58 protein-coding genes, 4 pseudogenes and 1 riboswitch are annotated in these 57,671 nt (G+C 43.3%); of the genes and pseudogenes, 22 read left to right on the top strand and 40 right to left on the bottom strand.

The window, feature by feature from the left end:
* Nucleotides 1–446: 446 nt before the first annotated feature.
* The 6 genes and pseudogenes from EEJ45_RS18950 to EEJ45_RS13170 form a co-directional block, all read right to left on the bottom strand.
* A complete protein-coding gene (locus tag EEJ45_RS18950) occupies nucleotides 447–722 on the bottom strand; it encodes an ATP-binding protein (protein ID WP_342769364.1) in 276 nt (91 codons plus the stop codon).
* Nucleotides 723–989: 267 nt separating this feature from the next.
* Nucleotides 990–1,133, bottom strand: a complete 144-nt coding sequence (locus tag EEJ45_RS18955) for a histidine kinase dimerization/phospho-acceptor domain-containing protein (RefSeq protein ID WP_342769365.1) — start codon at nucleotides 1,131–1,133, stop codon at nucleotides 990–992.
* Between the two features lie 119 nt (nucleotides 1,134–1,252).
* Entirely contained in the window at nucleotides 1,253–1,495 is a 243-nt protein-coding gene (locus tag EEJ45_RS18960) for a hypothetical protein (protein WP_342769366.1), read from the bottom strand.
* Between the two features lie 14 nt (nucleotides 1,496–1,509).
* Nucleotides 1,510–1,782, bottom strand: coding sequence for a hypothetical protein (locus EEJ45_RS18965; RefSeq protein ID WP_342769367.1), 273 nt, complete (start codon nucleotides 1,780–1,782; stop codon nucleotides 1,510–1,512).
* Nucleotides 1,783–2,083 (bottom strand): annotated as a pseudogene (locus EEJ45_RS13165) (winged helix-turn-helix domain-containing protein); the annotation flags it as partial.
* A 102-nt stretch (nucleotides 2,084–2,185) separates the two neighbouring features.
* On the bottom strand, nucleotides 2,186–2,914 hold the full coding sequence (locus EEJ45_RS13170; protein ID WP_124565275.1) for an ABC transporter ATP-binding protein: 729 nt from the start codon (nucleotides 2,912–2,914) through the stop codon (nucleotides 2,186–2,188).
* A 282-nt stretch (nucleotides 2,915–3,196) separates the two neighbouring features.
* On the opposite strand from EEJ45_RS13170, the gene EEJ45_RS13175 reads away from it, so the two are divergent.
* The 10 genes and pseudogenes from EEJ45_RS13175 (at nucleotide 3,197) to cydC (ending at nucleotide 14,108) form a co-directional block, all read left to right on the top strand.
* Nucleotides 3,197–4,138, top strand: a complete 942-nt coding sequence (locus tag EEJ45_RS13175) for an AAA family ATPase (RefSeq protein WP_124565276.1) — start codon at nucleotides 3,197–3,199, stop codon at nucleotides 4,136–4,138.
* Nucleotides 4,125–5,204, top strand: a complete 1,080-nt coding sequence (locus tag EEJ45_RS13180) for a DUF58 domain-containing protein (RefSeq protein WP_124565277.1) — start codon at nucleotides 4,125–4,127, stop codon at nucleotides 5,202–5,204. Before EEJ45_RS13175 ends, EEJ45_RS13180 begins: the two co-directional genes overlap by 14 nt.
* Before the next feature lie 11 nt (nucleotides 5,205–5,215).
* Nucleotides 5,216–5,896 (top strand): hypothetical protein, encoded by a 681-nt coding sequence (locus EEJ45_RS13185; RefSeq protein ID WP_124565278.1) that lies wholly within the window; start codon nucleotides 5,216–5,218, stop codon nucleotides 5,894–5,896.
* 231 nt (nucleotides 5,897–6,127) lie between these two features.
* A pseudogene (locus EEJ45_RS13190) lies at nucleotides 6,128–6,939 on the top strand (metallophosphoesterase).
* Between the two features lie 51 nt (nucleotides 6,940–6,990).
* On the top strand, nucleotides 6,991–7,428 hold the full coding sequence (locus EEJ45_RS13195) for an HIT family protein (protein ID WP_124565279.1): 438 nt from the start codon (nucleotides 6,991–6,993) through the stop codon (nucleotides 7,426–7,428).
* A gap of 826 nt (nucleotides 7,429–8,254) precedes the next feature.
* Entirely contained in the window at nucleotides 8,255–9,589 is a 1,335-nt protein-coding gene (locus EEJ45_RS13200) for a cytochrome ubiquinol oxidase subunit I (protein WP_124565280.1), read from the top strand.
* Nucleotides 9,586–10,599 (top strand): cytochrome d ubiquinol oxidase subunit II, encoded by a 1,014-nt coding sequence (locus EEJ45_RS13205; RefSeq protein WP_124565281.1) that lies wholly within the window; start codon nucleotides 9,586–9,588, stop codon nucleotides 10,597–10,599. Before EEJ45_RS13200 ends, EEJ45_RS13205 begins: the two co-directional genes overlap by 4 nt.
* An 11-nt stretch (nucleotides 10,600–10,610) precedes the next feature.
* Nucleotides 10,611–10,718, top strand: a complete 108-nt coding sequence (gene cydS / locus EEJ45_RS19090; protein WP_380018317.1) for a cytochrome bd oxidase small subunit CydS family protein — start codon at nucleotides 10,611–10,613, stop codon at nucleotides 10,716–10,718.
* Complete coding sequence (cydD, locus tag EEJ45_RS13210; RefSeq protein WP_124565282.1) at nucleotides 10,715–12,466, top strand: thiol reductant ABC exporter subunit CydD; 1,752 nt, start codon at nucleotides 10,715–10,717, stop codon at nucleotides 12,464–12,466. Before cydS ends, cydD begins: the two co-directional genes overlap by 4 nt.
* Nucleotides 12,414–14,108: a thiol reductant ABC exporter subunit CydC gene (cydC, locus tag EEJ45_RS13215; protein WP_124565283.1), complete on the top strand. Its 1,695-nt coding sequence runs from the start codon at nucleotides 12,414–12,416 to the stop codon at nucleotides 14,106–14,108. Before cydD ends, cydC begins: the two co-directional genes overlap by 53 nt.
* Nucleotides 14,109–14,130: 22 nt before the next feature.
* Here cydC and EEJ45_RS13220 read toward each other — a convergent pair whose 3' ends face one another.
* From EEJ45_RS13220 to tnpA, 6 genes and pseudogenes are all read right to left on the bottom strand, one after another.
* A complete protein-coding gene (locus EEJ45_RS13220; protein WP_124565284.1) occupies nucleotides 14,131–14,673 on the bottom strand; it encodes a TVP38/TMEM64 family protein in 543 nt (180 codons plus the stop codon).
* A 21-nt stretch (nucleotides 14,674–14,694) separates the two neighbouring features.
* Nucleotides 14,695–14,934, bottom strand: coding sequence for a hypothetical protein (locus tag EEJ45_RS13225; protein ID WP_124565285.1), 240 nt, complete (start codon nucleotides 14,932–14,934; stop codon nucleotides 14,695–14,697).
* A gap of 35 nt (nucleotides 14,935–14,969) precedes the next feature.
* Nucleotides 14,970–16,157 carry a benzoate/H(+) symporter BenE family transporter gene (locus tag EEJ45_RS13230; protein ID WP_124565286.1) on the bottom strand — a complete coding sequence of 396 codons (1,188 nt, stop codon included), beginning with the start codon at nucleotides 16,155–16,157 and terminating at the stop codon, nucleotides 14,970–14,972.
* On the bottom strand, nucleotides 16,144–16,701 hold the full coding sequence (locus EEJ45_RS13235) for a helix-turn-helix domain-containing protein (RefSeq protein WP_245999903.1): 558 nt from the start codon (nucleotides 16,699–16,701) through the stop codon (nucleotides 16,144–16,146). The genes EEJ45_RS13230 and EEJ45_RS13235 overlap by 14 nt, the downstream gene beginning before the upstream one ends.
* Before the next feature lie 205 nt (nucleotides 16,702–16,906).
* A pseudogene (tnpB, locus tag EEJ45_RS13240) lies at nucleotides 16,907–17,995 on the bottom strand (IS200/IS605 family element RNA-guided endonuclease TnpB).
* Nucleotide 17,996: 1 nt separating this feature from the next.
* Nucleotides 17,997–18,401: an IS200/IS605 family transposase gene (gene tnpA, locus EEJ45_RS13245; RefSeq protein ID WP_124565288.1), complete on the bottom strand. Its 405-nt coding sequence runs from the start codon at nucleotides 18,399–18,401 to the stop codon at nucleotides 17,997–17,999.
* A gap of 184 nt (nucleotides 18,402–18,585) precedes the next feature.
* On the opposite strand from tnpA, the gene EEJ45_RS13250 reads away from it, so the two are divergent.
* From EEJ45_RS13250 to EEJ45_RS13260, 3 genes are all read left to right on the top strand, one after another.
* Complete coding sequence (locus tag EEJ45_RS13250) at nucleotides 18,586–19,191, top strand: ribonuclease H1 domain-containing protein (protein WP_124565289.1); 606 nt, start codon at nucleotides 18,586–18,588, stop codon at nucleotides 19,189–19,191.
* Between the two features lie 120 nt (nucleotides 19,192–19,311).
* On the top strand, nucleotides 19,312–20,157 hold the full coding sequence (locus EEJ45_RS13255) for an aldo/keto reductase (protein ID WP_124565290.1): 846 nt from the start codon (nucleotides 19,312–19,314) through the stop codon (nucleotides 20,155–20,157).
* A gap of 500 nt (nucleotides 20,158–20,657) precedes the next feature.
* Entirely contained in the window at nucleotides 20,658–23,156 is a 2,499-nt protein-coding gene (locus EEJ45_RS13260; protein WP_124565291.1) for a cyanophycinase, read from the top strand.
* A 408-nt stretch (nucleotides 23,157–23,564) separates the two neighbouring features.
* On the opposite strand, the gene EEJ45_RS13265 is transcribed toward EEJ45_RS13260, so the two are convergent.
* Nucleotides 23,565–24,323, bottom strand: a complete 759-nt coding sequence (locus EEJ45_RS13265) for an MBL fold metallo-hydrolase (protein WP_124565292.1) — start codon at nucleotides 24,321–24,323, stop codon at nucleotides 23,565–23,567.
* A gap of 118 nt (nucleotides 24,324–24,441) precedes the next feature.
* Here EEJ45_RS13265 and EEJ45_RS13270 point away from each other — a divergent pair, with 118 nt between their 5' ends.
* Nucleotides 24,442–24,849 carry an Lrp/AsnC family transcriptional regulator gene (locus EEJ45_RS13270; protein ID WP_124565293.1) on the top strand — a complete coding sequence of 136 codons (408 nt, stop codon included), beginning with the start codon at nucleotides 24,442–24,444 and terminating at the stop codon, nucleotides 24,847–24,849.
* 19 nt (nucleotides 24,850–24,868) lie between these two features.
* Here EEJ45_RS13270 and EEJ45_RS13275 read toward each other — a convergent pair whose 3' ends face one another.
* A complete protein-coding gene (locus EEJ45_RS13275) occupies nucleotides 24,869–26,101 on the bottom strand; it encodes an MFS transporter (protein ID WP_124565294.1) in 1,233 nt (410 codons plus the stop codon).
* 44 nt (nucleotides 26,102–26,145) lie between these two features.
* Nucleotides 26,146–26,919 (bottom strand): pentapeptide repeat-containing protein, encoded by a 774-nt coding sequence (locus EEJ45_RS13280; protein WP_124565332.1) that lies wholly within the window; start codon nucleotides 26,917–26,919, stop codon nucleotides 26,146–26,148.
* Nucleotides 26,920–27,163: 244 nt separating this feature from the next.
* Here EEJ45_RS13280 and EEJ45_RS18750 point away from each other — a divergent pair, with 244 nt between their 5' ends.
* Nucleotides 27,164–27,331, top strand: coding sequence for a hypothetical protein (locus EEJ45_RS18750; protein WP_245999904.1), 168 nt, complete (start codon nucleotides 27,164–27,166; stop codon nucleotides 27,329–27,331).
* 365 nt (nucleotides 27,332–27,696) lie between these two features.
* Here EEJ45_RS18750 and EEJ45_RS13290 read toward each other — a convergent pair whose 3' ends face one another.
* Together EEJ45_RS13290 and EEJ45_RS13295 are read right to left on the bottom strand one after the other, a co-directional pair.
* Nucleotides 27,697–28,941 (bottom strand): serine hydrolase domain-containing protein, encoded by a 1,245-nt coding sequence (locus EEJ45_RS13290; protein WP_124565295.1) that lies wholly within the window; start codon nucleotides 28,939–28,941, stop codon nucleotides 27,697–27,699.
* 26 nt (nucleotides 28,942–28,967) lie between these two features.
* Nucleotides 28,968–29,582: a TetR/AcrR family transcriptional regulator gene (locus EEJ45_RS13295; RefSeq protein WP_164464284.1), complete on the bottom strand. Its 615-nt coding sequence runs from the start codon at nucleotides 29,580–29,582 to the stop codon at nucleotides 28,968–28,970.
* 432 nt (nucleotides 29,583–30,014) lie between these two features.
* Between EEJ45_RS13295 and EEJ45_RS13300 the strand changes: the two genes are divergently transcribed.
* Complete coding sequence (locus EEJ45_RS13300; RefSeq protein WP_124565297.1) at nucleotides 30,015–30,590, top strand: hypothetical protein; 576 nt, start codon at nucleotides 30,015–30,017, stop codon at nucleotides 30,588–30,590.
* On the opposite strand, the gene EEJ45_RS13305 is transcribed toward EEJ45_RS13300, so the two are convergent.
* The 7 genes from EEJ45_RS13305 to EEJ45_RS13335 form a co-directional block, all read right to left on the bottom strand.
* Nucleotides 30,575–31,408, bottom strand: coding sequence for a glycoside hydrolase family 191 protein (locus EEJ45_RS13305; protein WP_124565298.1), 834 nt, complete (start codon nucleotides 31,406–31,408; stop codon nucleotides 30,575–30,577). The genes EEJ45_RS13300 and EEJ45_RS13305 overlap by 16 nt on opposite strands.
* Before the next feature lie 484 nt (nucleotides 31,409–31,892).
* A riboswitch (cyclic di-GMP riboswitch) is annotated at nucleotides 31,893–31,984 on the bottom strand.
* 243 nt (nucleotides 31,985–32,227) lie between these two features.
* Nucleotides 32,228–33,679 (bottom strand): exopolysaccharide Pel transporter PelG, encoded by a 1,452-nt coding sequence (gene pelG, locus EEJ45_RS13310; RefSeq protein WP_124565299.1) that lies wholly within the window; start codon nucleotides 33,677–33,679, stop codon nucleotides 32,228–32,230.
* Nucleotides 33,660–35,072, bottom strand: a complete 1,413-nt coding sequence (gene pelF, locus EEJ45_RS13315) for a GT4 family glycosyltransferase PelF (RefSeq protein WP_124565300.1) — start codon at nucleotides 35,070–35,072, stop codon at nucleotides 33,660–33,662. Before pelF ends, pelG begins: the two co-directional genes overlap by 20 nt.
* Nucleotide 35,073: 1 nt before the next feature.
* The gene (locus EEJ45_RS13320; RefSeq protein ID WP_124565301.1) at nucleotides 35,074–36,885 is read right to left on the bottom strand and encodes a DUF2194 domain-containing protein; all 1,812 of its coding nucleotides are present in this window, start codon (nucleotides 36,883–36,885) and stop codon (nucleotides 35,074–35,076) included.
* On the bottom strand, nucleotides 36,886–37,800 hold the full coding sequence (locus EEJ45_RS13325; protein WP_124565302.1) for a tetratricopeptide repeat protein: 915 nt from the start codon (nucleotides 37,798–37,800) through the stop codon (nucleotides 36,886–36,888). It abuts the gene before it with no gap.
* A complete protein-coding gene (locus tag EEJ45_RS13330) occupies nucleotides 37,790–39,028 on the bottom strand; it encodes a hypothetical protein (protein ID WP_124565303.1) in 1,239 nt (412 codons plus the stop codon). The genes EEJ45_RS13325 and EEJ45_RS13330 overlap by 11 nt, the downstream gene beginning before the upstream one ends.
* 273 nt (nucleotides 39,029–39,301) lie before the next feature.
* On the bottom strand, nucleotides 39,302–40,648 hold the full coding sequence (locus tag EEJ45_RS13335; protein WP_124565333.1) for an aspartate kinase: 1,347 nt from the start codon (nucleotides 40,646–40,648) through the stop codon (nucleotides 39,302–39,304).
* A gap of 150 nt (nucleotides 40,649–40,798) precedes the next feature.
* Here EEJ45_RS13335 and EEJ45_RS13340 point away from each other — a divergent pair, with 150 nt between their 5' ends.
* Both EEJ45_RS13340 and EEJ45_RS13345 read left to right on the top strand, forming a co-directional pair.
* Nucleotides 40,799–41,521 (top strand): YwqG family protein, encoded by a 723-nt coding sequence (locus tag EEJ45_RS13340; RefSeq protein ID WP_124565304.1) that lies wholly within the window; start codon nucleotides 40,799–40,801, stop codon nucleotides 41,519–41,521.
* Nucleotides 41,522–41,609: 88 nt separating this feature from the next.
* On the top strand, nucleotides 41,610–41,993 hold the full coding sequence (locus tag EEJ45_RS13345) for a DUF4183 domain-containing protein (protein ID WP_124565305.1): 384 nt from the start codon (nucleotides 41,610–41,612) through the stop codon (nucleotides 41,991–41,993).
* A gap of 34 nt (nucleotides 41,994–42,027) precedes the next feature.
* Here EEJ45_RS13345 and EEJ45_RS13350 read toward each other — a convergent pair whose 3' ends face one another.
* The 5 genes from EEJ45_RS13350 to EEJ45_RS13365 form a co-directional block, all read right to left on the bottom strand.
* Complete coding sequence (locus tag EEJ45_RS13350; protein ID WP_164464285.1) at nucleotides 42,028–43,374, bottom strand: TrkH family potassium uptake protein; 1,347 nt, start codon at nucleotides 43,372–43,374, stop codon at nucleotides 42,028–42,030.
* A 35-nt stretch (nucleotides 43,375–43,409) separates the two neighbouring features.
* Entirely contained in the window at nucleotides 43,410–43,544 is a 135-nt protein-coding gene (locus tag EEJ45_RS18880) for a hypothetical protein (RefSeq protein WP_278018598.1), read from the bottom strand.
* A gap of 114 nt (nucleotides 43,545–43,658) precedes the next feature.
* Complete coding sequence (locus EEJ45_RS13355; RefSeq protein ID WP_124565306.1) at nucleotides 43,659–44,858, bottom strand: MFS transporter; 1,200 nt, start codon at nucleotides 44,856–44,858, stop codon at nucleotides 43,659–43,661.
* A gap of 88 nt (nucleotides 44,859–44,946) precedes the next feature.
* The gene (gene cysK / locus EEJ45_RS13360) at nucleotides 44,947–45,861 is read right to left on the bottom strand and encodes a cysteine synthase A (RefSeq protein ID WP_124565335.1); all 915 of its coding nucleotides are present in this window, start codon (nucleotides 45,859–45,861) and stop codon (nucleotides 44,947–44,949) included.
* 306 nt (nucleotides 45,862–46,167) lie between these two features.
* Nucleotides 46,168–47,349, bottom strand: coding sequence for an MFS transporter (locus tag EEJ45_RS13365; RefSeq protein ID WP_124565307.1), 1,182 nt, complete (start codon nucleotides 47,347–47,349; stop codon nucleotides 46,168–46,170).
* A gap of 188 nt (nucleotides 47,350–47,537) precedes the next feature.
* Here EEJ45_RS13365 and EEJ45_RS13370 point away from each other — a divergent pair, with 188 nt between their 5' ends.
* Nucleotides 47,538–47,924 (top strand): NUDIX hydrolase, encoded by a 387-nt coding sequence (locus tag EEJ45_RS13370; protein WP_245999908.1) that lies wholly within the window; start codon nucleotides 47,538–47,540, stop codon nucleotides 47,922–47,924.
* A 24-nt stretch (nucleotides 47,925–47,948) separates the two neighbouring features.
* Here EEJ45_RS13370 and EEJ45_RS13375 read toward each other — a convergent pair whose 3' ends face one another.
* From EEJ45_RS13375 to EEJ45_RS13380, 3 genes are read right to left on the bottom strand one after another with little or no spacing between them, the layout of a single operon-like run.
* A complete protein-coding gene (locus EEJ45_RS13375; RefSeq protein ID WP_124565309.1) occupies nucleotides 47,949–48,695 on the bottom strand; it encodes a kanamycin nucleotidyltransferase C-terminal domain-containing protein in 747 nt (248 codons plus the stop codon).
* A complete protein-coding gene (locus EEJ45_RS18885; protein ID WP_278018601.1) occupies nucleotides 48,692–48,826 on the bottom strand; it encodes a hypothetical protein in 135 nt (44 codons plus the stop codon). The genes EEJ45_RS13375 and EEJ45_RS18885 overlap by 4 nt, the downstream gene beginning before the upstream one ends.
* A gap of 54 nt (nucleotides 48,827–48,880) precedes the next feature.
* Nucleotides 48,881–49,327: a GNAT family N-acetyltransferase gene (locus EEJ45_RS13380; RefSeq protein WP_164464286.1), complete on the bottom strand. Its 447-nt coding sequence runs from the start codon at nucleotides 49,325–49,327 to the stop codon at nucleotides 48,881–48,883.
* Between the two features lie 86 nt (nucleotides 49,328–49,413).
* On the opposite strand from EEJ45_RS13380, the gene EEJ45_RS13385 reads away from it, so the two are divergent.
* Nucleotides 49,414–49,656 (top strand): hypothetical protein, encoded by a 243-nt coding sequence (locus EEJ45_RS13385; protein WP_124565311.1) that lies wholly within the window; start codon nucleotides 49,414–49,416, stop codon nucleotides 49,654–49,656.
* A 12-nt stretch (nucleotides 49,657–49,668) separates the two neighbouring features.
* Nucleotides 49,669–50,661, top strand: a complete 993-nt coding sequence (locus EEJ45_RS13390) for a serine hydrolase domain-containing protein (RefSeq protein ID WP_124565312.1) — start codon at nucleotides 49,669–49,671, stop codon at nucleotides 50,659–50,661.
* A 228-nt stretch (nucleotides 50,662–50,889) separates the two neighbouring features.
* Here the strand turns inward: EEJ45_RS13390 and EEJ45_RS13395 are convergent, their stop codons facing one another.
* The 6 genes and pseudogenes from EEJ45_RS13395 to EEJ45_RS13425 form a co-directional block, all read right to left on the bottom strand.
* A complete protein-coding gene (locus EEJ45_RS13395; protein ID WP_124565313.1) occupies nucleotides 50,890–51,012 on the bottom strand; it encodes a YrzI family small protein in 123 nt (40 codons plus the stop codon).
* A gap of 151 nt (nucleotides 51,013–51,163) precedes the next feature.
* Nucleotides 51,164–51,283, bottom strand: a complete 120-nt coding sequence (locus tag EEJ45_RS13400) for a YrzI family small protein (protein ID WP_124565314.1) — start codon at nucleotides 51,281–51,283, stop codon at nucleotides 51,164–51,166.
* 15 nt (nucleotides 51,284–51,298) lie between these two features.
* Nucleotides 51,299–51,430: a YrzI family small protein gene (locus EEJ45_RS13405; protein ID WP_124565315.1), complete on the bottom strand. Its 132-nt coding sequence runs from the start codon at nucleotides 51,428–51,430 to the stop codon at nucleotides 51,299–51,301.
* 460 nt (nucleotides 51,431–51,890) lie between these two features.
* A complete protein-coding gene (locus EEJ45_RS13415; protein ID WP_124565317.1) occupies nucleotides 51,891–53,519 on the bottom strand; it encodes a PAS domain-containing sensor histidine kinase in 1,629 nt (542 codons plus the stop codon).
* 180 nt (nucleotides 53,520–53,699) lie between these two features.
* A pseudogene (locus tag EEJ45_RS13420) lies at nucleotides 53,700–53,981 on the bottom strand (hypothetical protein); the annotation flags it as partial.
* A 40-nt stretch (nucleotides 53,982–54,021) separates the two neighbouring features.
* On the bottom strand, nucleotides 54,022–54,951 hold the full coding sequence (locus EEJ45_RS13425; protein WP_124565319.1) for a manganese-dependent inorganic pyrophosphatase: 930 nt from the start codon (nucleotides 54,949–54,951) through the stop codon (nucleotides 54,022–54,024).
* 120 nt (nucleotides 54,952–55,071) lie between these two features.
* Here EEJ45_RS13425 and EEJ45_RS13430 point away from each other — a divergent pair, with 120 nt between their 5' ends.
* Nucleotides 55,072–55,599, top strand: a complete 528-nt coding sequence (locus EEJ45_RS13430) for a GNAT family N-acetyltransferase (RefSeq protein ID WP_124565320.1) — start codon at nucleotides 55,072–55,074, stop codon at nucleotides 55,597–55,599.
* 117 nt (nucleotides 55,600–55,716) lie between these two features.
* Here EEJ45_RS13430 and trpA read toward each other — a convergent pair whose 3' ends face one another.
* A complete protein-coding gene (gene trpA / locus EEJ45_RS13435) occupies nucleotides 55,717–56,475 on the bottom strand; it encodes a tryptophan synthase subunit alpha (RefSeq protein ID WP_124565321.1) in 759 nt (252 codons plus the stop codon).
* Nucleotide 56,476: 1 nt separating this feature from the next.
* Complete coding sequence (gene trpB / locus EEJ45_RS13440; RefSeq protein WP_124565322.1) at nucleotides 56,477–57,670, bottom strand: tryptophan synthase subunit beta; 1,194 nt, start codon at nucleotides 57,668–57,670, stop codon at nucleotides 56,477–56,479.
* Between the last annotated feature and the right edge of the window lies 1 nt (nucleotide 57,671).

Here is a 57,671-nt window from a genome sequence, read left to right on the forward strand (position 1 = left end):
GTGATCCGCGAGCCGCTCTTGCGGGACAGTAAAACGCAGATAGCCGCTCTCACGTGATCCGCGAGCCGCTCTTGCGGGACACCAAAAAGTAGATAGCCACTCTTTTGTGGTCCGCGAGCCGCTCTTGCGGGCCTCTTAATCTTAGAGCTTCTCAATCTTATGGTCCGACAAGCCTAGCGTTATACCCATATTAAGAATAATGGATCGGAACAAGAAATTTTGTCGTGTGAAAAGTTAATGGATTTATAGTTTAGTCAAGTAACACAAATTGTACATCACAGACTCCGGGTTGACATAATCCACAACGTATGAAGAAGCGCAGCAGGATCCAGCTTACGATTCACTACAGAATCCAATGAACCCAATAAATAGAAAGATGATATAAGGAACTGGACCGATTTCGGTCCCTTTTTTAGTATACAAAAAGCCAAGTCAGTGCTTGGCTTTTATAATTGAATTTCCACTCTTGTTCCAATTCCTTGTGTGCTGTGAATATTAATTTCATCTTGATGCGCATGAATGATATCCTGTGCAATCGCCATTTCAAGTCCTGACCCTTTATGAGCTTCTCCCGTGTTCGTCCCCCGGTAATAGCGGTCAAAGATACGACTGAGATCTTCCTGTGAAATCCCTTTGCCATCATCTTCAACAATAATCGCAATATGTTCCTTCTGCGCCACCGTAACGGTGATGTCAACGCCTTCCTCGTTGTGAACAATCACGTTACAGCAGGTTGGTGAGCGCCCGCTTTACAAGCAATTCGTCTACTTCGAGTCGTATGGATTCTATATCTGCTTGAAAGGCAATATTTCTGTTCATATACCTGGGGTCGTTCAAAATATCAATCACAATACCACGCAACAGCGACACAAGATTGATCGTCTTTTTATGCAGGGTGACGTCTTTGTTTTCAGTCGTGTTGTCAAATTCAAATCCTCAACAAATTCTTTAATATATAAAGATTTCTTTTCAATAATCTCCGCGTAGTCTTACATTTCTTCTAATGAAAATTGATAATCTGGATCTTTCATCATTTCTGCGTAGCCCTGAATCGAAGCAAGGGGTGTTTTAATGTCATGAGAAATATTTGCAGTCCATTCTTCCTTCATGCGGTCCAGTTTTTTTCGTTCCACTTCACTGGCTCTCAGTTCGTTGGAGAGCTGATTCATATTTTGAAATACTTCTTTATAAATGCCGGACGGCTTGGGATAAAAATGAAATTTGTGATGGGCGAGCCGTTTAATACCATCTATTAAGGCATGCATAGGGCGATCAAGACGTCAATCAGTAAAACCAGGCCGCCGTTTTTTAAAAAGGAGACGAGGTCGCGGTTGTCAAAGTCAAGTACATAGCGCTTTACATTGTAATCTATCATACCGATCAAGTAGCTGTAAGCCGTATCTTCCTTTTGACCGACGAATATCGTGGCCTCCGTATCAAGCTCCCGGTACTTATACACCTGAACAATATCGGTAGGCGTGTATTTCCGTTTCATGTTTGCAGGTGTTCCTATGCTGTATAGTTCCTGCCCGTTTTCATCCAGCACCTGCAACCATGCCTGCTTTTTTGTATCGCAGCTGTGCCCGCTTTCGTTACAGTAACATCACGGCCGGAGACTAGAAGCTCCTTTTGGAATTGCCTTGTAAACTGCTCGGGAGATGTTTCCTCTGCAGGAACCTGCTTCAGCAGCAGGATGGTCCCGATGGCGATGTTGACGAAAATCACAAGCATGACGACGATTACAATGAAGGTCATATATCTGCCTGTCAGCTTCCAATTCATTTAGTTATCAGCTACCGTGAATTTGTAGCCCAGCCCCTTCATGGTGATTAAAAACCGCGGCTGGAAGGGCTGCTTCAATTTTTTCCCGCAATCTGCGCACCTGCACCATAACGGTGTTATCGACACCGATGGTCTGCTCACCTCAAACTGCGTTATACAGGCTTTCCTTGCTGATGACGCGGTTTACGTTTTGTAAAAAGTGCTTCATCATTCCAAGCTCCTGCGGTTTCAGCTCAATGATAGTCCCGTTCTTTGTGAATTCCGCTTTTTGTTCATCCAATGTAAACGGTCCTGCCTTTATAGTATTTTAAGGACACAAAGGTAAAGTAAATTACAATGCTGAAAATCATCGAGCCGAAATATAAGAAGTAATTTTTGAAGTTTTGCTTGATATTAAGGTCATTTATTCCTCACCTCCGAGCGTTGTTAGCAGATTCATAGTCTGTTGGAAAAATGCCTTGCGGTCTTGTCCGTCTTTATATAGTTCGGTGTCAATTTTTCCGTCCTTAATCAATAAAATACGTTTGCAGAAGCTCGCGGCAAAAGCATCATGCGTGACCATCAGAATGGTGGCCTGCTGCTGTTCGTTTAGCATTGCCAGGCTTTCAAGTAGACTCGTCGCCGATTTGGAATCGAGCGCGCCGGTTGGCTCGTCCGCTAAAATAAGGCTCGGCTTTGCTATAATGGCCCGCGCGGCAGCAGTGCGCTGTTTTTGTCCACCAGAGATATGATAGGGGTATTTGTTAAGGATTTCAATAATCTCAAAGGTCTCTGCAACCTGTGCAACGCGCATTTCAATTTCCTGTGCCGGCACTTTTGACAAAGCGAGCGGCAGTACGATGTTTTCTTTTACCGTCAAGGTATCAAGCAGGTTGTAATCCTGAAAGATGGACCCCAGCTGATTACGGCGAAAATCAGATAAAGCCTCTTCGTTCATATTGACAATATTTTGATTTGCGATGATAATTTCACCGGCAGTCGGCGTGTCGATGGTGGACAGTAAATGCAACAATGTCGATTTCCCGGCACCGGACGGCCCCATGATGCTAATAAATTCTCCTTCTTTAATATCCAAGTTAATATCCACTAACGCTGTATACGTGTTTTCTTTCGACCCATACACTTTTTGCATGTAATATCGTTCTCATTATTTGGCCTCCTTGTTTTTACAAAGCTGATTATATGTGTTCAACCTTACAGCGTTTGAATCGGACCTTTCAGGAAGCTTAAAAGTGTACAGGTTGAAGCTTTATTTTTTGCTTGGTATTAGGGAAGTCGCATGGTGTTTGTAGTTGTTCCTTTCTAAAAAAGAAAATCGTTTTTTACCTGAATGTATGGTTGATTCACATTCCATTTATTGGATGATTGTGATAATATTGTCTTAATATACTGAAAATTTAGGTGGTGTATATGCATGAGTGTATTACAAGACTTGAAAGACAATGTAGCAAAGGTCATCATAGGGAAGGACGAGACAATTGAACTTGCGCTCGTTGCCCTTGTAGCAAGGGGACATATTTTACTAGAGGATGTGCCAGGTACAGGAAAAACGTCTCTTGCGAAAAGCTTGGCTAAAAGCGTAGATGGTTCATTTCAACGTTTACAGTTTACATCTGACACATTACCGGGCGACGTCATCGGTTTGGAGTATTTTGATATGAAAGAATCCGACTTTAAAACGAGAACGGGACCTATTTTTGCAAATGTAGTACTTGTTGATGAAATTAACCGTGCTGTACCACGTACGCAGTCGGCGTTGCTTGAGGTGATGGAAGAGCGTACGGTTACTATTTCGGGACAAACATATGCCCTTCCTAATCCGTTTGTTGTTATTGCTACACAAAATTCGCTAGAATCAGCGGGAACGTTTCCTTTACCTGACGCGCAGCTCGACCGTTTTTTGCTGACGATTCGTCAAGGATATCCAGCACGTGAGCACGAGCTACAGATGTTACGCCGTTTTCGCGCGAACGATCCGCTTCTCTCGTTAGAGAGTGTAGTAACAGCAGAGCAAGTGCTGCAACTGCAGGAACAAGCGCAGCGCGTTACAATTCATGAAGATGTAGAAGGATATTTACTTGATATCATTGAAGAGACGCGAAAACATGAACTTGTTGAAATTGGTGTAAGTCCCCGTGGATCTCTGGCGTTTATGCGAGCTGGACAAGCACGAGCCGTTTTACATGGGCGTGATTATTGCACGCCGGAGGACTTTAGAGTGTTAGCAGGTCCTGTTTGTGCACATCGTCTTACACTCACATTAGAAGGAGAAATGAAAACGACAAAAAATCAAGTGATTATGCAAGTGCTCGACCGTGTTCGTGTACCTGTGGAGAGTGTATATGAAAAGTTATAAGACAACACATCACTTTGCTGATTCTCGTGTTGTGGTGCTAGTAAGTGTATGTATGCTCTTACTTTGGCTGTTTAGCAGTAACATACTATTATTTATAGGAAGTTTTTGTTACTTGTTACTGATTGGCACTGCGCATGGGTATGTGCATTATATGCGCAGTGTGCAGGTGGACATGAAACAGGAGAATAACTATCTGTTTGTGGAGGAATCAGATGTATGTCAGCTACGCTTTTACAATTCAATGCGTTTCCCTGCTTTCTTGACCTTGAGCTTTCGTTCGGACGAGGGTATGGATTGGAACGGTGCGTTTACACGTACGAACCATTTTTATCAAGTACAGCTGGAGTTACCGCCTCGTGCAGAGAAGAGAGTAGACTTAACAGGGATTGCAAAGAAACGAGGTACACATACATGGCAGAATGTGCAACTGACTGTAACCGATCCATTCAATTTAGTAAACCTGCAGCTACAGTTGCAAATTGCGCCTGTGTTTCACGTGTTTCCGCGCATGAAAAAAGTACGAATTCCTGAGACGAAGCGCTGGCGTTATGGCTATCGTTCGGCCATAGCCTCTCCGCTGTTAGATGAAATGAAAATCATCGGTGTTAAAGCATACGAACAGGAGGCGTTTCGCTCCATCCATTGGGGTGCCACTGCTAAAACAGGTGTGCTGAGCGCTAAAAAACTGGAGCCAGTACACGCGGATCGATACGCTGTATATTTGAATTTAGTCGGCCAACATGCCTTTATGCTTCGACCTGATGCGGAAGAATTAATTGAGTTTACGGCAGGAACATGCAAACAGCTTTTGGAAATGGACTGTTCGTTTGAGCTGTGGGTAAACAGCGTCCAAGGACAAGGTGTGTTGCATATTGGGCCAGGTTTATATCGCAGGCAGCTGTATAAGGTACTTCAGCTACTTGCTACGCTTACAGTGCGTGATACACCACTTCCAAGTAAATTATTTTATCAAACTGGCTTTCGGCGTCAGCAAGTGGATGCCATTCCCTTGATTATTGGTCGTCCACCTGAGGAAGTACGAAATTGGCTACAGGTTGCGAAGTAGGAGGAAGCGGTATGAAGGCTTGGATAAAAGTACTTGTTGTACTTATGACACTAGGTTTTGCCTATATGGCATCGCAATTCGCTTTGTTTACTCAGCAGGAATTTCGAGATTTTATTCACTTAGATGAGCAGTTTGGTTTTCGGGGTGGGTGGAAGTGGGAAATGCCTGCACCAGATGGACCCGTTACAGAGCTTGATGAGGAGAATGACGAGGGAGAAAGATTTGCTGTCTCATGGAATTTAGATGTACCAGATTTGCTTTCCTTGAATACGATTGTCACGGCTGCCAAAAATAATAGGCTGTATGTGTATCTTATCATCGGCTGCATGTTAGTTTGGGTTATATTTAGGAGAATAAGAAAGCAAAAAAAAGTGGAGCAAGCGGTGCGAGTTCATGTAAAACGCCAGCCTGAGGTCATAACGAGAGAGAAAAAACACGAGGAGGTGTTTATAGAAGGTAGAGAAGTGAACGAACCAATTCGCCTTGCTTTAATCCAATGGGAGAGGAGTCTGCCAGTTTATCGCCGCCGCGCTCATTCAGAAACCGTGCAACAGTGGTTCAATCGTCTCGGTTGTTCGCCTGAAATCATACCGATATATGAAGAAATACGATATGGCAAAAAGGAAGCAAGGCATGAAGCCGAGCAGCTCATGAAAGCCTGGATTGATAAACATCAGTATATAGTCGGATAGCATGTCTATAGGGGCATGCTTTTTTACTGTAGCAGCCGTTCAATTTCCTCTATATTAAATCCTGTCATTTTGGCAATCTCTTTCGTGGATATGCCGTTTGTATGCATATTCACAATAACAGAGATTTTTCCTTAATTTACGAGTTTTGTGGACATAGAGCGCCTCCTTTTTATCCATAGAAGCTTCTATATCTCTTTGTAAAATATGCTAATCTAGTAAAAAAGAGGTGAGATTTTGAAAAAACGTTGGTTATACATAGGGATAGTCGCATTACTTGTGGTTGTGTTTTGTTATATCCAAAATAATCTGCTAACCATAACTAAGCTAAACGTTCGTTCGGAAAAGCTGCCATCTGCTTTTGATGGTTATACAATCGTGCATTTGTCAGATCTACACAGCAAGGATTTTGGCAAAGCCCTTCCTGAAAAAATAGAAAAAGAGAAGCCGATATTATTGTGTTTACGGGTGATTTGGTAGACGCACGGCGCTATGAAGAAGAGGTTAGCCTAACACTTATGAAGCGTCTCGTTGCCATTGCGCCGACTTATTTTGTAACGGGCAATCATGAATGGAGCTCGGGGCAGTTTGCGGCGCTTGAAGTAAAGCTGCGCGATGCAGGTGTTCAGGTGCTGCGGAACGAAGCCATGCAGCTGACAAGAGCAGCAGCATCTATCCGTTTACTAGGCATCGATGACCCGCTTGGTAGCTATGATGAAGGTAATACGGTGGCAAGCGCCATTACTAGTGCAGCCCCGGGAAATGCGTTTACGCTGCTGTTATCGCATCGACCTGAATGGTTTTCGGTATATGTAAATCTTGGCGTAGACGTCGTATTTTCTGGTCATGCGCACGGGGGACAGGTGCGTATTCCATTCGTCGGTGGCTTAATTGCCCCCAACCAAGGATGGCTTCCGGCTTATACGGCGGGTGCACATCAAAACGAAGCGACCACGATGATTGTCAGCCGAGGCCTTGGTAATAGCGTCATTTCGCAGCGGGTGTTCAACCGTCCGGAAATTGTCGTTGTGACGCTCCGCCGGTAAAGCTGTAATTTTAGAAACTTCTTGTAGCACGAATGAGAGAGGGGAAAATAGATGGAATGCTTCGGTTGCCGTTTGGCACATCAACAAGAGTCTGTGCACATGGTATACGAAGATGAATGGGTTTGCTGTATATTAGATCATGATCCATTTAATGAAGGACATGTGCTGATTTTGCCAAAAGTGCATGTGGAGGATATGGATGAGCTTGACGCATTGACGGCCCGTGCAGTGTTTGAAGCAGCGCAGCGTCTGACAAAGGCGGTAAAGATGCTGTATAGACCAGACGGTGTGACGATTTGTCAAAACGGCGGTATATTCAGTGAGCTGACTCATTTTCATATGCATGTCGTGCCGCGCTATGAAGGACAGGACTTCGCTGCGTTCTATCAGGAAGCGCCCTTTAAAAATGAAGAAATACGAAGTAGGTTAGGAGAAACAAAAGAGCAATTGGCGGCGTTTCTCCAGGAACATCATTTTCAGCTTATATAGAGAGAAAAATAGAGGTTGGGTATCCTGACGAGCGTCTCGCGGAGCACGAGAGAGAGTGAAACTGAGGTTAGGTGCCCCGCAAGAGCGTCTCGCGGAGCACGAGAGAGAGTGAAACTGAGGTTAGGTGCCCCGCAAGAGCGTCTCGCGGAGCACGAGAGAGAGGAAAACTGAGGTTAGGTGTCCCAGGAGAACGTCTCGCGGAGCACGAGAGAGGAAAAATCCGGTGTTAGGTGCCCCGCAAGAGCGTCTCGCGGAGCACGAGAGAGAGGAAAACAGAGGTTAGGTGTCCCAGGAGAACGTCTCGGGGAGCACGAGAGAGAGTGAAACTGAGGTTAGGTGTCCCAGGAGAACGTCTCGCGGAGCACGAGAGAGAGTGAAACAGAGGTTAGGTGCCCCGCAAGAGCGTCTCGCGGAGCACGAGAGAGAGGAAAACTGAGGTTAGGTACCCTGCAAGAACGTCTCACGGAGCACGAGAGAGAGGAAAACTGAGGTTAGGTGTCCCAGGAGAACGTCTCGCGGAGCACGAGAGAGAGTGAAACTGAGGTTAGGTGTCCCGCAAGAACGTCTCGCGGAGCACGAGAGAGAGGAAAACTGAGGTCAGGTGCCCCGGGAGACCACCGCGCGTTCGCAAAAAGAGTCTCGGGTTAGCCGATAGGACCGTTTCATCACCGATAGAAAAAGTGACTTATATGCATGTAGGTCACTTTTTGTTATAGCCACCTGTCAAAATTTCTCCACGGTTTTGTAACAAAATCGCCTCATTTGTGATAAGTTTCACAAACGAAGCAGATATATACTATTGCTATAGTATTTATACAGCTTAGAGGTGAAGAAAATGGAGTCTGTTGAATTTAGTCGGTATTTATCCATGCTGACGCTGTCGGTGCACGTGGTGTTCGCGACAGTAGGTGTTGGCGTCCCGCTTTTCATTATGATCGCACATTGGCTTGGTTTAAGGCGTGGTGATGAGCAATATTTATTAATGGCCAAACGCTGGGCGCGCGGCTATGTAATCAGCGTTGCGGTCGGGGTTGTGACCGGTACAGCAATCGCATTGCAGCTGGCGTTATTGTGGCCAAAATTTATGGAAATGGCGGGTCAGGTAGTGGCCTTGCCGTTGTTTATGGAAACCTTTGCGTTTTTCTTTGAAGCTATTTTTCTTGGGATCTACTTGTATACGTGGAATCGCTTCAAAAATCCGAAGCATCATTTTTACTTATTAATACCTGTCGCATTAGGTGCAGGGATGTCCGCGTTGTTTATCACATCGGTGAACGCGTTTATGAACACGCCGCAGGGCTTTGCGCTTGTGGATGGCAAACTCACCAACATTCAGCCGTTACTGGCGATGTTTAACCCGGCGATGCCGACAAAGGTGGCGCATGTGCTCACATCCGCGTATATGACCGCTGCGTTTGTGCTTGCGTCAATTGCGGCTTTTCACTTGCTGCGCGGCAGTCGCAGTTCGTATCACCGTAAGGGTCTGGCGCTGACGATGAAAATTGGTTTGGTGTTTTCAATCGCAACCGCGCTCGTTGGCGATTTATCCGGTAAATTTTTGGCAGAGTATCAGCCCGAAAAACTGGCTGCAGCTGAGTGGCATTTTGAAACAGAGGGCGAAGCACCGCTTATTTTATTTGGTACCTTAACCGAAACGAACGAAGTAAAATACGCGATTAAAATTCCGTATGCGCTGAGCTTCCTCGTCCACAGCAATTTCTCAGGTGAGGTGAAAGGATTAAACGATATTCCAAAAGAGAATCACCCACCGCTTGTGATTCACTATTTGTTTGATGCGATGGTCACAATTGGTATTGGTTTAACGGTATTATCACTTGCCTATGTAATTGGCTTACGCAGAAATTGGCGCTTTATCCAAAACAAACTGTTCCGCATGCTGCTTGTAGCTTCCGGACCACTTGCAATGCTCGCGATTCAAGCAGGCTGGTGGTTTACAGAGGTTGGTCGTCAGCCATGGATTTTAAATGGTTTGATGAAAACAAAGGATGCTGCGACAACATCGCCCCATGTATGGCTTATGTTTATCGCGTTCGCAGTGCTATATCTCATCTTAATGATTGGTACGGGGGTTGTCCTTACACGTATGTTTAAGAAAAATCCTGCCGAGCTAGAAATGGAGAAACGGGGGATTGCGCTATGACAATTGAAGTATTAGGGATTTCAGTATTATGGCTGTTTTTGTTCGGGTATGTGATTGTTGCTTCTATCGATTTTGGCGCAGGCTTCTTTAATGCCTCCACGATTATCACGAAGCAGCATCACGTTGTAAATGCTGTTATCCAGCGTTATCTATCACCGGTGTGGGAGATTACGAATGTGTTTTTAGTGTTTTTCTTTGTCGGTATGATTGGATTTTTCCCAAAAACGGCGTATTATTTTGGAACGGTTTTACTGATTCCAATTAGCATTTCCATTATCTTATTGGCGCTGCGCGGCAGCTACTATGCGTTTGGTACGTACGGTACGAAGGGGCATAAAGGTTATACACTTATGTACGGTGTGACAGGTGCGCTCATTCCGGCTTCGCTTTCTACTGCATTAATTATTTCTGAAGGCGGATTTGTGAAAAAAGCTACAAATGGTACTTTGTCGCTTGACTATGCAGCGTTGTTTACGAGTCCATTTGCTTGGTCGATTGTTGTGCTGAGCTTAACAAGCGTTCTCTTCATTTCAGCTAGCTTTTTGGCTTATTATTCGCATGTGGCGGAAGATAACGGTGCGCTAAAGCTGTTCCGAAAGTACACCTGGATTTGGAGCTTTCCGACGCTGATTACAGCGCTTGGCATTATCATTGAAATGAAATGGCATAATCCGGCGCATTTTGAAGGGATGCTGAATCTTTGGTGGCTCTTCCTGTTATCAGCGATTTGCTTCTTTATTAGCCTATGGCTTCTGAAAAAGCATAGCTACGGGTGGTCCTTTATATTCGTCGTGCTGCAATTTGCACTCGCATTTTACGGCTACGGTACATCACGTTATCCATACCTGTTGTATCCGTATTTGACCATTCACGACAGCTTTACAAACCAAACGATGGCAATTGCGCTCGTTGTAGTATTTGTACTCGGTCTGCTTCTATTAATTCCAGCGTTATACCTTGTATTTAAGCTGTTTATTATGAACAAGCCATATATTAAAAAAGGAAACTAGGAGGCAGTACTATGCATGAATTTCTCTTATTTTATGCGCCTTTTCTCATCGTAATTGCGGCGGCAGCTGCTTCGTTTTGGATCGCGGCGCAAGGTGGAAAGGTTGAGGAAATAGAATGAAGCACCTGCAAGCATTTGCGCGCCGGCAAAAGGCGCTTTACTATACATTATTTGCTTTAGCGATCGGAATGGGCGGGGCAATCATTGCACAGGCGTACTTCATTGTATCTGTTGTAGATAAGCTGTTTTTGCAAAAGCAAGATTTCGCAGCTGTTGTGCCGATGCTCGGGGCGCTGCTGCTTGCGTTATTGCTTAGGACGTTCTTTTCCTATAGCACCAATCGAATTGGCATTCGTATGGCGGCATTGGCGAAAAATGATTATCGGAAACGATTGCTAGAGGCAGTATCCGATCAATCGCTATTATCGTCCTACGAAGGACAATCTGGTCAAAAGGTAAGCTTGTTGCTAGATACGGTGGATGAACTCGATAGCTTTTTCAGCAAATATATGCCACAGCGCATGGTATCTAGTGTTGTGGCTGTTATGATTATTATCGCGCTGTTTACGCAGCACTATATTTCGGCACTCATTGTGCTGGCGACAGCACCGTTCATTCCTATGTTTATGGCGATTATTGGCCGCTCAACGCAGCAAAAGGCGGAGGAGAAGCTTGCGAACTTAAACGCTTTTTCGGGCCGCTTTTTAGATACACTGCAGGGGCTTGTGAGTTTGCGTTTATATGGACGCTCTGGTCATTATAAAGAGCTTATTCGAACGAGCAGTATTCAGTTTCGTGACTCAACGATGAGCATTTTAAAAATTGCTTTTACATCAGCATTTATGCTTGAATTTATCTCCATGCTCAGCATCGGACTTGTTGCACTTGAGCTCTGTCTGCGCCTTGTGGTCTTTAAAAGCATTGATTTTTTCCCGGCGTTTTTCATTTTGCTGTTGGTGCCAGAATTTTATCAGCTCTTAAAGGATCTTGGCAGCGCTTTTCATGCTGGCCGAAGCAGTAGCGGTGCCGCAGCGAAGGTAGAGGAAGGGCTGCTAGTGCAAGAGGCAAAAGCGTGGGGTGATGCATCGCTTGCGAAAGGACCGGTTCATATTACACTCAGCAATGTCTCCTTTTCCTACGGTGACAAAATGATTTTACAAGATATTAACACCGTTTTGCCGTCTGTCGGGCAGGTCGCCCTTGTCGGAAAAAGCGGAGCGGGGAAAACGACGCTGCTGCATATCATTGCGGGGTTACTAGAAACAGAAGGTGTTACGGTAAACGGCAAAGACCGCTTTGCTTATAAAGAACAAGACTGGCTCCGGCACATCAGCTATATTACCCAGCAGCCGTATTTGTTCGCTGGTACAATTGCTGAAAACATTGCACTTGGTCTCGATGTGACCCGTGCTGACATCGAGGAAGCGGCGCAAAAGGCAAATATTGCTTCGATGATACGATCGCTGCCGGACGGCTACGACACGGTCATTGGTGAAGGTGGACGCGGCTTATCAGGCGGAGAAAAGCAGCGTATTGCGATTGCGCGTGCGTTTTTGCGCAAATCGTCTGTCGTGCTGCTTGACGAACCAACATCAGGTCTTGATATCAAAACAGAGCATGTTCTGCAGGAGGCCATTGCGGCGTTGGCCGAAACGGCGCTTGTCGTAACCGTGGCGCATCGCTTGCCGACCATTCGCCGCGCCGATAAAGTGCTGTTTATTCATAATGGCACAATAGCGGCAGAAGGAACGCATGAAGAATTATATGAAACAGAAGCATATCAAGCTCTATTTACAAGACAAGGAGGCGGAACAGATGAACGAGCTACTGCAGATTGTGCGTATGATGCTCCGGGAAAAACGGGATAGCATATTGTCTATCGTATTTGGTTATATCGCCGGTGTAGTGGCGGTCGGACTGTTTGCGGCCAACGGCTATTTAATTGCACAGGCAGCATTAACACCGCCTCTTTATGTCTTAATTGGGATGGTCGTTGTCGTCAAGCTCGGCAGCATACTGCGCGCGGCAAGCCGCTACGGGGAGCGCTACTTTTCACACCGCGCTACGTTTACGATGCTCGGTGAACTGCGCGTGCACTTTTTTGAAACATTGTCTGCTATGATGCCAAGCAGCCTGCAGCGTTACCGAAGCGGCGATTTATTGTCACGCATCGTCGGTGATGTGGAAAGTATGCAAAATGTGTTTTTGCGTGTCGTGTATCCGCCGCTGGTCATGGTGACGGTGTTTCTCAGCACGATTGTATTTGTCTCCTTTTACTCCTTAGCTGTGGTCGTACTGCTTACAATCGGTCTAATAGGAACGGGTCTTATCGTGCCGGCCTGGTTTGCATATCGCCGGCGCGGGCAAAGCGGCAACATTCGCGAAACGCGCGCCGCTTTGGCAACGGAAACGACCGAATGGCTACAGGGCTTTCGAGAGCTGAAAATTCACGGGCAATTGGGAGATAAGAAGGCGCAGCTGCTCGCTGCATCGAACACGTATATCACTGAGCAAGCCAACGCAGAACAAGAAACGATAAAAGCACATGCCGTGAATACTGTCATGTCATCGCTCATTGTGTGGGCTGTGCTTGCGGTCAGTGGCTTTTTGGTGGCAGGCGGTGAGCTGGACGGACTATTTCTTGCTATGCTTGTGATGATCAGTCTTACTGTGTTTGACCATGCCGCCCCGATGGCTGCGCTCCCGCTCTATTATGAAGAAAGCGAACAGGCGGCAAAACGTTTAAAAGCAGTAACAGAGGAAGCAAAGCGAACGCTACAAAACACATTACCAGGCGGTAATATTACCTTTTCTGATGTGAGTTATACCTTCCCCGGTGACTTCCGCCCGGCGCTTCGTGACGTAAGTTTCTGTGTGCCAGCCGGATCGAAAACAGCAATCGTCGGTGCGAGTGGGTCTGGGAAATCGACAATCGCAAAGCTCCTTTTAAAGCTGGCAGAACCGGATAGCGGAAGCATTGTTATTGGTGAAACACCGCTTGCTAATGTCACAAGCGAAGCAGTCTGGGCGCGCGCGAAGGTTGTATTGCAGGAAAATCACTTTTTTGCTGGTACGATTGAGGAAAACCTGTTGTGTGATAACCCTGAAAATGTTCGTTCACTGCTCGAAGCAGTCGGGTTGCCGCACTTTGCGCCTTCGTCTGCCGTACAAGAAAAAGGAAGTAATTTATCTGGCGGCGAAAAACAGCGCCTTGCGATGGCGCGGGCCATCTGTAAAAGCGGCGATCTATGGATTCTGGACGAACCAACGTCTTCCCTTGATGACATGACCGAGCAGCGTATTTATGATCTACTGACGCAGCACGCAAAGACTGATACAGTGCTGCTCATTAGCCACCGCCTCGAAGGCTTGCAGCATATGGATCAGATCATCGTTATGGATGAGGGGCGTATTGTTGAATCCGGTACGTTTGCGGAGCTCATGAACAAGCAGGGTGTATTTTATGAATTAAAACAGATTGAAAGCAATATGATTGGAGCAAAGCCGTGACGAAGTGTCACGGCTTTTTCAATTACTTCCGTAGTCTGCGCCATGTGATAAACAGCAGCACAACTGCCAGCGCCGTAACAATCACCTTGCCCTCCCATGTCCAATTGATGACCTGATAGACGGAATACCCTTCAATGAGAAGTGCCGGCACTTTGCCAAGCGAGCTTGCGACCGCAAAGACGAGCAACGAGACGCGGCCGATTGCGGCAACGAACGTGACTAAACCAGACGGTACGAAGGGCAAAAGCCGCAGAGCAAGAATGAGGGAAAAGGCTTCTCTGTCTTGTGCTCTGAGAAGCTTTTGCACCTTCGGATGAGAAAGCTTGCGTTCTGTCATGCTGCGAAAGCCTTTGCGGTATAAATAGAACGCCACAACCGCACCGGCTGCTTCGCCGATAAATGAAAGAAGCAAGCCTTCCCAAAGCCCGAATACAGCGAGATTAGCCGCTGTCAAAAATACGCTCGGCACCACGCCAAGCACGCTGATGAGGATATTGATGAGAATGCTTAGTAAAAAAGCGATTTGTTCATAGGTAGTAAAAAGTTCTGTGATGTATTGCTGCAAGTAGGAACCTCCTTCTAAATACTAGCGCAGTAAAAGCAGTGCGAGAACGAATAAGCAGGGGATGTGACTGTATACATAAAGTCGTTTGTCTACATTTCGCAGCACATGGGTAAAAAGCAGTGCGAAGGCGATGGCGCCAAATACAGGCAATAAGGCAGATACCGTACTTTCCGTTATGAGTACGATACTAGGCTTCCAGATAAAAATATATAATAACATATAAAACAAAGCGTTGAACAAGGTATATTGGATAAGCTTCACACAGAACCCCCTGTTAAAAATGTAATTTATATCCATTATACAACTTTTTTCATAGGAGCGTACAAACGTTTTGACCAAACGGTATGCACACAAATTCCTGCAAGTAAGCCCCAAAACGCCGAACCAATGCCAAACGCTGTAACACCGGAAGCTGTCACAAGGAAGGTGATCAGTGCGCTTTCTTTTTGGCTGCCCTCCATCGCCTGCGCGAGACTAGAACTGATAGATGGAAGAAGCGCGAGACCGCCAATCACCAGAATAAGTTCCCTTGGAAAAGCGCTAAAAAAGGAGGTGATGGTTGCGCCGCCAAAGCCGTACAACACATAAAGAACACCAGCCGCCATACCAGCGATATACCGCTTATTTTTATCGGGATGCGCTTCTTCTCCGGTACAAATTGCCGCGGTGATGGCAGCGATATTAAGACCGTGCGAGCCAAACGGTGCGAGAAGCAGGGAAGCGATGCCGGTGACCGAAATGAGCGGACTTGCGGGTGTGTTGTAGCCGCTTGCCCGCAAAACGCCGATACCGGTCGCATTTTGCGCCGTCATCGTGACGATGCAAAGTGGAAGGGCGAGCCCGATTAGTGCATCTAGTGAAAAGGTCGGCATGGTGAAAACCGGATGAACGGGGCTGACGGTTACATCATGCAAATGAAAACGTCCAAAGCCGGCAGCAAAGCTAATGCCAACGAGGAGCGTCAAAATGACTGCATAGCGCGGCAGCCAGCGTTTTGTCAGCACGTATACGAGAATCATCGGCACAACAAGAGCAGGGAAGGAGCCGATGGACACAAAGACATCGAGTCCGAACTGCAAAAGAACACCGGCGAGCATTGCTGAGATGATTGCCATCGGAATGCGGTTCATTAGCTTTTCAAAGATACCGGTAATACCTAGTATCGTAATGATCACAGCTGATATGAAAAAAGCACCGATGGCTTCACTGTAGGAATACTGCGCCCAGCCAGATACAAGCAGCACAGCGCCAGGCGTTGACCACGCCGTTAGCACAGGCACACGGTAATACATGCTGAGAAAAAAGGATGTAATGCCGCAGCCTAAGGAAATGGCCCAGATCCAAGAGGAAAGCTGCGCGTGATTTAGTCCGGCAAGTTCCGCCGCTTGAAAAATAATTAACAGTGGTCCGGCATAGCCAACCATCGTTGCCACGAATGCGGCGGTAAGTGCAGATGCCGATATATCGCGCTTATACATCGCCATAATGCATCACCACCTGAATCACAGCTTCGTCGTCTCCAGCGTTATGATAGGAATGCGGTACGTTGCCAGCGAAGCGGATCGCTTCACCTGCCTCAAGTGTGTACGCTTGGTCATCAATACGAATTTGAAAGGTACCAGACGTGACTGTAATATGCTCGTGCACGCCCTCGTTATGCGGCGTAGAACGGTAAGAAGAGCCTGCTTTCAAGATAATCGTGAAGATTTCAATTTGTGTTTGCGGGTCAAAGGGAAACAGCACATACACCAGGCAATTGCCGTTGTCCTCTGTAATATCCGGTGCACTTTTACGATGTACAACAGATACCGACCCATTATCCTCCTGCAGCAGTGAAGAAAATGAAACATGCAGCCCCGTCGCAATTTTCCAGAGCGTCGTCACGGTCGGCTGCGTCTCGCCTCGCTCAATTTGATGCAGCATCCCCTTACTAACACCCGTCATTTCCGCTGTTTTATCCAAACTCCAGCCGCGCTGTGCGCGCAGTCGCTTTACGTTTTGCCCAACGGTGATATGTATAGTATACAAAACGAAAACCTCCTTTTTGTATAATATATCATATATTTTGTGCGTATGCATAAAAAAGAACCGTTATAAGCAACGGTTCTGTTATACCTTCAACAAACCTTTTCTTGACAACTCCCCATGCCTAAAGGCAGGGGATTCTTGGGTAGTAACTCCTATCGGAATCAAATTTACCAAGCTATCCCTCCCTGTCCGAGAGTTTAGTTACCTATGTGTTCAACAATTTCAGTCCTTCTTGCAAAATATTCTTACTTGCGTTGATGTCCCTGTCATGATGCGTTCCGCAAGATGGACACTCCCATTGACGCAAATTCAGGTTTTTGACTTCTTTGTTTTGATAGCCACAAACCGAGCAAAGTTGAGAAGAAGCGAATGTTTTTCCAACAACAGAAACGATTCTTCCGTACCACTGTCCTTTATATTCCAACATAGTGCGGAACATAGACCAAGATACTTCACTAATCGCTTTGGCTAACTTTTGGTTTTTCAGCATGTTTGACACTTGCAAATCTTCTAAACAAATTGTTTGGTTTTCACAAATCAATTTAGTTGAGATTTTGTGCAAGTAGTCATTCCGGCAGTTTGCGATTTTCTCGTGAATTTGAGCAACACGAATACGAGCTTTGTTCCAATTCGAACCGCCCTTTGCACGCTTAGACAACATACGTTGCCATCTGATGAGTTGCTTTTCGTATTTGCGTAGATATTTAGGGTTCTCAAATACAACGCCGTCTGAACAAATAGCGAAGTCTTTTAAACCTAAGTCAACACCAACAGCTTTATTAACTTTCGGCAATGGTTGAACATCTACATCTGCAAGTACAGAAATGAAATATTTGCCGCTTGGATTTCGTCTGATTGTGGCAGACAAAATACGCCCTTCGATTTCTCTTGACTTGGCGAAGCGAACCCATCCGAGCTTTGGGATGAACAATTGATTCCCCTCTACTTTCATTTTTCCTACTGTCTTGTAGGATTGAACAGGATTTCGTCTTGATTTGAAGCGTGGGAAATCATTTTGCTTTTTAAAAAAGCGTTTGTACGCATCATCTAAAAATTTTAACGATTGCTGTAAAGAAGTAGAATCTACCTCCTTCAGCCATACAAATTCCTTTTTGAGTTCTGTTAATTGCTTCGCGCAATCATTATATCCAAGAGATTTCTTGTCTGAAGCATAGATTTCTTTTCATTTTGCTAAGAAGTGGTTAAACACAAATCGTGAAGAACCAATCGTTTTGTTAATGATTGTTGCTTGCTCTTGTTTTGGATACAGACGAAATTGAAACGCTTTGTGCATATTAACCACCCCTTTCTTTTTGAGTTAAAACATACTGTTTGACTACTTCTAAAGTCACGCTTCCAACAGTGGCGACGAAATAGGAATTTGTCCAAAGTGAAGGAAGTCTTGATTTTAAATGAGGAAATTCAGTGCGCAATATGCGAGATGAATACCCTTTTAATTGCTTTACAATTTTGTGTATGCCGCATTGCGGGTCACAAGAAATGAGAAGATGACAGTGGTCTGGCATGATTTCCACTTCTAAAATATCGGCTTGTAGTCCATTTGCTTTTTCTACAAACAATTCTTTTAAACGAATATCAACAGGATTCACTAATACTTTTTTCCTGTACTTTGGGCAGAACACGACATGATATTTGCAATCAAATGTGATGTTAGAGTTGCTTTGAACAGTTCTACTCACTGCTATCACCTCTAACAACGTTTTATCAAAAATATGTTATTTTTTATAGATTTATCTAACGAAAAGAGTGAAAATGTAGGATGGTTACATTGGCTGAAGCCAACGCCCATCCTAAGTACCTTTCATCCCCATAGCTGAAGCAATGGGTTTTCTCGGCACTAATGATATAAAGGAGGTGACTATTATGGCAGCAAAAAAGTATTATGTCGTCTGGAAGGGACGAAAAACAGGCATTTTCAACACATGGGCGGAATGTGAAGCACAAACAAAAGGGTTTACTGGCGCCCGCTTTAAATCATTTCCAACGTTGGCGGAGGCACAAGCTGCCTTTAATGGGACGGCAACAACTGCAAGCAAGCCAAAAGCAAAAGCAGCGGAGCCGATTGCTATTGATGAAAACAGCATTTCCGTTGACGCCGCCTGCAGCGGCAATCCGGGCATGATGGAATATAAAGGTGTTGATACCAAAACAGGAGCAGTACTTTTTCATTTTGGTCCTATTCTTGGTACCAATAATATCGGTGAATTTTTAGCAATTGTGCATGCACTTAGCATGCTGAGAAAACAAAACTCATCAAAAACAATTTACACCGACTCTAAAACGGCCCTCGCTTGGGTGCGCAATAAAAAAGCAAACACAACACTGCGCCGCGATGCCGGCACCGAACAGGTATGGACGATGGTGGAGCGCGCAGAGAAATGGCTGCGCGAAAATAGCTATTCTAATAAAATTATCAAATGGGATACCGCACAGCTTGGTGAAATTAAGGCTGATTTTGGGCGCAAGTAAGAGATAGTTCCTAAACGGGAACTATCTCACTTGAAAGTACGTACTTTTTTTCGTCTCCTGTTTCCGGCATAATCATAGTCATGTATTACTCTCATATCAATCATTAGGAGGATTTAAACCATGACTATACATTCTTTACAAGATACAACTGTGCTTCACAATGGCGTAAAAATGCCTTGGTTCGGCCTTGGTGTATTTAAAGTAGAAGAAGGCGCCGAGTTGGTGAACGCTATTAAACATGCAATTAAGCATGGATATCGCAGCATTGACACGGCGGCAATTTATCAAAACGAACAAGGTGTCGGACAAGGCATCCGTGAAGTTCTTGAAGAAACAGGACTTTCTCGAGAAGAGCTATTCATTACATCAAAGGTTTGGAATGCAGATCTAGGTTATGAATCCACCTTAGCAGCGTATGAAGAGAGTCTGAACAAGCTTGGTCTAGAGTATCTTGATCTGTATCTGGTGCACTGGCCAGTAGCAGGTAAATATAAAGACGCTTGGCGTGCTCTCGAAACACTGTACAAAGAAGGACGCGTGAAAGCAATCGGCGTCAGCAACTTCCAAATCCATCATCTCCAGGATATAATGAAGGATGCAGAAATCAAGCCCATGGTGAATCAAGTTGAATACCATCCACGTTTGACTCAAAAAGAACTGCAGACATTTTGTCAAGAACACGGCATCCAATTGGAGGCATGGTCTCCTTTGATGCAGGGACAATTGCTTGACAATGAAACGCTGCAAAGCATTGCTAACAAGCATAACAAATCGATTGCTCAAATCATTTTGCGCTGGGATTTGCAAAATGGTGTTGTGACGATCCCAAAATCAACAAAGGAACAGCGAATTGTTGAAAATGCTAGTATCTTTGACTTTGAGCTGTCAAAAGATGAAATGAAACAAATAGACAGCTTAAATGAAAATCATCGCATTGGCCCTGATCCTGATCATTTTGATTTTTAATTAAAAGGCTCTGTTAAAATTCCGTTTTGCTTTCCGTTAGAGGGATTCACTTCAAGTCTACAAGTGCCAATTAGCAACATCAGATTTTAAAACATCCAACCAAAAAACGACGTATCTGCTTGTAGCGGAGAACGTCGTTTTTTTACATTTTTACAGAAACAGCAGTTTGAGACAATATCTTTTCTCTTCTATATAAATACAACGTACTGAATTCACTTCTCCCTCTAAACCTTATACATAAACGGATGCTACTTTATAGGATTGAATATATATAAATCTATTGCAAGAAAATATTCATCCGTATTTTCTGTGCAGAAAAATACGTCTTTCTATAACATAAAAATCGTAATATAAAAATTAGAATTTTCTAAAAATTTAACTATTCTATTACCCTTTCCTCTTGTATAATAGGGTCAACTAAACTAGCTGTTACGGACGTTTCAGCCTTTCGTTCACCGTCCGTGCGCATATATTGCAAACATATTAAAGGGGGATCATGCATGAAACGCAACATTATTTCCATTGCCGCGTGCTTGGCACTATTGACTCCGCTTGGCACGCCCGTCAAAGCCGAGAGCAATGACATTAGGGGCAGCCTCGTTATCGTCGGCGGTGCCGTGGGCGCAACGAACAAAGCAATCTATGAAGCTTTTATCAAGCGAGCCGGTGACGGTAAAATCGGGATTATTCCGGCGGCTAGCGGTAAGCTTCGCTCATCTAAAGACTTTAAAAAAGATTTGCAAAGCTACGGCATCAGTGAAAGCAAGATTGATATTTTACAAATTTCTGATCATGATTTTTCCGATACGCCAGAAGATGAATCCATTTGGGAAGCAAATGTGAACAACGCTGCATTTGTGGACAAGCTCAAGGATTATACGGCGATTTGGTTTGTTGGCGGCGATCAGCTTCGCATTACTTCTTCACTTCGCAACGATGACGGCAGCAATTCTAAAGCACTTGACGCGATTTGGGATATTTACAAAGATGGCGCCGTGCTTGGCGGTACAAGTGCCGGAGCGGCCATCATGAGCGATGTGATGATTACAGGTGGCGACAGCCTTGGGGCATTGCGAGCGGGTTTTGTTACAGAAGAGACAAAAACAGATAAGGAATATGCACCGGTATACATTGAAAAAGGACTTGGCTTCTTTAAACACGGCATTATCGATCAGCACTTGGACGAGCGTTCTCGCCTGCTGCGACTTGCCATGACAGCACATGAATACGAAACGAACAAGGCAACAAACTTTGCATACGGCGTTGATGAAGACACAGCAATGGTCGTTGACAACAAAACAAATACAATCGAAGTTGTCGGACGCAGCGGTTTGGCTGTTGTAGATGTTAGCAAAATGAAAACGAAAAAGTTCACAAAAGGTAAACTGCCACGCAACGGCATTGCAGATATTGATATTAGCTATCTAGCACCTGGCGATAAAGTGCACTACGATACAAAAACATTCGAGTTTCCAAACAAAGACGAAACAAAAGGCTATGAATACTATTCCTTCGCACCTCGTCCGGCTACAGGTGTCTTTACATCTTACGGCAAGCTGAAAAATTATCTATCCTACTCACTTGTTGACAATTCTTCAGCCCAATCCGTAAGCAGCTACTTGTATGACAGCAAAGGCATCGGCTATGAAGCTGTATTCCGCAAAACGGAGAAAACAAATGGCTATTGGGGCTACACAGACGGACAAAAAGATGATTATTCCGTCGCACATGTGTCGTTGGATTTAATTCCAACCATTATGGAATTCAAACCAGATAATTCTGTAACGAAAGACTATAAGCCATCTGACTTTAAAGTACAAGCAACAAATCGCACAGATATTAAAGGAAATCTCGTTATCGCAGGCGGTGCACTTGGTAGTACAAATCGTGCTGTGTACGATGCGTTTACCTCCCTTGCGAAAGGAAAAATCGGGATTGTCCCAGCTGCAAGTAACCGTCTTTCTTCTTCTAATTCCTTTAAACAAGATTTGATTTCATACGGCTTTAAAGCGGAGGACATTGAAATTTTACCGATCTCCAATCATGACTTTAAAGGCACACCAGAAGACGAATCTGCATGGAAAAGCAATATGAACAGCGACGAGCTTGCAAATAAGATCAAAGGTCTTGGCGGCATCTGGTTTGTGGGTGGTGACCAAACGTTAATTACTGGATCACTTCGCAACGATGACGGCTCCGATTCCAAAGTGTTAAACGCAATTTGGGATATGTATGCAAACGGCGGGGTGCTTGGCGGTACGAGCGCAGGAGCGGCCATCATGAGCGACGTTATGCTAGCAGGCGGCGACAGCTACGGCGCACTGCTGAACGGCTTTACAAATCAATACGACGGCATGACGCAGCAAGAAGGCGGCCCTGCTTACTTAGAACGCGGTCTTGGCTTCTTCCGCTACGGCATCATCGATCAGCATTTTGACAACAAAGCAAGGCTAGGCAGACTTATCACAACAGCTTACGAAAAAGGTAATAAAGCACAGCTTTCTTACGGGGTTGACGAAGATACAGCGATGGTTGTTCGCAATGAAGCAAAAACCATTGAAGTAGTGGGTCGCGGCGGTGTTACACTCGTAGATTTAGCAAATGTAAAAGCAAAAAAAGCTAGCAACTACCAAGATATTTCTCTATCTTTCATTAAACCAGGGGATACAGTAAATCCAGAGACAAAAGCAATTGCCATTAACCCGAAAAAGTATGAAACAAAGGGCTACGAATACGCTGATACAAAAGTGGCACCAAATGGCGGCGTCTTCTCACCGCACAATACATTAAAGCAATTCGTCTCCTATGACCTTGTAGACAATGCCGGCGTTGACAAAATCACAAGCTACAGCTTTGAAAATGGTAAAGGCTTTGAGTTAACGTTCCACAAAGGCAAAGAAACAAACGGCTACTGGACAAACACAGACGGTCAGCGTGATGACTACTCCTTCACCAAGGTACTGCTTGACATCACACCGATTCGTGTGGAGAGCAAATAAAATAACACATAGCTTTTCAAACAATTGAAAACGTATAAAAAACGAGTACAGCATCGCAAAGATGCTGTGCTCGTTTTTTATATGCAGGTACATTCTTTTTTTATTGCACATACCATAAAAAGGTAATTTTTATTAAAATATAACTCTGCAATACAATTAAACAAGTTTGGTAGTGTATCAAAGCATAACATGGGGAGGTAAGTAATGCATCCTGTTTTAAATCAAATCGGTACTGTGTTTATCCCAGTAAGTGACATTAAAAGGAGATTGTTTTTTACTTAGGCTGTTTTCGCAAACTTTGTTGCTATTTAACAAGTAGTGGGGAGTGCTTGATTTCCACTCCAACCAACCTTAAACAAAGAAACCTATCTAAAAACAACAATTTTTTAGAAAAGAGCCTTTACTTATCTAAAATTGCAAAACTTCCCCATCCTCCGGCACAACCACACGTTGTGACAGCACTTTTTCCGCAATAAAGCTCTTCAGCTCTGTTCTTGTTAGTAAGCAATGATTCAGCGCCTCCATGTGCGATACAACAATTGTCGCCTGCGGTGCTGCTTTGTATGTTTGATAGATATCTTCTTTTGTCATCGTAATCGGATCACCTTGCAGGAACTGTGCAGCCCCGCCATTTACCACAATGACTTCAGGATCGTGTGCTTCAATCGCTTCCTGTACGTCATCGCACCAAATCGTGTCACCTGCTATATATAACGTTTTTTCATAGGGATGCTTATACACAATACCAGAAACATTGCCCATCATCTTACCAATTTCGCCTGTGCCATGCTGACCATTTGTTTTTGCAATGATTACATCTTCTATTTGCACACCATGTTCAAAGGACTGCACATGAAAAAAACCATCTTTCCGAATCGCTTCCGCATCATCTTCATTTTGCGTATAAATAGGCATATCCTTTGGCAATACCTGTTTCGCTGCCTCATCAAAATGATCAAGGTGCAAATGTGTCACAAATACTGCATCAACCTTCACTAGCTCTTCTGCAGCAACTGGCAACCCCACCAACGGATTTTGTTTATCTTGATTTGGCGTATTCGGAAATGCCGGTATGGTTCCCTGCCCCGCAAAAAATGGATCAACCAAAAACCTCTTACCACCGTATTCTAACATAAGCGTCGCATTGCGAATTTGTCGTATTTGCATGAGCACTTCCTCCTTTTCATTTGCTTCTCCTATAAGATAATATGAAAGAGAGGAACAGGTACATAGACAAAATCAAGAGTTTTCCTCCATCTACTTGAATGTTGAAAGGAGTTTTAAAATGCTCGATGCTACTGACAAAAAAATTATAGAGGAACTATCAAAAAATGGACGTATAACGATGAAAGAGCTTGGCGCAAAGGTTCACCTTACTGGCCAAGCTGCTTCCACGCGCGTTTTGAAGCTAGAGGACGAAGGCATCATTGAGAACTATACCGTTAAAGTGAACCACAAAAAGCTAGGTCTGCCGGTACATACCTTTCTGCATATATACACAAAAAATGTTCATCATCAGCCCTACCTTGCGTTTCTTCAAACACAGCCCTACATCGTTAACAATTTTAAAATCAGCGGTGACGGGTGCTATTTGCTGGAATGCCGCTTTCCCTCTCACGAAGAACTTGACCGTTTTTTAGTCGGGCTGAACGAACATGTAAACTATAAACTTTCCATTGTTATTAATAGCTAAGCAGAAAACAAAGCTAGGGTTACGACATGGACTTATGATACCCTTGATCTGAATCCTTTGGCAGAACGGACGAAATAACGGAGGAGAAATCACCCCGCTTTGCGATACGTAAACTCATCAACCCCAGTAGGAGCACTGGTGCGAGTAAAGCGGCATATGAATATTGCACGCCGTATCCATCAGCAATTACACCTAAAACGGGCGCACCGATTGCCACCGAAGTTTGATTGATTGTTTGCCTTGTCGCAGCCATTCTGCCGTAAAAGGCTGGTTCTGTTGCAACCTGCTGCACAGACTGCATTAATACGCGCAGCCAGGTCGTGCCAAGACCAATTACAAATATGCACCCAAACGCAATCACCGGCTCCTTGAAAACAGCCATCCCAAGCAAGCCCAGCGCTGTTGCCAACAATGCGAAAAACGGAACATGATATTTTACTTTATATAAATAGAACGTAGCTGTCACCCCGGCGACAATTGCCCCTAACGAAGCGGCACTTTCCAAAATGCCGTACAGTGCTGCATCTCCCTGTAAGCGAGCGCTAGTATATACCGACAGCATGCCCGCCGTTGTATGAACCACAAGCTGCCCGACAAACATAAGTCCTAGCAAACTGTACATGAGGGGTACGCGGTGAATATAGCGAAAGCCGTCAGTCAAATCACGAAATACCGATGCAGGTTGATAAGCCCGCTCCTTCGGTTCATACGACACCATACCAAGACAAAGGAGCGTAATACAAAACGATCCCAATACAATACCAACTGCGCCTTCTGCTGAAAACCAATGCAGCGCAAAACCCCCAAAGCTTGTGCCAACTAAACCGCCCACCGAGACGGCTGATCCCTGGTGGCTAAAAATTCTTGGAATCTCTTTTTTCTCATATACCTCCGTAATGAACGCTTGCTGCGCCGTCCGAAATAAGGAAGCAAAGGTTTGTACACTCATATGTACAGCAATCAGCATCCATGGCTTTATTACATCAAGCAGCATCGCGCCCCATAAGGCTGTAATAGACATCAAAATAATACCTGTTGCCAAAATCGTTAACGTTTTCCGATTGGCGCGGTCCGCCCATACACCAAACACTAGATTCATAAACACCCCTGGCAAAAATCCGAAACCTACCATCAGTCCTGTATACGTTGCATCAGAGGTTAACTCATACAAAATCCAAGCGACGACAATAAAGTACATCGTACTCCCGAAGGAAGAAAAAAAGGCAGCCGTCAATATGCTTTTATCTTTCACTGCTGCTCACCACCAAATTCGCTTTCGTATGATTTCTTTTCCCTTTACTTTTTCCAATGCGCTGGCACTTTAACCGTAGCTGGTAGCTTTGTGGATGCATCCCCTTTTGCCGCGTTCACCTGCGCCTGTGTCAGAAAAATACTTCCTCGCAGGTCGGCACCGCGCAAGTCAGCATCTCTAAAATCTGCGCCGATTACATCGGTTTGTCGCAAATCCGCGCCGCGCAGATCAGCTGCGATTAACAGCGCCCCTCGTAAGCTAACTCCTCTTAAGTTCGCACCTTGTAACTTTGCACCAAGAAAATCTCTTCGTTTCGCAAGCTTCGCATTTGTAGGCTTAGGACGCACCATCTCACTCACCTTTAGCAGCAATTCATTAACATATGCGCGATGCCTTGGCACATCAATTCCCAAGATTTCTGCAGGCGCTTTTTTTGTCAGCTGCTCCGTACGTTCAAACGCAATTTGCAATTCCTCATGAATAGATTGTGCTACTTGTGCTTCTAACGCTTCCTTTATATACCAAAGCATCTCATGAAGCTGCTGCACAATAGGAAAGACTTGAAACATTTCGTTCGCAAGCTCGGGATGCTTCACCCAGTCTTTTCCTTCATAAATATTTTGTGATACGTTTTGACCAGCACCAAAACATTCATACGCTACACAGCCTCGAAACCCCTTGCTTCGTAACTCGTCATGAATACCACATAAAAAATCGGACTGCAAATTCCGGCACGGTGTACCACTATCTTTGTTAAAAGCGAAATCGGCTGATTTTGCGTAGGGCAAAGCCACGCAGCACAAGCCAAAGCAGTTCATACAATCCGAGCGCAATTTTTGTTCTATACTTCGTTGATTAGACAATACAAACACTTCTTTCTATCAGATTCTTCAGAATGGTTTTTCCTTACCAAAGTCGTTTCCGCACACATCCTCACCATTTTCTTTGGTGGAATTTCTATTATTCTGGGTTCCATTCTCTCATTACCTTGGTAATCCATGTCTAACATGCATGTCAATAACATATTGATAAAAAGATATCATGCATAAGGAGGCAACTATCGTGCTTCAACGTCCGCAATCGAACGAATACAATCCATATTTCGCAGGATACCTCGCAGTGGAGCCTAAAGGAGGCGCTCGGACATATCGCGGATACGGAGCGCGTGATGAGCTACCGTCTTCTTGTCGTGGCCCGTGGCGACCAAATGCCGCTGCCGTCATTCGATGAGGACGCCTATATGGAAACCACCGGCTCGAGTTGCATCATGTGCTTGCGGAGCTATCGGCGGTCCGTCAATGCACCTGTTTCTTACTGACGTGCCTGCCCGATCACGCATGGAAGCGAACCGGCACGGTTTTGGAGTATCCAACTACCGTACGCGCAATCGCATATATCATCGCCGGTCATGCGCTCCATCATCAAAACATCATACAAGAAAGATATATACTGAAATAGTACCACGGACAAAGAGGGAAGAAAACACCGTCTTCCCTCACTTCAATATCTCAGATAGGCTCAGACCAGCTCACACAAGAATCCATATCAGAATAATGGCCTCCTGCGGTCCAATTTTAGGCCCCTTCAGGACTTCCTCACTTTTCATACCTCGTTGTACTGCCGTCTGGTCCTGTCACAGTAACCGCCCGCACGTGTCTCATCTCCAGCTCGAACACATACGTATCATGCACGAAATCGCTTTTGCACACAACCCTTTCTTCAGTGGCTTCAACAGGGAACAAACGGAATTTGTAAGGAACACCGTACATTTTTGGAATGATCGCGTACAACGTGTCATCAAAGCCGATGGACAGCGCCCCATACTCTCCTGTCAAATGCAGCATCGGCAGCTCGAGCGCGCGGAACGCCCGTAGCGGCCGCACCTCTTCCCCAAGCACAATTTTTTTCAAATCCCTGCCGATGCTGATTACGGGTGTAATGTTAATGTTGCTTAACACGATTACAGTCAACTCGTTTTCCAAATCCAGCAGAAAATAATTTACGAATCCGTTAATGTCACCAAAATGACTCGCTTGCCGCCCCTCGATGAACCAACCAAGCCCATAACCATGAGAGGCCTTGAACATTTCCTCCTGCAGTTCTTTACATAGCAGCTTGTTCGTTTGCAATGCCTTACTCCAAATATATAAATCTTCTATTGTGGAATATACACCATAGGCACCAAGCGGAAAGCTCATGTCGATGAATTCCGTGTGGATGACATCGCCCCATACCGTATGACCGGTCGCCAATGATGGTACAATCTGTCGCCCATTATCCACACCCGTGTTTTTCAGGCCTAATACATCGAAAATCTCTCTCCGCAAATAAGCTTCGTATGACATACCCGACACCCTTTCAATAATGGCTGTCAAAAGGAGGTAGCCGGAATTACTGTAGCTCATGCGGGTACCCGGATCAAACTCCAGTGGCATATGCCAAAACGAACTAAGCACCGCCTCCAAGGTCGTCCGCAATCGCATACTTTGCTCCCAATATGCCGGAAACGATGTAAAATTTGGGATGCCGGATGTGTTTTGGAGCAAATGCCGAATTGTGACAGGCTCATGTGGAAAATCTGGCAATACTGTCTCGACAGCACAATCGATATCAAGCCTTCCCATTTCATGCAGCTGCAAAACTGCCATCGCTGTGAACGCTTTTGTCAAAGACCCGATGCGAAATTTGCTTTTCGTTGTATGCGCTACTTCATATTGAAAGGAAGACATGCCATAGCTCTCTTTTAGCAATACATCTTCTTTATGTGCGACAAGCACAGCACCATTAAAATAATTGCTCGTGGCAAGCATATCCATATAGGCTTGTACCTTTTTCTTCATATACTCCTCCTTATCAAGCAGTGTGTTCACTTTTTTCCTACATACAAGAGCACCATCTGTTCTGCTTGTATAAAATGACGGCGATACTCATATTCGTCACCAATAACTGAGTAATGCAGCGATAAACCATCAATTATGCCCCAAAACATGCTGGCGATTACAGTCGCATCAACATGCGCCTCGAATTCACCGCTTGCTTTTCCCTCTTCAATGATCTCTTTCAAAAAATCACGATATTGATACTTATAGCGCGACACCATAATGTCGCGGAGATTCTCATGACGAGCAGAATGAATCCAGAATTCCATATGCACCCGAATTAACCCTTGCCACTGCAGACCCACTTTCGCCTCTCGATACATGCGAAACAGCTCTTTTATTTTTCCGGTCGCACCTTCAATCGTCGCAAAACGCTCACGAAGCGCAGTAAACGTTCGACTTGTTCTTTCTTCCATTAATGCAATATATAATTCTTCCTTGCTGTTGAAATAGTTGTAAATAAACCCTTTGCTCGTTTTAGAATACGCGGCAATATCATCAATTGTGGTAGCATAATATCCTTTTTCCGAAAAGCATTGCAATGCACTTTCTAGCAGCAACTCTCTCTTTCTTTCCTTATATTCCTCAGAAACCTTTGGCATACGACACATCCTCTTATATTCATTTCAATCTTATTTTTAGCATCATGGCGGCCTTGGAGCCCTTTTTTCTTCTAAAACCTGACCGTAGCCCATCTCTCTCTTTTATTTAGGCTGTTTTCGCAAACTTTATTGCTATTTAACAAGTAGTGAGGAGTGGTTGATTTCTACTCCAGTTTGCTCGCTTCAATCAACCTAAAGCAAAGAAACCTATCTAAAAACAACAATCTTTTAGAAAAGAGCCTTTATTGAAAACACTTTTTTCTTGTAAGCTTCGTTATTGCTTTCTGTTACGGGATGCGGGCAATCAGGGAGTTTTCTTATATAATAAACTGATTATTTAGTTTACCAAGATGATAGCATACAAACAAGTACCTCATGCGATATAATTAAAAATATTATTTTTATTCAGATTTATAGAAATTTGAGGTGAATATGATGCGCATAGAAGAAGGTCACTTACCAGGGCAACACCACTCTACTATCCCGTACACATTTTTCCGTCAAGACAGTCGCCATAAACTTTGCATTGTATTTCCTGGACTAGGCTATACGGCACAAAGGCCGCTGCTTCATTACCCGACTGGTTTATGTATAGAAAACGGTCATGATGTACTTCTAGTAAACCATACATACAAAGATAACGCTGCTTTTCGAGAGCTGGATGAAGCAAGTAGGAATGCTTGGTTACAAGCGGATGGGGAAGCTATCCTCTCCTTGCTGGGAGAAACATATACCCATATCACCATGATCAGCAAATCTATCGGCTCTATTCCCATGGCGCACCTTGCCCTGCATCACTTGCCGGAAGCAACGCGCATTTGGCTGACGCCGCTGCTTCCCCAAGACAATGTCCAGCAGGCGATTACATCCAAGCAATCCTTCGCCGTCATCAGTAAGGAAGACCCTTTTTTTCGCGAAGATATTTGGAAAGCAAGGGCAAATGCCAAGTTCTTTATGAAACATAAAAAAGCAGGACTCAAAGTCCTGCTTTTTTACCAAACATCGTAGCCGCGATTCGTGTGAAAATGAATAAATCCATTTTGCTTCGCAAACAACGCACTTTTTCCCTTCTCCGTAAACGAAACAGTTAATACTTCTAATCCATATTGCTTACGAAGAAGCTGAAGATCACGGATACGGTCAAGTGACCAACCATCACGAGATACCTTCTTATAGTGAAAATCCTCCCACATAATGGCGTCTACATAAGGTGCCGTTGTGGTTTTGAGTGTACCAAAGCCCCAGTTTTGAATCATAGACAAATGCGGATATTTTGCTTGAATGTCTTGCAGGAACGTTTTCAGACCTTGCTGCTGCTCTAGCAAAACATCACCTTTATGCTCATTGTCAATATCGCCTACCGTATCAAGAAAAATGCCGTCAAATCCCTTTTGGGCAATATGATTTTGAATCTCTTCCATCAAAACGCCGCGGTAATGCACGGAAGTAATATCCATTAAATAAGAATCCCACTCTGGATAATATATCTTTTGATCGTTACGATAAAAGAAATCCTCCGGGGCAAAGCGCTTCATTAGCTCTTGATTCCAGTTTGCAGCTTCCATCGTACTAATGTAGCCATAAACCTTTGTCCCCTTTGCTTTGATTTGCTTCACCTGTGCAGCTGTATAATGATACGGTTCAATAATAACAAAATCATAATTAGTCATCTCCGAAAGAATACGCTTATTCGGTGCATTATAATAAATTTTATAAGACTTGGCATCCTTAAGCATATTTGACGAACTCGCCATACCCTTGCCTACGCTTGGCCAAAACGCAGCCAAAACCACCACCACACACAAAAAAAACTTTACCACCTTCACTATAAATCCCTCCTAAATTAGGGGGATGGGAGGTTTCGCAGACTGGCGATCGGTATACCTGAAAAGCGGAGCTGACCGTTTTGGCACAGAATCTAAGGTTCTCGGTCCTAAAAGGCGCTTTTTGCCTTTTTGTGACCGTGGTTCTTAGATGGCAGTGCCTGGTCAGCGCAGCTAGATCCCATGAAAAGCGGAGCCGGCTCGTTTAGCTCTATAGGGCAGAGGTTCCTGGCACACAAAGGCGCTTTTTTGCCTTTTTGTGCTAGGGTTCTCTGACCGGAAGAGCTAGTCGGCGCAGCTAGATCCCATGAAAAGCGGAGCCGGCTCGTTTAACTCTATAGGGCAGAGGTTCCTGGCACACAAAGGCGCTTTTTTGCCTTTTTGTGCTAGGGTTCTCTGACCGGAAGAGCTAGTCGGCGCAGCTAGATCCTGAAAAGCGGAGCTGACCGTTTTGGCACAGAATCTAAGGTTCTCGGTCCAGAGGAGCTAGGCGAGACTGACCCTTATTACACTATCTTCAAGTATCGACGACCCATGTCTTTGCGTCCTTGCTTTTCAACAAGTTTGCCCATCACCATATTTTCATATTAAGTTTAATTTATAATGATAATTAAAACAATAATGAAAAAATAAATCAGAACACGAAAACAACCTTGTATTTTCGCATTCTTTTTCTTATATCATGTAACTTAAACTCGTATATACTATGTAGCGATAAAACACAGAGTGCGTCTTATCGCTTTATAATTGTACAAATATCGAGATGCACTTTACTCTAATGACCTCTTACCGGCAGAACAAAAGCGTACAATATGTTTTCTATTACAATCTCTCTAACATACTTCCTACTCGTTGAAAGAAATTGAACCTCTGTTTTGTTTGATTTCTCATGAACGCATAAAACTCAATCTCTTTTACATAAGCGAAAAGACGCATGGCTGAATAAGCAAATGCTAGAATAGAGCCGATTGCAAAGCTTAAACCGTAACCGTCTACACCAAGTGGCAGCAACAAAAGCGTAAGAATGCCGTTTGCTGTAAAAAAGAGAATACTGGTGTACATAGCCCCCCTGCGATCTTCAAAATATAAAAGCAGTAGACTTATTACAAACACAATTGCATTAGCCAAAGCTCCAACAATCGTAATACATAGCATGCCTAAAAACGGTTGTCTAAAACCAAATTCAGCGGCAAAGTATAAAATAGTAGCCAAAATAAGTAAGGAAAAAAGACCTTGATTGCGTAAAAGACGCTCCATTTCCTGTCGCAGTACGATTAACATCGTGTCTTTTGCTTTTTGTATTTGTGCTAGCGATCCCCCTTCATTAATATAGCCGTAAAAGGTACGATATCGCTGGTAAAATCTTGTTTCAATTGATAAAACAAATAACATCATTGTAGGAATAATAGACAAATACGACCAAAAAATAGCTGTATCATAGAGTGTATGAAAACGAAACGACCCTTCAATGTAAGAAGATCCTTCCCCAAACCATATAATCCAGTTGCACACCCAAACGCCAATATTATATAAGAAACCCGTCCAAAATAAAGAAGGATAACGATCAAAATACACAAAATAGGCAAATTGATTCTCTGTCGTACGTTTCGGAAAACTAATCAAAAATGAAAAATATAAACTAAACAGTGTAATAATCATACCTGATGTAAAGGCCGCAAAAAGAGAAAGCACAGTTGCTTGCACAGAATATTCACCAATTTCAGCAACATATACAACAATCGCTACTGCTCCAACACTCACTATCCCACCAATCATAAAGCTATAGGCGATGGACTGATAATACTTCGCTGCAGTTAAAAACATAAACAGAATCCAAATTAGGTTCATTACAGCAAATAAAATCAGCAAGACTAACTTATATACGAACGGCAAAGGTGAAATACATACAAATATCACCCAAAGTACGACCGCGGCTCCCACCGCTGTTTTTGATGCTCCAAGAAAGGTGGCATACACTTCATTGATACGCTTCTCATAAAATAAATCTGCAATATATCGAGTTACAATCAAGTTTTGTGCTCCAAAAATAATCTGAGAAAAAATAAAGCAATACGAAATAGAGGCTAAAAATAACTCACGTACCGCTATACTCAATCCAGCGCTCTGAATCAACCATTGTACAATAACGAGCACTGCAACAACTACAATCCATGGTCCAGCCGTAACAAGGCTTGCGAAACCATATGCCCGAATGCGTGCTGAAAAGTAATCTTCTTTAAATAATTCCTGCATTTTAAATCCGATGCCTGCGATAACGTTTCACCTCCATCTCATATATTGTTGTATACTCTTTTATCACATCACGCCATTGATACTTTGCTTCCACACGGCGTCTTCCATTTTCGCCAAAGCGCCTTGCTTCATCACGGTTATGGTACACCCACAAGGATTTATCAGCTAGAACTTTTGGATTTACAGGAGGCACGATAAAACCAGCCTGTCCAAAACCATCTTCCGCTAACAGTAACTCAAAACACGAACCAACGTCTGTAGCTATAAATGGGATTCCCGCACCCAGGCCTTCTAAAATCGCCAACGGCTGCCCCTCTGAAATACTAGTAAGCCAAAGCAAATCCAAAGTAGGCAAATGCTTCTTAACGTGTGTTTGTCCTGTAAATATCACATAATCCTGTAGCATAAGACGATCTTTTAACTCTAAGCATTCTTGTGCATAGTCCCAATCCTCATCCATAGGTCCCATAATACGCAACTCAAAATCAATTCCTTCATCAGCTAACATTCGTGCTGCGTACAGCATTGTTTTAATATCCTTAATAGGAACTAGCCGAACAATTGCACCAATTCGAAGCTTATTTGTAACACCCTCACATTTAATATGCTTCAGACCATCATAGTCAATGCCATTTGGAATAATACGCAATTTGTCATCTGGTGCACCTAGTTCCTTTTGATACTCACTGTTACGACCAAACAATGTGATGATTTGGTCAGCACTGTGATAGGCTTGTTTAGAAAGATGATAAAAATATTGAATCCAGCGTTCTTTGTATACATTTGGAATCCAAGTTGCTCGCAAAATTTCTTCTTCTCGTTCACGTGTATAAATACCGTGCTCGGTTAAGATAAACGGAATATTTTGTTGCTCTTTTATATACGCCCCTACTACACCTGCGTATCCCGTAGAAACAGCATGGACCAAATCTACCTCAGGAAAATCCTGCTGTAGCAGACTAACGATACTTTCACACATAGAACGATACATCCAAAAATAATCAATAAACGAACTCGATTGCGCTTCTTCCTGATACGTACGCTGTACAATATTCCAAAACGGTCTACTCTGCAGAAATGTTGAAACACTTCCTAGACGCCTGTAATCGGCTAAAATACGCAAAGCTTCTTCATCGGTTTGCTTAAAAGAAAGCCAATTTGATACACTGTTCATTTCTTGAGTGGAAAGCTGACTTTCACTCTGCAACTCGGACACTTTACCCAATTGATATACTCTTACATTTTGAACGTTTTCTAGTAAGCTGTACTTATACTCTGCTTTAAAATCCTTTGGCATAATAGAGATAATCTCAAATTGAATATCTGGTTTACTAGAAATCAACATATGAATCCAACTCGCGACACCTCCGCGAATAAAAGGGTAACTCCCTTCTGCTACAATTGCCACTCTCATTTTACTTCACTTCCTTTACAGGGATGCTAATAAGCGGCTTAGTGACCTGAACATGATATAAACCATCCATATATTTCGTCACATGATAGCCGGCAAACTTCCCTTCAACAAGAGTTCCCTTTTCCACTCTTACGAACACATCGCAGGGATTGACAAGACCTTTTCCTGAGATCGTTATCTGATCTTCACTATAATGCACATACAAATTCGCTTTACTATATTGTTTCATTTTTTCTGCCGCATAAAAGGCTTGATACTCCCGCAAATATGGATACATGTGATTCATATGATACATTAACTCAGTCAATCCCTTTCGCATGGGCTTCCAACCAGCTTTATGGGCACGGTCTATATCAAGTAAATCATCTGGATGAATAAAGTGACTAAACATACCAAAATTAGCGACAGCATCGGTGATTGCTAGCATCTCAAATGGTGCTTGTCCATAACCACTGGAAATACGGGGAAAATGGAACAAATCTTTATAAAATGCATCTCCTTCAAATTCTTGCTCAAATACCCCTTTGCCATCTCCACCATCATACAAAGAGCCGATGACTTGTATAGTGGGCATAGCTTGCTTGAGCGCGTGAATGCCTGTTTCGTTTAAAACATTAGAAGGTGGTACATAAGAACGGAGGATTTCATCAGGAAAGTAATACGAAAACAGTTGTTTCGCTTTTATTATAGAACTTTCCATATGCTGCTGATCACGCCAAGGTATATACTGTAGTTCTGTGTCCATTGGTTCTCTACTAGTAACCAATGGCTGATGATTATATCCATGATAGCCCAGCTCATCACCGCGGCGTTGCGAATCTCGCCCAAAGAAAATCATTTGATGCCGCATATCCGAAATGAGCTGCTCACTTGTTACCATATCATCATTTCGATATGTACCTATAAACATATTGGTATATAACAAACCCGCTTCTTCGGCAATACGCTTCATGTCTGGCCACCAAATCTTCTCAAAAAATGCCTGTGTGGTCATGTCGTAGTCTTTTGTAATAACATCAGTAAAACCTGCTGGAAATGGAGCTGGAAAATCGTCAATAAACATGACCTTTGTAGCAACTTGTCCACTCACAAATTGCGGCGTTGCTAGACCCATCGATTGTGTAATTAATCCCCTTGTAAATTTCGTAACTAAAAATGTAGCATTCCAATATACAACTTTTCCTTTTTCATACTCGTGAGTCCAAAGCATAGGGATATTTTCCGCTGTCATATATAGCTCTGCTTGATTAGAAAGCGTCACATCCATCATGCTATTTGGGATAGACCCTTGGGTATCTACAATCGTTTCGTACCCAGGAAACAACGGTTTTTGAATTTCAATCCCATACGCATTATTTTCAAAATACCCATTATTTTCTTCAATCCCTACAAGGCTATTCCATCTTTTATCTGTAAAACGCTGCGCAACAAACAAGCGTCCACCTTGCTTTACAAAACGTTCTGTAGCTTCATACGGTAATATGTTATCCGTAATGACAAGAATATGATAGGGAGACGGTGTTACGTTCATAGCTTCTAAAGGGGTCCGATATGAAAATGGCACCTTTGCATACGTTAATGCTTGCGCAATATTATTCAAAATCGGATCTTCTTTATCCGTTACGAGGGTAACATGCACTTCCTGACCGCTGGGTATTTGATCTGTGCTCATTGTTTTTATAGGTGCTACTTCTTGTCCACGAGCTGGGAACAACTTATAAAATCCGTCCACTCGCATTACTTGTATGACCCCAACTAACGCTAATAAAATAATAGCTGTTCCCACCCAAACGAAATACAAACGCTGTCTCATTTATACACCCCTAACTACATCCAATACAGGCTTAATATGATCTGGTATGTGAGCTTCTTCTACATGATGATGCAATTTCCTATATACGTCTTTCATACACCTAATATCTCCTCTTTGAAAATAAAGCTCCATAGCACGTATATATCCTTCGCTCGCCTTTGGGAATCGTTTCATCATCTCCTGTGCTATCTGCAATGCTAGTTCTTTTTCTTCTAGTTCTTTATAGACAAAAACAAGATAATCAGAAAAAACAATATATTGCGGAAATAATTCAACGGCTTCCTGTAATAGCTTTTTAAACTCTTTGTATAAACGCTTCTCGATTAATTCGTCAGCCACCTTACTACGCAGATATCGGTGATATGAATAGCATAGTGCCAGATAGCTGTTTACATCTTGAGGTGTGAGTAGTTTTTCCTGTTGTTCAATGCTCTTTTCATAACGCTCTTTTATATGATTAATTGTCGTGGCTGCGTAATGAACTGTTTCCATGTCAGTGCTACTAAGCGCTTTTGCCAATTGCACACCTCGGTTTTCAAACTCGGCTTCCATAAGTCTTACAATCAAATTCTTTCTTAATTTAGCGTCTGAACCTTGAAGACCTATAGAAAATGAGGTTAATGCCAAATCCTTTTCTGCCTCAATAGCAACCTCGTCATAATTTAAAAAATCAAATTGAATATATTGCTCGTACGAATGAATCGTACTCGTTTGAACCATTCGCGCAGCCAACCACGCTATATATCCTAGCACTGTTCCAATAACGGGAATGATTATGCTAATTAGTGCGATCCATTGCCAAACACCAAGCTCCGTTACTTCTCTATTTCGTGCAAATTTCATAACGAAAACGACAATAGCCGTATGTACCATATAAAACAAAGCAACTGCTACTGTATATGTATTAAGTTCCATGTATGCTTGTCACCTCATCTTTTAACTTTGTGACAATTCGCTCTCGTAGCTGCGTTACGTACTTTTGCTCTGTACCTGGCAGTAAGAAATGCAGCATGCCTGTTTCTGCATCAAATCCAACTTTGTCCACTTCTCGTAAAAATTTACGCACAATCTCACTAATATCGTAAAGCTTTTCATGCTCTGCATGACCAATAAACACCTCAAAACATGCATAAGGTTGCTTGTACATTTCAAATCGCTGCTGCTCGATTTGTACATATTCATCAAAAAACGCTTTTTTATAAATGAGTGTGTCTGTATATAATTTATCGCGTTTTTTAACAATTGTTTTTGCAACTACACGCTCTGCCCCCTCTGAAATGACTTGAAGCAACCAGTGTAACAATTGAATGTTATGCTCGGTAAGCTGATATAAATCCATGTTGCGAATAATCAACACTTGACGAACTTCATTATTTATAATAATAGGACCGGCAATCACAGGTGCCGCTTCTTCATCACTCTCGCGCTTTACTGTTAGATTACGTTCTTCAAAGAGACGTTGATAAAACTGTTTGGCCTCCTCCAGAAATATCGTTTGCGGCAGCAGCTCATGAGAACCTCTTCGTACTTTAATACGCAAAGTACGGCCTGACGTGTCGACATGATATATACCAAAATCCTGTGCATTAAAATAGGAAGATAAAATGGCAACAGCTTCATTTGTGACAAATTCTATATTATCTTGATCCAGAGCACGCATCATGCCATATACAGAGGAGATACTCATCTCGGATTGCAACAGCCTTTGCTCCAATACTTCATTTGTTATTGTTAGTTGAGATACTGCGTTTTGCGCAGATTTTAGTTCTTCTCTTAATTCCTCATTTACAAAAAGTAAGTCTTCATAACGCTCCTTCCAAGCTGTTCGTGAAGCACCTACAATGACAGCAATACACACATATACAAATAGCCATTTATTAGAAAGCATGTTGTAAAACATAACGAATACATCACCATTTACTAGAACCTCTAAAGCAATGAAATAAATGAGAACAAAAACAAAACTAGTGATACCTGCTTTCCAGCCATAACGCATACTAAATAGCAATACTAAAAATAAAAACGGACTAGGTTGCATCACATGTACTTGAAGCATAAACAACTGATCTAGCACAAATACACTCAAAAAAGCAAGTATTATTTCTGTATATATACGTATTTGATTGTTCTGTCTATACCCCATCCTCTTTTCCACCTCCTCATAATTTATAACAACTCATTTTATACATGTTCCTCATAATATCCCACGCACATGTGCTTTTCAATTACAATATTATGAGTTACATTATATTTTTACGCACTACTATACAAATATAATGTATTACACCCTAATCCTTATTATCTTCACTATTCTAATTTGCTACCCTGCGAAAGCCTAATATCTTCCACAAAAGAAAAACAAGAGGAATTTCAACAGTGCTGAAATTCCTCTTAATTTAAATAAAGTGTATTCTTTTTATACTACCAGAAAAAACGCCTCATACAATGCACATACCGCTTTTTTCTCTTCTTCTTCCTTTACACCAAACATCATACTCACTTCAGAAGAGCCTTGATTAATCATTTCAATATTTACACCGGCATTTGCGAGCGCAATTGCCGCCCGTGCCATCGTTCCAACGTTACTGCGCATACCTTCGCCAACCAGCATAATCATCGCTAAATTCCGCTCCACTGCCACGCTGTCAACCGCAAGCTCATCTGTAATACGCGCAACTACGCGCGCTTCTATTTCTTCATTCAATTGTTGCTGGCGCACAATGACCGAAATATCATCAATCCCAGACGGTGTATGCTCATAGGAGATGCCTTCATCCTCCAAAATATGAAGAAGACGTCGCCCAAAGCCAACCTCGCGATTCATGAGATATTTGCTAACATTTATGCTGCAAAAACCAGTGTCACTTGCAATGCCGATAACAGGACCGTTCGTATGCTGACGTGTGTGCATAATTTTTGTCCCTGGAGCCTGCGGGTTATTTGTATTCTTAATATGAACAGGAATCCCCGCACGAAATGCCGGAATCAATGCCTCATCGTGAAACACCGCAAAGCCTGCATAAGATAACTCGCGCATTTCTTGATACGTTAATTCCTTAATTTCAGCCGGCTTGCTAATGAAGTTTGGATTGACCGCATACACCGCATCCACATCCGTGAAGTTTTCATATATGGTTGCTTTCATGCCGTTTGCTAAAATAGAACCCGTAATATCAGACCCTCCTCTAGAAAACGTTACAACCCGACCACTTTCGGAGTAGCCAAAAAAACCAGGAACAATTAATACACCGTCTTCCTGACGAAGCTTATACAAATGGTCATAAGATTGCGGTAGCACCTGCGCGTTGCCAGGGTCGTTCGTCACAATAAGACCTGCAACACCAGGGTTGATGTATTGTGCCTTTACACCTTGCTTTCTAAAGTACGCAGCCACAATTTTGGCGCAGTTATCTTCACCACTCGCTTTTACCGCATCCATATAAGCTGCCGGGTCGGACTTATCTCCTTGCACAACCTCGTATAGGTCTGCACGAATTTGCTCCATCACATCTACATCAAGCTCTCTTATAATCTCTTCAAAGCGCTCCAACACTTGATCTAAATATGACTCTCCATCACCTTGTATATAACCGTTTGCACATGCAATGAGTAAATCCGTTACCTTGCTGTCATCTTTCGTTCGCTTTCCCGGTGCTGATACAACGACCACTTTTCGCATAGAGTCACTCGTCACAATTTGAAACACCTTTTTAATTTGTTCTGCAGAAGCAAGCGATGTGCCACCAAACTTTACTACCTTCATCATATCCCCACCTATATAAAAAGTCTGACAAATTGTATAAATTCAATTATCTACTTACTTGTAAATTGGTGCAAACATTTTTTCCTTTCACATCCTCTCTTTGTTGTGAAGCGCTTCCAATGGTATAGTAGAGGCAAAAGGAGGATTTTTATGCCCTATACTATAGAAGAATTCATTCATACATACGGACTCACACACCTGCAAAATGAGCTTTTGGCAAGTGTATTTCCTTGCATTCAGGTAAAGCCGTCTCCTCGCGCAGATATCGCAATCGGTGCTTCTAAAATGGGAGGTCACCCCGACTTACCTATAGGCTTTACTTATCCAGTTGTGAACGGAACACCTTTACGTTTCGTAGCGCAAATTCGACTAGCCGACGTGCCGCAAACAGCATTCTCTGCCGCTTTTCCTAAAACAGGAAGACTCTACTTTTTTTATCACGAAGATTCCCTTGAGAAACCTGGCTATGTCGTGTTTGATGAAAGTGATAATATTACACCTTATGAAGTCGAAACGCCTTATCCGCAAAGCGCATTATCCTTTAGCGTGACCTGCAAATTGCCAGAACTGTTTATTGAAGATGAAGCAGATAGCGACCGCTTCCTGCAAATGCTAGAGGAGCTGCAGCCTGACCATTATAACAACCACCAAATGTTCGGAGAGCCGTTTTCCATTCATGAAGATGTATTTGAAATAGCCGCTCTTCACACCCAAAAACAAGCCGATGACTTTACACTGCTGCTTCAAATTGATTCTGACCCGCAAACAGGTATGCAGTGGGGGGAAATGGGCATGCTGTACTTTGTTATTGCTAATGATGCTTTAAACGAACGACGCTTTAACGAAACAATTTGCGTGATGCAGTGCTTCTAATGACATGATTATTTTCATAAGGACAAGATTTCACACTTTCATTCCTGTCATATAATACTCCGGAGATATTCTAGAAAGGAGTATGGGTATGGCTCTTCAACTTATGAAACTTTTAGTAACCGCTAGTTCCACAACGGAAACAACTCCGTCGCCATCACGCTTTTTTTATGTAACCCCTTCCGGGACAGCTGCAGGTGCAACCTTAACGATTGACGCTGCCAGCTTTTTTAACGATGCAGGTACAGCTGTCACATCTTTACCAACATTACCTGCAGGAAATTCTTACTTTAATGTATTTATTAATGGTGTTTTGCAGATGGATGACATTTCAACATACACACCAGGTGCAACAGGTGTGGGATCTCTTGCTATTAACGTCCCTGCGGGCGGAGATGGCATTTTAACAGGCACACCGGTTATTTTAGAAGTGGTTAGCTTCACGCCTTCTACCACCACAACAGTTGAAACATGATAAAAAAGGATTCCGCACCTGGCGGAATCCTTTTTTAACCGATAATCACTTTTTCAATTGGATAATGATAAGCTTCTCTAAGTACCTTATTTCGTACTAAAAACAATAATGAGAAAATGCCGATGCGACCAATAAACATGAGAACTGTCAGCAAAAGTTTGCCTGCCGTTGAAAGCTCTCCGGTAATCCCTAACGACAACCCAGTTGTACCGAAAGCTGATGCTACTTCAAATAAAAGCTTTACAATATGAACAGAAGGCTCCAGATAGCTCATAACAAACACCGAACCTGAATAAATGAAGAACGCTGTCGTAATAACAATAAAAGCTCGATGTACATCTTTTGGGTCAATCTCACGCTTAAACACCTTAATCGTATCCCGGCCTTGTGCATAAAAGAAAATACTCAAAACAACAATCGCAAACGTCGTCGTTCGAATACCGCCCCCTACACTGCTCGGAGATGCCCCAAGAAACATTAAAAAAGACAAAAAAACCTGCGTCGATTCTGAAAATTCATTAAGGTCTACCGTAGCCAAGCCTGCACTTCGGGTAGATGTGGAATGAAATAAGGCGTAAAACAACGAAGCATGCCATGTTTTATCCGCTAAAAAGCGATTGTGCTCCAATATATAAATGCCGATGGTACCCGCAAGTGTAAGCAAAAAGTACGTTGCTGTCGTCAGCTTTGAAAATAAAGAAAAACGGTAAGGCTGTTTCCCTTTATGCGTTAGGTATGATTTTACTTCAATCAACACCGGAAACCCGATTGCACCGGAAATAATTAAAAGAATGTGTACAAATTGAATGAAGTAATCGTGTTGATACGAAATCAATGATTCCCCAGTGATATCAAAGCCTGCGTTTGTTGTGGCACTGATTGAGGAGAATACACCATGTAAAATCGCTTGTTTCCAGCTATAGTACTTTAAATAATATAAGCTCAGCACCAGAGCGCCGACAGCTTGAATCGACAAAATCAACAATAAAATTTGGCGCATGAGTTGTACAAGTCCTGCTAGACCTGATTGATTTTGATCTGCTCGAATAAGCTGCCTCTCTTTAAAACCGATGCGCTTACCTAACATAAGCCAAATAGACGTGCCAAGCGTCATAATTCCAATGCCGCCAAGCTGAAACATAACGAGCAAAAAGAAATAGCCTGTATGACTAAACGTATCCACTGTCGATACAACGGTCAAACCCGTCACGCTAATCGCGCTTACCGCTGTAAACAGCGCATCAATTACAGACAATTCAACGCCCGGTTTTAACGAACCAGGCAAACAAAGCAGCAGCGTTCCAATTGCTACAGCAATTAAATAAAACAATACAATTAATTGAACCGCGGAAAGCTTTCTTCCGCGCAATTTATCCGCCATAACCTAACCTCTTTTATACAAATTTCACACGCTTACTACCGCTGTAATCCCTTACGAATCAATTCATATACAGCGCCGGAAAAGCTGGAAATATAGTTTTCTTTTTGATATTTCTCAATTTCAAGAACAAGCTCAGCAGGAAATTTAATTAATTTAGAAATGCGCTCCATGTTTCTTAGCCTCCAAGTATATACTAAACATATCCTAAATTTTGTCTATTATTAGTATATATGAAAATAGCTGTTAAAACAAATGCCCGTTACCAAGTGGCAACGGGACATACATTAACTCACCCTTTGATCACGCGGCAACAGCCACGACAAAATACCAAGAAGCGGCAAAAAGCTGCAGCATAGCATAATAAATCGAAGACTATATACATCTGCCAATTTCCCTAGTGCCACTGCGCCGAGCGCACCCATCCCGAACGCAAGACCGACAATTAAACCGGACACCATTCCTACCTTACCGGGTAAAAGCTCTTGCGCATATACAACAGTTACACTAAAGCTGCTTGACATAATGAATCCAATGGCGATAAATAATGGAATGACCCATCCAAGCGACACATGCGGCAGCAATAGGGCAAGTGGTGCCGAACCAATCATAGAAAGCCAAATCACATTCTTCTTTCCAAATCGGTCAGCAAGTGGTCCCCCAAAAAACGTACCAACTACACCCGCAATCATAAATGCAAATACATAATACTGTGCCTGTTCAATCGTCAGCTTATAATGCTCAATCAAATAAAACTGATAAAAATTACCAATACCAGCGCTGTACCAAGAACGTGCAAATACAAGAAAGATAAGTAGAATCATAGCAAACTTAACTTCTTTACTCACTTTTTCTGCGGTTTGGGATGCTTTCTTTTTGACACGCTGCGCTCCTGCCAAAAGCTCTCGCCTATACCACGTCGATACATACAAAAGAAGTACAATGCCAATCGCAGCGAGTGCCGTAAAAGAAAGGGCACCGCGCTGTCCAAATGGGACAAACACAAGCACTGTAAAAATCGGCGCCAGCGCATTTCCCGTATTGCCACCGACCTGATAAATCGCTTGTGCCAAACCGCGCTTCGCTCCCGCCGCCATATAAGCAACGCGCGCACCTTCAGGATGAAAGACAGCCGAACCGAGCCCAACGAACAGCACCGAAAGCAAAACAATGTAAAAATTCGGCGCAAAGGCCAAACCAACCATCCCGAGCATGCTGGCAAACATACCGAGCGGCAACAAATAAGGGGCTGGCTTTTTATCCGTATAAAATCCAAAAACTGGCTGCATAATGGACGATGTCATATTGAGTGCAAACGCAATCCATCCCACCTGCATATACGATAAATTCATCTCTCGTTCCAAAATAGGAAAAATCGCTGGAACCACTGCCTGCATCGAATCGTTTAAAAAATGTCCACAGCTGATGGCAAATAAAATACGATACATCGTTGCAGCTGGCAAGACCTGTTGTTTTGCAGCCTCCATATCAAACTCCCCTCTCCCCTTACGTACATCGTAACGAGTTTCATTGTATACCTTATTGTCATACTTTTCTATCTAAAATGCTACACTGTTAGAATAAATTCATGCTCAAATAACGCTCACCTGTATCAGGTGCCATACATAGTACGCGCTTGCCTTCTCCCAAACGTTTCGCCACCTCCACAGCAGCAAATACAGATGCACCTGACGAAGGCCCCACTAAAATCCCTTCTTCACGCGCAAGACGGCGCATCATAGTAAGCGCATCTTCATCCTCAATTCGCATAATTTCATCGTACACCTTTTGATTTAAAATCGCCGGAATAAAACCAGGACTCGTTCCAACAAGCTTATGTGGACCAGGCTGTCCCCCTGATAACACCGGTGAACCAGCCGGCTCGACAACAGCAATATGGAGATGTGGTAAATGCGCACGAAGCACCTCTCCTGTACCCGTAATCGTCCCCCCTGTACCAGCTGTTGCCACAAACGCATCGAGAACCCCATCCATTTGTTCTAAAATTTCAAGCGCTGTCGTATTGCGGTGTGCATCTGGGTTCGCTTTGTTTTCAAATTGCTGCGGAATAAAGCTGCCCGGCATTTCATCATGAAGCGCAAGTGCCTTTTTAATAGCTCCAGGCATCCGCTCTGCCGCTGGCGTTAAGACAACCTCCGCTCCGTATGCCTTCAGCAAGTTAATCCGTTCCTTTGACATGTTATCCGGCATCACAAGAATGGCACGATACCCTTTAGCCGCAGCGGTCATCGCCAAACCGATCCCTGTATTGCCGCTCGTCGGCTCAATAATTGTATCACCGGGACGAATTTTCCCTTCCTCCTCCGCCCTTGCGAGTAAGTTATACGCCGCACGATCCTTCACGCTGCGAGACGGATTGAACATTTCAAGCTTTACAAACACCTCTGCTGCTCCCTCTGGTACAACACGAGCAAGCTTGACCACAGGAGTGTTTCCAATTAGTTGTGTAATATTCTCATAAATACGCATCATTTTCTCTCCTCTTTACACACTATATAAGTCTACAGAGTTTTTTCAACATAGAAACAGAAAGAAAATCACAGCGCCAGAACGCCTCGCTACGTGTATATGTTCTTACTTGACACGCGTATCTCTTAGGCACTGACCGCAACCATACATTGCCCGTTCTTCTTTCCCACCCCAAAAAAGAATGTCGGTTTTTCTAGTTGTACTTATATAGAAAATTCTTGCAAATAACGTACCATTGATATGATAGCACGTCAATTTTTAAGACAAGGGGAGACAGATCCCATAAAAAAAGCAAGCGCATCATTTTCAAGCGCCTGCTTTTTTTAGTTGTTGCTGTCTTTGCCATATAATTGTGATCATCAATGTTGCTAACAATAAGACGAACCCAAGCATGAACGGAACCATTATATTTACATCATATAGTACACCTGCTAAGGTAGGACCGAGCACATTCCCAATGCTCATATAGGCATTATTCATACCCATCGCAAAGCCTTGCTCGTTACCCGCAAGTTTGGAGATCAATGTATTTAAGACCGGACGAAGAATGGATGTTGCTAAGAAGATTAACAGCGTAATGCCAAAGAATATCGCATAACCCTTTGCAAATAAAGACAGTAAGAATCCAAGCGCCGCTACAGCAATAAAAATATTCAGCACCCTCGCCTCACCAAACTTATTCACAACTCGCTCCACCACAAAAATTTGCACCACTACACTAATGATACCAGTAGCTGTAATCATCACTGCGATCTGCTGCGGCGTTGCACCAAACTGATTTGCAACAAACAAGCCTAATACAGATTCATACGCCATAAGACCAAAGCTCATTACGAGGGTGATGACTAAAGGAATGAAAAACGGCATATGAACAGAACGAGCTAATTTTGTAAGCATTGGCTCATCTTTTGGCATTTCTGTCATATGCGGACGCTCGCTTTCTTTTAACCATACAACAGAAAAGATAACCGCAAGGAGTGAAACAAGCGCTGAAACTAGAAGCGGCATTTTCAAGCCGTAATCAGCAAGAAATCCCCCAATTCCCGGTCCTACTACAATGCCAAGCGACATCGCTGCCGACACATAGCCGTTCCCTTTCGCACGTTGCTCTAGCGTTGTAATATCTGCCACATAAGCAAAAATAGCTGGAATCAATAAAGCTGCTCCCATTCCGCCAATTACCCTTGATATATAGAGTACCCACACTGAGTTTGATAAATAAAAAATGAACATCGAAAGCGTTAAGCCTGCCAGTCCATAAATAATCATCTTTCTACGACCATACTGATCCGCCCATTTCCCTGCAAGCGGTGAAAATAAAAATTGCGCCCCTGCAAAAATGGCGATCATTAATCCTGCAGCCGTTCCCCCCTGCCCAATCGATTCCAAATACGCAGGTAAAATGGGAATAATAATACCGAAACTCCCGATTGCGATAAACATATTAATCATTAATATGATCATCTTTTTTCTTTGTTCTGCCGCCATGTAATCGCCCCCGATCGAATTTTCTCTCAAAAATTTTATTATAGTAAGGCACCTACATGAAGTCAATGAATAAATCTTGGCATAACGATATAATCATGATATAAACATAAGAAAAGGTCGGCTTTATAAAAGAAACATGATACACTGAAAAAATACATAGTAGAAACTATATGGAAGGGGAAATTTTCGTGCGCAATAGAGGCGCGGTCGTGGTTATTCGCAATAAAGAAGTTGCCTTAATCAAAAGAAATCGAGGCGGCAAAGTTTATTATGTATTTCCGGGAGGCGGCATCGAGGAAGGAGAAACACCTAAGCAAGCTGCAAAGCGCGAAGCTTATGAAGAACTCGGTGTGCACGTCATTGTTGGCGACTTGTTAACTGTACTGCACGCGAACGGAAAACATTATTATTTTTATGCCCATATTGTATCAGGAACGTTTGGCACGGGTACAGGAGAAGAATTCAGTATGCCGGAACGCGGTACATACGAACCGCTCTGGGTTCCACTAACGCAATTATCTACTCTTGATGTAAGACCAAAGCGAGTAGCTGACATGCTTATACGTAAGAAGTGAAGTCGGTCATCTCGACTTCACTTCTCATAGTCCCCTTAATTGTTCATCATGCATATCAATACCATGTAATTGTCCCCATTCTTTACATGCAAACCATAGTTCTCCTGCCGCTTCTGCTGTTTCCTCACAAAGTAGCTTACGCAACAGCTCTTCATAACGCACTGGTACATCAGGCAAACGAAAGCTATCATGCAGCATCGTTTTATTAGAAGGATATTGATGACGATTGGCCAGACCTACACTCATCACTGCCCAGTGCGCAATAGCCACACTTTGCTGTCTGCGTGACAAATCATCCTCACATAAAAACATCTTATACACATGCTCGTACATATCCGCCAGCGCATCACGTAGCAGCTCTTTAAAATCTGCCGCGGCCTCACCAATTTTCGCTTCCTTCCGCCAGAAATCATACAAATGGTGCGGGTCATACAGCACTTTGGCAGTATGTACCGCATCTCCTTTGATCGGCCACTCATAATCAATAAAGCGACCTTCATTTTCAATACGATCTACAGAATTGTAGCTAATTCCAACAAACATCTCTTTATAAAAAAACGCGTGCCAGCGATGATAGTTTTGTCCCTTAAGGACTACACGGAATTCGAGATCTGACTGCGGCTTGGCCAGCCCCTTTGCAGTTGATCCTTCCACTGCAATACTAATCAGCTCATCTTCATATGTATCTTTTAGTTTTTCTACAATCTCACTGATAATTTCCCAGCGCTCCTGTTCTGAAAAGCGCTTTGGCTCCCACAATTGCTTTTTCATGTCACTTCCTCCTCTGTCACCTTCATGATATGTTGCAGTAAGAAGTGCCGATCTTCCTCAGGCTTTCCCTGTAATACCATAAGCAGCTTTCCTTCTTCATTTACACATACTGCCGTTCCTATATAAATCACCTTTCCATCTCCTTTACCTCACTTTTTATTTCGCTATTTGATTGAAAACTCCTTTTACAGCTTAAGCCAATGCGTCGTCTCTGGAAACTTTTCTGAGACTGAAAACCCGACAGAACGATACAACGCATCCGCTGCCGGGTTGTCCGTTCGAAGTGTCATATAAGCAAAATGCCCTTTGGCCATCTTCATCACCTCATGCAGCAATATCCGCGCCGCACCTTGTTTTCTATAGGCGCGCATCACATATAAGTGCCGGACTCGTCCTGCCTCTTCCTGAATATAAGGGTCTTGGTTTAATCCGCATACGCCAACGATATCTCCATCATGAGAAACAGCGAACAGCGCCTCTCCTTTTTTAGAAAACCTGTTCTTTCCAGATACATATTCCTCAGCTAAACGCCGCACAAACCGGTATCCTTCCTGCTCACTTTCTGCTACTAATGCTTGTAAAGCACTTGTTTCTAATTCATGTAGTTTGAATATTAAAAAAGTTAAACTCAAAACCAATCCCTCTCTTTTACTTCTATTATATATTGACGAACTCCTTTGAAAAAAGGTTTAATGGTGATAAAGAAAGGAGCTAAAACATGACGAACTTTACAAACCGCTCGCCGTTTTTCTACGCGCGAATCTTCTTCGGTGTACTTGCGGCACTTTTTATTGTATTATTGGTGCTTGACAAAACCCCGGTTTCCTTTGCTTTATTCGCACTTGGTCTGATGGATATCATGAACGCAATGGATGCTTGGAAAGAGCAAAATCACAACAAAGCAATGGGCACCGGTTTATTCGGAGCTGTATTTATCGGTCTAGGCTTTTATTTACTATAAGGGGGATAAGGCGTGGCATTCGATCGCCTTCTGTCATATACCATTGATATCGGACAAAAGAATGGAGCCTCTGGTAGCGCACTTGCCATCCTACACCGCGACCATTTCACCTCCTATTACAGCGGGCATCATACGCATGATGCCGGAGCCCCTCCCATTCGGGAAAACTCACAATTTCACATTGCTTCTGCCCGTAAAAGCTATATCGGCTTCGCAGCTGCTTTAGCAGTATACGAACATAAAATCCAATCTATAGATGATCCAGTATCTCGTTATCTACCCGATTGGGACAAAGATATACTTTCACACACTACCATTCGGCACTTGTTAACACATACACATGGCTTAAGCGAACATCCTGATGGCCATGTGTACCGCAAGTTTTCACCAGGTACACATTGGTCCTATGAAAACATCAATGTTGTTATGATTGCCGAAATTGTAAGGCGCACAATAGGACAAAGTGTCGGCGAATTGCTGCGTGAACGCGTGTTTAAACAACTTCATTTCAAAGAAACGCATTGGCTGACAGAACCAAACGAATCTATGGTCTCTGTGATTACAGAAAACGGTTCAGACCTCCCTCTTGGTCTAGGCGATAATGGCGATGAAAAAAACTTATATGTTTCAGCTCGTGAGCTGACCTATTGGGGATATCTTCATTTACGACGCGGTAATATCGGTGGCAATCAAATCATTCCGGAAGCTGTCTTTGATTTAGCCACCTCTCTACAAAGTCCAAACCTATCTAACACAGCATTACCTGAAAACGGCTTCTTCTGGTATGTAAAGACCCGCGACACAGCCCTAAGTGAAATAGGCGCACTCGTACCAAGGGGTTCCTACCAAATTTTAGGCGTAACAGGTCCCTTATTACTCGTGATTCCCGAGCATGATTTAGTAATCGCACGTATGTATAACAAACGCTATAACTACGGTGGCAATCACTATTTACATTACCTGCGCGAGTTTGGAGATGAAGTGATGCGGTGCTTGCAAGCATAGTACGAAACAATGCTTTGAAAATTTCCATCTGTACAACATCTTACAAGCAGTAGTTTACTTAAATTGCTCGACGAAAAAAGCCTCGATTATAAATCGAGGCCCTCCATAATCAGCGGAAGAGACATCCCTCCCTCTCACGCTACGCGGAATCTTCCTCCACAAACCAGATCATTTCCTTTCTTCTCATCAACATATTCTTCCTCTCCCTTCCTTCATGATAAAACTGCTTTAGCAGTAGTACGTTTGACGTTCTTTCACTTCTTCCATCATACTTTGTACACGCTCATCGTGACGCGCTTGCTTTAACGTTCTCTTTGATATAATCATAAACAACAACAGGTTGAGTGTCATACAGAACCCTCCCTTCTACAGGTAATACGCTTGACGCTCCTTCACTTGTGCCATTAATTCCTTCACACGAAGATCATGTTCCTTCGCTGCACTTGGCTTCACTGTAATCGTAAACAGCAGTAAGTTTAATGTCATACTACATCCCTCCTTTTTAACAATAATAAGTTTGACGTTCCTTTACTTCTTCCATCAGTTCCTTAACGTGCAGATCATGTTCCTTCGCGGCACTTGGCTTCACTGTAATCGTGCATAATAGTAGGTTTAATGTCATACAAACCTTCTCCTTTTAGTGGTAATAGACTTGACGTTCTTTTACTTCGTTCATCATCTGTTTTACATGTATGTCGTGCTGTACTTGCGCTGTCGTTCGTTTCGACCTTGTAATTGTCACTGTAATGAGTAAGAGATTAAGTGTCATACAAATTCCTCCTTTCTAGCAATAATAAGCTTGACGTTCCTTCATTTCAGTCATCTTGTGCTGTACCTCTGCATCATGTGCTGTTTTTTGTTCTCGTTTTAATGTAACTGTGAACAAAATGAAATTGAGTACCATACAAATCTCTCCTTTTCTCTAAAAAATCGCGCAAAAAAAACCGCAGGCATACGCATCCTACGGCAGGGCATAACAAAGCCGCAGGAAACTACTCGCACCTGCGGCTGAACGGTCTACATAAAAACGCGATTTTTTAGCGTACCATCCATTCGGTCGAATAGTTGTTTTCATATGCGATTGTAAACATCATTGCTTTGTTCATAACTAATTTCATCATTTCATTCGACCTCCTTTTTGGAATTTTTTTCTTACATTGCTAATTATATGCTCACTACCACACTTTGTAAACCTATTTTTCATAAAATAATGAAAAAAACCACACTTCTTACACGGAAGTGTGGTTTTTAATTGGTAGCAATACTTCAGCTACTGTACCTTCTCCGACTTCACTCGTAAAGGTAAGTTTGCCACCATGCGCTTCTACAATACGATAGCTTACCGTTAATCCAAGCCCCGTCCCTTTTTCTTTCACTGAAAAGAATGGCTCGCCCAAATGAGTAAGACGTTCCGGTGGCATACCACAGCCGTTGTCTTGGACCCGAATAGAGATGTAACCATCTCGCTCTTTTATCATCACCTTAACCATCGTCGCATTTGCCTCGAAGGCATTTTTAACAAGATTGATAAACAGCTGTTTCAACTGGTTGCCTTCACAATCAATGGCAGGTAAACCGTCTTCCTCAAATACAAGTTCAATTCCATGAAAGTTTGCTTGCGGCTGTAACAATGCCAATACATCCTTGACGATTTGTCCCACACTTTCTCGTTCAAATACAAGCTGCTGCGGTTTTGCCAACACAAGTAGTTCTCCGACGATATTGTTAATGCGATCTAATTCATCTAGCATAATAGTATAATAATATGCTTGTTGTAAATCGCTCTTTTGTAGGAGCTGGACAAACCCTTTTAGAGATGTAAGTGGGTTGCGGATCTCATGAGCCACACCTGCCGCCAACTCTCCTAGTGTGGATAACAATTCCGAGTGCCGCAAACGTTCTTCTGTTTGTCTTATTTTTGTAATATCCTGACTGTAACCAATCATCCCCACAACATTTTGTTCAATCATCATCGGTACAAATGTGCAGCTTAACGTTCGCTTTGTTCCATCTTTTCGACGAATATCAATTTCCTGTGTAACATATGCTTCCCCCTCCGCTAATACCTTGCGAAACGCCAGCACAATTGCATTGCGATAAGGCTCTTCAATTAAATCAAGTAAATTGCCACCTATGAAGCTTTCACGCGCATAACCTGTTATGACTTCAAATTGCGCATTGAGATTCGTCACCTTTCCATCTCCATCTATCATATATACTAAATTAGGATTATATTCAAATAAAGATTTATACCGTTGCTCGTTTTCAGCAAGACGTTTTTCGGCATTTTTCCGTTCCGTAATATCTCTACCGATTACAATAAGAGCTTTCCGACTACCATCTTCATGAAACAAAGGCATCTTTGTTGTATCGAAGATTCTACATCCACCTTCAGGTAGAGGAATGATTTCTTCGACTCTAGTCAGCTTCCCACTTTGCCACGTTTCTTCATCAGATTGTTCACAGTATATGAGCGCATCTCGGTAAAATTCTGTGTATTCGCCAAGTTCACGATCCGTTTTTCCTTTATAATCTACATGCTCTAGCTGAAACAAACGCAATCCGAAATCATTCACCTGAATCCACCGACCTTCCCCATCTTTAAAACTAATAAAATCGGTCATAGAATTCATTAGCGTACTTAAACGATGTTCTTCCTTATCAACTTCATGTGTTTTTTGCTGACGCATTAATATGTATAGGAATACACATGAAAGAACTGCATATAGCACATCAATCAGACGACTATATAATACAATATTCCGTAATGTTGGGACTGACTGTCGAACGACTTCCGTCACGGCAAACCATGCAACGCTAGCCCCCGCGTAATAGGCTACAACTTTCCTTTTCCCCACGTTCCGTTCTCCTTTTATCTCTGACCTATCCTCATTTTAACTACTTCGGCATAATTCGACAATAGTTTCACCCCTTACAGAAGTTATTTTTTCGAAAATTTCGTATTTTTACGTGACTATACGATAAATATTTTTACAGTTTCGCATCACTACTATATTAAAAGAAAGTTCAATACATTATTTATTCATCAGGTGAAATAAAAACATGCCAAAAAATAATACATAACCAACAAGCAAGCAAATGAGTGCACCTTTTGCGGTCATATGTAAAATCGTGCTCGCCGGCAAAGCGAACGGAGCATAGAAATATACAAGACACACAATTACACCATAGGAAACAACGGATGCCCGAAGTGCCGTTTGCTTCCAAACAAATAAACATACAAAAATACTAAGCAGCGGCAGAAGCGCTAATAAGGTTTGCACAACACCCTCTGTTATATAACAATTTTTCTCTATCATAACAAAAAAGCATCACTTAAGCGATGCTTTTTTGCTATAATTATGCTTCTAATGCAGCTGTTAACACAGGTACGATTTGCTTCTTACGAGAAACAACACCTTTTAATACTGCTGTGTTATTTTCAAGCGTAACATTATATGCCTTCTCTACTGCATGCGCAGCCTTTCCTAATGCTAATGCAACAGAATCGTTATTTAAGATATCAGTAACAACAAGCAAGAACAAATCAAGCTCCTTTTTCGCAATTACATCCTGTAAAACTGCTTCTAATTCTGCTTGACGCTCCATTACTTGCGCCGTGTCTACCGCGTTTACTTGTGCGATTTCTACTTTATGACCACCCATTTGGAATTCTTTTGCATCAATAGCAATCAACTGCGGCACTGTTTTATCACTTAAATCTGCACCAGCTTTCAGCATTTCAAGTCCGTAGCTGTCTACATCGACACCTGCAATCTCCGCAAGTTCTTTTGCCGCTGCTACGTCTTGCTCTGTGCAAGTTGGAGATTTAAACAATAAAGAGTCGGAGATGATAGCAGAAAGCATTAAACCTGCGATTTCTTTACGGATTTTCACACCGTTCTCTTTATACAATTTGTTTAAGATTGTAGCTGTGCAGCCTACAGGCTCCGCACGGTAATATAACGGATCGCTTGTCTCAAAGTTTGCGATGCGGTGATGGTCAATTACCTCAAGTACGCGTACTTGGTCGATATCATCCGCACTTTGTTGACGCTCATTGTGGTCAACCAAAATAACATTGCTTACTTCTGCCGCTACTTTTTCTACCAAACGAGGCGCATCTACGTTAAAGTAGTTCAACGCATATTGTGTTTCACCGTTCACTTCACCAAGACGAACTGGCTCAGCATCCATGCCCAATTCTTGCTTTAATGCCGCGTATGCGATTGCAGAGCAAATCGTATCTGTATCAGGGTTTTTATGTCCGAAAATAAGTACTTTTTCCATCATGACTCTCCTTACTAAATAAATTCAATCGTTCCTATTTTATCACACTTTATAGACGTGTACATACGGAGTTGCAAGGTTTATTCATAATGATTATGATATAAGAAGGAGTTGATACATATGATAACGATTAGACAAGAAACATCTGCTGACCATGTACTTACTGAGCAGGTTGTTCGTTCTGCTTTTGCAAATGCCCCTTATAGCGACCAAAGCGAACATGCTTTAGTAGAACGGCTCAGAAAATCTGATGCATTCATACCAGAGCTGTCTCTGGTGGCAACTGATGATGAACAAATCATAGGCCATATTTTATTAACAAGAGCAGCAATTATAAATGAAGAAAAGCAGACCGAGACACTGGCGCTCGCACCTGTTTCCGTCTTACCTGCTTTTCAAGGGCAAGGCGTTGGCAAAAAGCTGATTGCCAAGGCTTTAGAGATTGCGGCTCAGCTCGGCTACCATTCTGTCATCGTGCTCGGTCATTCAGAATATTATCCGAAGTTTGGCTTTAAACGCGCTTCTACTTGGAATATTAAGGCCCCTTTTGATGTCCCTGATGAAGTGTTTATGGCACTGGAGCTTGAAAAAGATGCACTATCAGGCGTTTCAGGAACCGTTTCATACGCATCGGCATTTTTTGAATAAAAAAGACGTCCTTGGACGTCTTTTTTATTTAATCCGGCTACTTTGGAATACATTTCAGTCACTTTCACCCGCATTCCGGTCACTTTTACATATATTCCGGTCACTTTTCACTTTATTTCAGCTACCAATCAGCTCGCGAATTTCTCCATAACGACCTTGCTCAAGCAACTCAATAATGCGGCTGCCGACTACAACACCGTCGCATACATCACCCATTTCTCGTACCTGCTCCGGCGTAGAAATTCCAAATCCTGCCAAAACCGGCAAGTGCGCTACTTCCTTGACGCGGCGCAAATAGTCGAATTGACTTTGTGCGAAATCGCGCCTTGCTCCTGTCACACCCGTTACCGTCACAGCGTAGATAAAGCCCTGTGCTTCTTCTGTGATTTTAGCGATACGTTCAAGCGGGCTCGTTAGCGTTACAAGCGGAATTAACGCAATTCCAACCCGCTCGAGCGCATCCGACACAATACTCTTTTCCTCATACGGAAGATCCGGCACAATGATGCCGCTCACCCCTGCTCCCTGGCAGCGCTCAACAAACCGCTCCACACCGAACGCCAAGACCGGATTCAAATACGTCATGAGTACGAACGGCACCTCCACCTGCTGGCGCACCTCCGTCAGCGCCTGGAAAATACCTTCAAGGGTCGTCCCGTTATCTAGCGCACGCTTACCCGCACGCTGGATGGTCGGTCCATCCGCAACCGGATCGGAAAACGGAATGCCGATTTCGAGGATGCTCGCGCCTGCTTCATCCAAAAAGCGGATGTTTTCCTTCAGCTTCTCCATTCCGCCGTCACCAGCCATGATATACGGCACAAACGCTTTTCTACCTGTTTCACGTAATTTGTTCAATACGTCATTAATATTCATCTCATTTCCCCTCCAAATATGCTTTTACGCTTTCAACATCCTTATCACCACGCCCTGATAAACAAATCACGATTCCTTCCTCTTCCTTCATCGTCGGCGCTAGTTTTAGTGCGTACGCAATCGCATGCGAGCTTTCAAGCGCCGGAATGATTCCCTCCTCACGCGCCAGCAGCTTGAACGCTTGCAACGCTTCTTCATCTGTCACCGCATAGTACTCTGCACGCTGCAAATCCTTCAGCAAGCTATGTTCAGGTCCCACACCCGGATAATCTAATCCCGCCGAAATGGAATGCGCTTCTTGAATTTGTCCGTCCTCGTTCTGCAGCAAATACATCATGGACCCGTGCAGCACGCCGACCTTTCCCTTCGTCAAGGTTGCTGCATGTTTATCTGTATCTACACCAGCACCCGCCGCCTCTACACCATACAATTTTACTTCTTCATCCTTTACAAACGGATAAAACATACCCATCGCGTTGCTGCCGCCGCCTATGCAGGCGATAACTGCGTCTGGAAGCTTGCCTTCTAGCGCTTTGTACTGCGCTTTCGTTTCGTTGCCAATCACACTTTGGAAGTCGCGCACCATTTGCGGGAATGGATGCGGCCCGAGCACAGACCCCATAATATAGTGCGTATCTCCTACATTTGTCACCCAGTAACGAAGCGCCTCGTTTACCGCATCCTTCAGCGTTGCACTACCTGATGACACTCCTTCTACCCTCGCACCGAGCAATTCCATCCGAAACACGTTCAATTTCTGACGGCGAATATCTTCCTCTCCCATGAAAATAACGCATTCCAAACCGAGAAGCGCACATACCGTCGCCGTAGCTACACCATGCTGACCGGCGCCCGTTTCCGCAACAACCTTCTTTTTGCCCATTCGCACTGCTAGAAGTGCTTGCCCAATTGTGTTGTTGATTTTATGGGCACCTGTATGATTTAAATCCTCGCGCTTCAAATAAATTTTCGGACCGCCGCACAAACGCGTTAAGTTTTCCGCGAAGTAAAGCGGTGTTTCCCGTCCTACGTACGTTTTCAAATAATAATCCAGCTGCTTTTGAAACTCAGCGTCAGCCATCGCTTCCTTATACGCGGCTTCTAGCTCCAGCACTGATTGCATCAATGTTTCCGGCACGTAGCGACCACCGTATACGCCGTAATGTCCTGTTTCATTTGGATATGTGTAATGCATG

Source organism: Ectobacillus antri (assembly GCF_003852715.1).
GTDB classification, from domain to species: domain Bacteria; phylum Bacillota; class Bacilli; order Bacillales; family Bacillaceae_G; genus Ectobacillus; species Ectobacillus antri.

Excerpts from the sequence above, each read along its gene's own strand:
- EEJ45_RS18960 (WP_342769366.1), bottom strand. The coding sequence starts at position 1,495 with ATGAAACGGAAATACACGCCTACCGATATTGTTCAGGTGTATAAGTAC.
- EEJ45_RS18965 (WP_342769367.1), bottom strand. The coding sequence starts at position 1,782 with ATGAATTGGAAGCTGACAGGCAGATATATGACCTTCATTGTAATCGTC.
- EEJ45_RS13170 (WP_124565275.1), bottom strand. The coding sequence starts at position 2,914 with ATGCAAAAAGTGTATGGGTCGAAAGAAAACACGTATACAGCGTTAGTG.
- EEJ45_RS13175 (WP_124565276.1), top strand. The coding sequence starts at position 3,197 with ATGAGTGTATTACAAGACTTGAAAGACAATGTAGCAAAGGTCATCATA.
- EEJ45_RS13180 (WP_124565277.1), top strand. The coding sequence starts at position 4,125 with ATGAAAAGTTATAAGACAACACATCACTTTGCTGATTCTCGTGTTGTG.
- EEJ45_RS13185 (WP_124565278.1), top strand. The coding sequence starts at position 5,216 with ATGAAGGCTTGGATAAAAGTACTTGTTGTACTTATGACACTAGGTTTT.
- EEJ45_RS13195 (WP_124565279.1), top strand. The coding sequence starts at position 6,991 with ATGGAATGCTTCGGTTGCCGTTTGGCACATCAACAAGAGTCTGTGCAC.
- EEJ45_RS13205 (WP_124565281.1), top strand. The coding sequence starts at position 9,586 with ATGACAATTGAAGTATTAGGGATTTCAGTATTATGGCTGTTTTTGTTC.
- cydS (WP_380018317.1), top strand. The coding sequence starts at position 10,611 with ATGCATGAATTTCTCTTATTTTATGCGCCTTTTCTCATCGTAATTGCG.
- cydD (WP_124565282.1), top strand. The coding sequence starts at position 10,715 with ATGAAGCACCTGCAAGCATTTGCGCGCCGGCAAAAGGCGCTTTACTAT.
- cydC (WP_124565283.1), top strand. The coding sequence starts at position 12,414 with ATGAACGAGCTACTGCAGATTGTGCGTATGATGCTCCGGGAAAAACGG.
- EEJ45_RS13230 (WP_124565286.1), bottom strand. The coding sequence starts at position 16,157 with ATGGCGATGTATAAGCGCGATATATCGGCATCTGCACTTACCGCCGCA.
- EEJ45_RS13250 (WP_124565289.1), top strand. The coding sequence starts at position 18,586 with ATGGCAGCAAAAAAGTATTATGTCGTCTGGAAGGGACGAAAAACAGGC.
- EEJ45_RS13255 (WP_124565290.1), top strand. The coding sequence starts at position 19,312 with ATGACTATACATTCTTTACAAGATACAACTGTGCTTCACAATGGCGTA.
- EEJ45_RS13260 (WP_124565291.1), top strand. The coding sequence starts at position 20,658 with ATGAAACGCAACATTATTTCCATTGCCGCGTGCTTGGCACTATTGACT.
- EEJ45_RS13265 (WP_124565292.1), bottom strand. The coding sequence starts at position 24,323 with ATGCAAATACGACAAATTCGCAATGCGACGCTTATGTTAGAATACGGT.
- EEJ45_RS13270 (WP_124565293.1), top strand. The coding sequence starts at position 24,442 with ATGCTCGATGCTACTGACAAAAAAATTATAGAGGAACTATCAAAAAAT.
- EEJ45_RS13280 (WP_124565332.1), bottom strand. The coding sequence starts at position 26,919 with ATGAACTGCTTTGGCTTGTGCTGCGTGGCTTTGCCCTACGCAAAATCA.
- EEJ45_RS13290 (WP_124565295.1), bottom strand. The coding sequence starts at position 28,941 with ATGAAGAAAAAGGTACAAGCCTATATGGATATGCTTGCCACGAGCAAT.
- EEJ45_RS13295 (WP_164464284.1), bottom strand. The coding sequence starts at position 29,582 with ATGCCAAAGGTTTCTGAGGAATATAAGGAAAGAAAGAGAGAGTTGCTG.
- EEJ45_RS13300 (WP_124565297.1), top strand. The coding sequence starts at position 30,015 with ATGATGCGCATAGAAGAAGGTCACTTACCAGGGCAACACCACTCTACT.
- pelF (WP_124565300.1), bottom strand. The coding sequence starts at position 35,072 with ATGAGAGTGGCAATTGTAGCAGAAGGGAGTTACCCTTTTATTCGCGGA.
- EEJ45_RS13320 (WP_124565301.1), bottom strand. The coding sequence starts at position 36,885 with ATGAGACAGCGTTTGTATTTCGTTTGGGTGGGAACAGCTATTATTTTA.
- EEJ45_RS13325 (WP_124565302.1), bottom strand. The coding sequence starts at position 37,800 with ATGGAACTTAATACATATACAGTAGCAGTTGCTTTGTTTTATATGGTA.
- EEJ45_RS13330 (WP_124565303.1), bottom strand. The coding sequence starts at position 39,028 with ATGGGGTATAGACAGAACAATCAAATACGTATATATACAGAAATAATA.
- EEJ45_RS13335 (WP_124565333.1), bottom strand. The coding sequence starts at position 40,648 with ATGAAGGTAGTAAAGTTTGGTGGCACATCGCTTGCTTCTGCAGAACAA.
- EEJ45_RS13340 (WP_124565304.1), top strand. The coding sequence starts at position 40,799 with ATGCCCTATACTATAGAAGAATTCATTCATACATACGGACTCACACAC.
- EEJ45_RS13345 (WP_124565305.1), top strand. The coding sequence starts at position 41,610 with ATGGCTCTTCAACTTATGAAACTTTTAGTAACCGCTAGTTCCACAACG.
- EEJ45_RS13350 (WP_164464285.1), bottom strand. The coding sequence starts at position 43,374 with ATGGCGGATAAATTGCGCGGAAGAAAGCTTTCCGCGGTTCAATTAATT.
- EEJ45_RS18880 (WP_278018598.1), bottom strand. The coding sequence starts at position 43,544 with ATGGAGCGCATTTCTAAATTAATTAAATTTCCTGCTGAGCTTGTTCTT.
- EEJ45_RS13355 (WP_124565306.1), bottom strand. The coding sequence starts at position 44,858 with ATGGAGGCTGCAAAACAACAGGTCTTGCCAGCTGCAACGATGTATCGT.
- cysK (WP_124565335.1), bottom strand. The coding sequence starts at position 45,861 with ATGCGTATTTATGAGAATATTACACAACTAATTGGAAACACTCCTGTG.
- EEJ45_RS13365 (WP_124565307.1), bottom strand. The coding sequence starts at position 47,349 with ATGGCGGCAGAACAAAGAAAAAAGATGATCATATTAATGATTAATATG.
- EEJ45_RS13375 (WP_124565309.1), bottom strand. The coding sequence starts at position 48,695 with ATGAAAAAGCAATTGTGGGAGCCAAAGCGCTTTTCAGAACAGGAGCGC.
- EEJ45_RS13385 (WP_124565311.1), top strand. The coding sequence starts at position 49,414 with ATGACGAACTTTACAAACCGCTCGCCGTTTTTCTACGCGCGAATCTTC.
- EEJ45_RS13395 (WP_124565313.1), bottom strand. The coding sequence starts at position 51,012 with ATGACACTCAACCTGTTGTTGTTTATGATTATATCAAAGAGAACGTTA.
- EEJ45_RS13400 (WP_124565314.1), bottom strand. The coding sequence starts at position 51,283 with ATGACATTAAACCTACTATTATGCACGATTACAGTGAAGCCAAGTGCC.
- EEJ45_RS13405 (WP_124565315.1), bottom strand. The coding sequence starts at position 51,430 with ATGACACTTAATCTCTTACTCATTACAGTGACAATTACAAGGTCGAAA.
- EEJ45_RS13425 (WP_124565319.1), bottom strand. The coding sequence starts at position 54,951 with ATGGAAAAAGTACTTATTTTCGGACATAAAAACCCTGATACAGATACG.
- EEJ45_RS13430 (WP_124565320.1), top strand. The coding sequence starts at position 55,072 with ATGATAACGATTAGACAAGAAACATCTGCTGACCATGTACTTACTGAG.
- trpA (WP_124565321.1), bottom strand. The coding sequence starts at position 56,475 with ATGAATATTAATGACGTATTGAACAAATTACGTGAAACAGGTAGAAAA.
- trpB (WP_124565322.1), bottom strand. The coding sequence starts at position 57,670 with ATGCATTACACATATCCAAATGAAACAGGACATTACGGCGTATACGGT.